Here is a 56,722-nt window from a genome sequence, read left to right on the forward strand (position 1 = left end):
CGAACTCTTGACGCTGAGACACGGTGCTCTTCTCCATCCAGACCATGGGCTTCTTCCGGGGCTTCGAAACCCCGAAAGCGTTACCCATGTGCTGGCACACCCGTTACCCATGTCTCCGGTCTAAACATGTTGCCAGAGAAAAGTCACCAAAAGAGAAGCGCTAACCGCACAACATTGGGCCTCGGGTGAGGCTCGCGCGCGAGAACGGCTGCTCGGCGGGTGCGCAGAAGCGAACCGCTGCGCTCTCGCCGCCCACTTGTCACGGGCGCCACAACTCGTGACGCTCAGCCGCTTAACGCCGGCTGCACGCCGGGCTCATCAGTGAAGGCACCACATGCTGTGACGCGCCGTCGACGGCGCTTGCCTTTCACTCGTGAGTTCGGCGTGCAGCCGACGTTAAGCGCACGAGCGGCGGATGAGCCGGGTTGGGGATAAGGACAGCAGCGAGAGCGCAGCGGTTCGCTTCGTGCCCATAACCCACCGCCTGTTCTCGCGCGATGTCTGTCGCAGGCCAGTGCCCGTGTGCGGTTCAGCGCCTCTTCTTTGGTGACTTTCTTCTGGCGCCCAGAAGAAAGTTACTCGCCCGCCGGGGCGAACTCCCGGCACGGTGCACCGAGCGCAAAAGGCTCCCCGCAAAAGCCCCCCGTCCACCGCAGCCCGCAACCCGCTGGCAGCTGCCCGCGCCCATCGGCCCACCCCACCTGTTCCACAATCTTCCATCCCGCCACAAGCACCCCAACCCACCATGTCCAAGCCCACCCTGCTGACCCTCGCCGCCGCCGCCCTGCTGCTCACCCAAGCCGCCCAAGCCGCCCCCAAGCCCTGCGACGAACTCAAGGCCGAGATCGCGGCCAAGCTCGATGAAAAGGGCGTCAAGGGCTACGAAATCGCTGCCGTGGAGAACGACAAGGTCGGCGACGCCAAGGTCATCGGAAGCTGCGACAGCGGCAGCAAGAAGCTGACCTACGTGCGCAAGTGAGGCCGCAGCGATGAGCCTCTACCTCGACCACCTCGCCACCCTGCAGCGCCAGGCCGAAAGCGCGCTGGACCGCGCCGGCCACGACGCGCTGGTCATTGCCTCGGGCATCGAGAAATACGCCTTTCTCGACGACCGGCCCTACCTTTTCCAGCCCAACCCGCACTTCAAGCACTGGCTGCCGCTGACGAACCACCCGAACTCGTGGATCGCCGTGCGGCCCGGCCACAAGCCGCGTGTTGTGTACTACCAGCCGCACGACTACTGGCACGTGCCGCCCGAGGCGCCCCGTGGCGAGTGGGTGGGCGCGGTGGAGCTGGTGGTCATTCGCGAGCCCGAGCAGGCCGCGGCCGCACTGGCTGACGTGGTCACGGCGCGCACCGCCATCCTCGGCGAGGCCGATGCCGCGCTGCCGGGCCTGGCGCCCAACAACCCCGAGCTGCTGCTGAACCTGCTGCACTGGGCGCGTGGCGTGAAGACGCCGCACGAGCTGGCGCAGATGCGCGCCGCCCAGCACCGGGCCGTGCCGGGCCACAACGCCGCCCGTGCCGCGTTCCTGGCCGGCGAGAGCGAGGCTGGCATCCACCGGGCCTACCTGCTGGCCACCGGCCACACCGACCGTGACCTGCCTTACACCAACATCGTGGGCCTGAACGAACACGCCGCGGTGCTGCACTACCAGTACCAAGACGCGGTGGCGCCGGCGGAATCGCGCAGCTTTCTGATCGACGCTGGCGCGCAGGTGAACGGTTATGCCAGCGACATCACCCGCACCTGGGTGGCCGAGGGGCATGAGGAATTCGCCGCGCTCATCGCGGCCATGGAGCGCGAGCAACTCGCGCTGGTGGACGAAGTGCGCGAGGGTGTGGATTACCGCGACATCCACCTCAGCACCCACCGCCGCGTGGCTCGCGTGCTGCGCGAGGCCGGCATCGTGAAGATGAGCGACGAGGCCATGGTGGCCGAGGGCGTGACCAAGCCCTTCTTCCCGCACGGCATCGGCCACCTGCTGGGCCTGCAGGTGCACGACGTGGGTGGCTTCATGGCCAGCGAGGCGGGCGGCGTGGCCGACAAGCCCGAGGGCCACCGCTACCTGCGCCTCACGCGCCCGCTGCAGGCCGGCATGGTGGTCACCATCGAGCCGGGGCTGTATTTCATTCCCATGCTGCTGGACGAGTTGCGGGCGACCAAACACGCGGCCCAGGTGGACTGGGCGGCGGTGGAGCGCCTGTCGCGCTACGGCGGCATCCGCATCGAAGACGACGTGGCCTGCCGCGCGGCCGGCGAGGCGCCGGAGAACCTGACGCGCGACGCGTTCGCGGCCGTCGGCGGCTGACGGCTCAGATCTCGGGGCTCAGGGCCGCGATGCGGCCTGAGCCCGGAGCGTGTCGATGAGGCCGTCGCAGGCGGCCTCCACCAGGTCCAGCACTTCCTCGAACCCCGCGTCTCCGCCGTAGTACGGGTCGGGCACGTGGCGCTTGCCGGCGCCGGGGGCGAAGTCCAGCAGCAGCTTCAGCCGGTGCCGTTCGGCCGGTGGGCACAGCCGCTCGGCGCGGGCGATGTTGTCGGCGTCCATGCCCAGCACGAGGTCGAAGCGGGTGAAGTCTTGGGCCACGAGCGGGCGGGCCCGTTGGGCGCTGAGGTCGTAGCCGCGGCGCAGGGCGTGGGCCTGGGCGCGTTCGTCGGGCGGCTCGCCCGCGTGGTAGCCGTGCGTGCCGGCGGAGTCCACCTCCACCGTGTCGGCCAGGCCTGCGGCCTGGAGCTTGGCGCGCATGACGCCTTCGGCCGTGGGGCTGCGGCAGATGTTGCCCATGCAGAAGAAGAGGATGTGGCGCTGGCTCATGGCGCAGAGCGTACCTGCTGGGCGACCGGCGGTGGGGGCGTTGGGCGCAGGACGAGAGGGATGTCAGAACCGCAGGTCTGCACGCAACGAGACCACGCGGAAGGTGGTGTTGCGGGTGCGGGTGTCGGTCAGCAGCGCGTGGCCGGTGGTGGGGTCGAGGTAGCGGGCCTCGGTGGTGACGAGGGCGTCGCGCGGCCGCAGGTTGGCCAGTGACAGCCGCCAGTTGATGCCGTCGCGCACGACGCCGCTGGCCCAGGCGAGGTAGGCGTCCCATTGGCGGCGGGCGGTTTCGTCGCGGCGCAGGGTGTCGGTTTGCTGCACGTGGGTGGCGGGCACCAGGTTCAGGTTGAAGCCGCTGCCGAAGTTCTGGCCCCAGGCTTTCCAGCGGTGGTCCAGCCCGAGGTTGAGGCTGCCGCGGGGTTGCTGGTCCAGCCGGTTGTTGGGGCCGGGCACGCCCTGCACCTGGCTGCTGAAGGCGGCCAGGTTGGCGCGCAGCAGCAGGGCTTGCCATTCGCGCGGGGCGTCGTCCCACACTTCGTCCAGCCGGGCTTTGAACTCGAACTCCACGCCCATCGTGCGGGCGCCTTGCAGGTTGCGTGGGCGGCTCACCCAGCGGGGCGCGGTGTCGTCCCAGGGCACGGTTTCCAGGTCGATGCGGCTGCGGATCAGGCTCTGGATGTGCCGCACGAAGGCGCTGCCCGACACGATGCCGCCGGTGGGCAGCCAGTGCTCCAGGCTGAGGTCCACGCCGGTGGCGAGTTCGGGCTTGAGGTCGGGGTTGCCGGCGCGGTCGGCAAAGGTGGGCAGGTTGGGGCCGGTGGGGTAGGTGGTGTTGATCGTCGGGCGGGCAATCAGGTCGTTCAGGCTGGGTGAGCGGTAGCTGCGCGTGAGGCTCAGCCGCACCTGGTCTTTGGGCCAGGCCTGTGGCTTCCACAGCAGGTGCAACAGCGGCGAGGTGACCTGGGAGACGTTGCGGGTGTCGGGCAGCAAGCCGGCGGCGTCAGACTGGGTTTCGATGCGCTCGTAGCGCAGGCCGGCGTAGACCGACCATTGCGGGCTGGGGCTCCATTCGTCTTGCGTGTAGCCGGCCAGGCGCTGGGTGCGCGAGCCCAGGGTGTCGCCGAACTTCTGCAGTGCGGGCGACTCCTGGCCGTCGATCAACGTGCGGCGCAGCTGCGTGCGCTGGCTCTGCTCATGCTCCAGGCCGCTCACCCACTGGTGGTTCCTGGCGGTCTTGAGGCTCCACTTGGCGCCCAGGCTGGTCTGCTGGTCGTCGGTGACGCTGTGGTCGTCCTGCTGGCGCTGGGTGTCCCCGCCCACGTCCTTCAGGCGTTCCAGGCGCTGGCTGTGGCTGGTGGATTGGAAGGCGCCCCGGCCGACCTTGAAGTCCCAGGTTTCTGCCGCGCTGGGCCGGAAGCTCGCCGACACGTTGAGCCGCCGGTTGTGCATGTGGCCGCTGGATTCGCCTTGCACGTCTCGAAAGCGGGTGAAGCCTGTGGCGGTGTTTTGGCTTCGGCCGTCGCTGTGCGAGAGCGCGAAGAAGGGCGCGAGGTGAACCGTCAGCGTGTCGCTGGCGCGCCAGCGCAGGCGGGCGTTGCCGTTGAGCGTGGCGCTGCGGCCCAGGCTGGCGCCTTGCTGAGTGGTGTCGTCCAGCGTCTGGCCGGTGGTGGTGTCGAGCACCTGGGTGCGGGTGTCGATGTTGTTGAAGCGCCGGTGCAGGCCGCCGTTGGTGGAGAACGCGCCCACCACCGCCGTGCCGCTGGGGCCGCCCCACTGCAGGTTGCGGGTCCAGCTGAAGTCGGCCTGGGGCTCGCCGCGGTCGCGGCCCAGCGTGAGGCGCAGCTCGTGGTTGGACTTCTGCAGCGGCTCGCGCAGGATGATGTTGATGGTGCCGGCAATCGCCCGCGCGCCGGTCTCGGCGGTGGGGGCGCGGTAGATCTCGATGCGCTCGATCTGGTCGGGCGGCAGGTCTTCCACGGCAAAGCCCGCCGGCGCGCGCTCGCCGTCCACCAGGATCTGCGTGAAGCCGGCGCCCAGGCCGCGCATGCGGATGTCGCCCCCGCGGCCCGGGCGGCCGCCGATGGTGACGCCGGGCAGGCGGCGCAGCACGTCACCCAGCACGGTGTCGCCGTAACGGTCCAGCTCCTCGCGCTCGATGACGATCTTGCTGGCCGTGCTGTTGCGGCGCCGGCTGTTGGCGCTGGGGCCGCTGCTGACCTCCACGCGCTCCAGCCGGTTGCCCACGGCAGCGCTGGCTGCCGCTGCAGGGGCTGCGGCGGCAGGGGCGGGGGAGGAGGGGGCTTGCGCGGCACCGTGGCTGCAGATGCACAGTGCGGCAAGCCCAATGAAAACGCGGCCCATGGGCCGCGCATTGTTGCGGAGCGCAGGCCCCGCGGCACACCCCGGGCGCTCGTCGACCTGAACGCCGAGGTGTGCCGCAGGCCCGGCGCTCAGAACCGCCAGCCGAGGCCGACGCTGGCCAGGGTGGGGTTGACCTTGAACTTGCCGGCCGACGCGCCGTTGGAATACACGGTGGTGCCCAGGTTGACCTTCTTCAGGTCGAAGTTCAGGTAGGTGCCCTTGCTGATTTCAACGTCCGCGCCCACTTGGAAGGCGGGGCCGAAGCTGTTGTGCTTGATGCCGGGCTTGAGCGCGGTGGCCACGGCCGGGGCGAATTCCACCGCCGAGAAGTTGGTGTAGTTCACACCGGCGCCCACGTAGGGGCGCACGGTGCCGGTGGGGTTGAAGTGGTACTGCAGCGTCAGCGTGGGCGGCAGGTGCTTGAGCGAGCCGATCTCGGTGCCGTTGGAGTACAGCTTCTGCTTTTGCGGGTAGGTCAGGATCAGCTCGGCCGCGATGTTCGGGGCCACGAAGTAGCTGAAGTCGATTTCCGGGAAGGTCTTGTTGTTGATGGACAGACCCAGACCCGTGCTGTCCTTGTTGGCGGAATCGAGGTGCAGGGCGCGCACGCGCACCAGCAGCGAGCCTTCATCGGCGTGGGCCAGCGGGGCGGCCAGGGCGGCCAGAACAGCGACGAGAGCGGGAACTTGCTTGAACATGGATGACTCCTGTGAATGAGGCCGTGCCTCGATGGAGTCATTCCACGCCGTTGTGCCCCGGCCGGAATTGATGCAACGCAACATGGGTGCGCTGCCAGGGGGCTGAAGGCCGGGTGACTTTGTGTTGGGTCAATCTCGGGCGAGATTGAGAGGGCGTTTGCGCAACAACCGCACGCCCGGTTCTGGGCTCAAAACAGCCGGCAGGCGTTCAGCCGCCCAGCCCCAGCCGCTTGCACAGCTCCAGCGTCAGCCCGCTCTGGTTGAGCGTGTAGAAGTGGATGCTGGGCGCGCCGCCGGCGATCAGCCGCTCGCACAGCTGCGTCACCACATCCAGCCCGAAGGCGCGGATGCTGGCGGCGTCGTCCATGAAGCCTTCCATCTTCATCTGCACCCAGCGCGGGATCTCGATGCCGTCGCGCTGCGCGAACTGCGCAATGCGGCCGTAGTTGTGGAAGGGCATGATGCCCGGCACGATGGGCTGGGTGACGCCCAGCTTGCGGGCCTCGGCCACGAAGTGGAAGTAGGCGTCGGCGTTGAAGAAGAACTGCGTGATGGCGCCGTCAGCGCCCGCACCCATCTTGTCGGCAAAGTGCTGCAGGTCCTTCGCGGCGTAACGCTGCTGGGGGTGGGTCTCGGGGTAGGCGGCCACCTCGATGTGCCAGTCCTGGCCTTGCGTTTCGCGGATGAAGCTGACGAGCTCGGACGCATAGCGGAACTCGCCCGCCGTGGCCGTGCCGCTGGGCAGGTCGCCGCGCAGCGCCACCACGCGGTGGATGCCGCGCTCGCGGTAGGTGGCCAGGATCTCGGCGATGTTCTCTCGCGTGGAACCCACGCAGGACAGGTGCGGCGCGGCCTCGAAGCCGGCGCCGGCGATGTCCATCACGGCCGCCAGCGTCTTGTCGCGCGTGGAGCCGCCGGCTCCGTACGTGACGCTGAAGTACTGCGGCTGCAGCGCGCCCAGCTCCTGCACGACGGTCTTGAGCTTCTCGACGCCGACCGGCGTGTTCGGGGGGAAGAATTCAAAGCTGACGGGGGTGGTCATCGTGAGGCGTACAAGAAGAATTCGCGGTTGCCGTCGCCGCCGTGGATGGGGCTGTCGAAGTAGTCCAGCACCTTCAGGCCCAGGGCCGTGCAGGCGAGCCGGGTGCGGGCTTCGAGGCGGGGGTAGTCGGCCTCGTCTTTGACGAGGCCGCGTTTGTCCAGGGCCTGGGGGCCGAGCTCGAACTGCGGCTTGATCAGCAACAGCAGGTGGCCGTGGCCCTCCAGCCAGGGCAGCAGCTCGGGCAGGCTGCCGATCATGGAGATGAAGCTCAGGTCGCCCACGATCAGCGGGAAGCCGCCGGTGGGCGCATGGGGGCGCAGGCCGTCGAGCTCGCGCACGTGGGTGCCTTCCAGCGCCGTCACGCGGGCGTCGGCCAGCAGCCGCGCGTGCAGCTGGCCGTGGCCCACGTCCACGCCCACCACGTGGGTCGCGCCGCGCGCCAGCAGGCAGTCGGTGAAGCCGCCGGTGCTTTGGCCCACGTCCAGCACGGTCAGGCCCGTCACGTTGGCCTGCACGTGTGCCAGCGCGCCTTCCAGCTTGAGTCCGCCGCGGGACACGTAGCGCAGCTCGGCGTCGTCGGTGACGCGCAGCTGCGCGGTCTCGGGCAGGTCTTCACCGGCCTTTTTCAGCGCGGCCCAGCCTGTGGGCGACGCCCACTCGGCCACGCCGCCCTGGATCAGCCGCTGCGCCGCCGACCGCGTGGGCGCCAGGCCCTGGGCCACGAGGAGTTGGTCAGCGCGCATGTCGCCTCACGAGGCTGGGGTCAGCGCGACGCCCGTCCCAGTAAAAGCCGCCCGCGGTGGCAAGCGCAACGGCCCCGAGAGCCGGCCACAGGGGCAACGCTTCAGGCAGGCGCCACCAGTAAAAAAGACCCACCAGGCCGCACGCCAGAACGGCGCACAGCTGAGCTCGGGAGATGCTGAGATCTCCCAGCCAGGCAGCCAGAGCAACGGCCAGAAGGCGGCGCATGGTGGGAACCTCGCTCGACTTGGGTCAGTACCGGTACGTGTTGGCCTTGAACGGGCCCGTCTTGCTCACGCCGATGTAGGCGGCTTGCTCGTCGGTCAGTTGCGACAGCTGCGCGTTCAGCGTGGTCAGCTGCAGCAGGGCGACCTTCTCGTCCAGGTGCTTGGGCAGCACGTACACCTTGCCGGCTTCGTAGCGTTCCTTGTGGGCGAACAGCTCGATCTGGGCAATGGTCTGGTTGGCGAAGGAGGAGCTCATCACGTAGCTCGGGTGGCCCGTGCCGCAGCCCAGGTTCACCAGGCGGCCCTTGGCCAGCAGGATGATCTTCTTGCCGTCCGGGAAGGTGACGTGGTCCACCTGCGGCTTGATCTCGTCCCACACGCAGTTCTCGATGGACGCGACGTCGATTTCGTTATCAAAGTGGCCGATGTTGCAGACGATGCTGTTTTCCTTCATCGCCTCCATGTGCTCGCGGCGGATGACGTTCTTGTTGCCGGTGGCGGTCACGAAGATGTCGGCCTTGTCGGCGGCGTACTCCATGGTCACCACGCGGTAGCCTTCCATGGCGGCCTGCAGCGCGCAGATGGGGTCGATCTCCGTCACCCAGACCTGGGCCGACAGCGCGCGCAGCGCCTGGGCCGAGCCCTTGCCCACGTCGCCATAACCGGCCACCACGGCGATCTTGCCGGCCACCATCACGTCGGTGGCGCGCTTGATGGCGTCCACCAGGCTTTCGCGGCAGCCGTAGAGGTTGTCGAACTTACTCTTGGTGACGCTGTCGTTGACGTTGATCGCGCGGAACTGCAGCGTGCCCTTGGCCGCCATCTCGTTCAGGCGCAGCACGCCGGTGGTGGTTTCCTCGGTCACGCCGATGATTTCGGCGGCCTTGCGGGTGTACCAGGTGCCGTCTTCGGCGATCTTCTTCTTGATCGCGGCGAACAGGATGCGCTCTTCCTCGCTGCCGGGGTTGGCCAGCACGGAGAGGTCCTTCTCGGCCTTCTGGCCCAGGTGCATCAGCAGCGTCGCGTCGCCGCCGTCGTCCAGGATCATGTTCGGGCCTTCACCGGCCGTGCCGGCGGCGCCGAAGTCAAAGATGCGGTGCGTGTAGTCCCAGTAGTCTTCCAGCGTCTCGCCCTTGTAGGCGAACACCGGCGTGCCCTCGGCAGCCAGCGCGGCCGCGGCGTGGTCTTGGGTCGAGAAAATGTTGCACGAGGCCCAGCGCACTTGGGCGCCCAGGGCTTGCAGCGTTTCCACCAGCACGGCGGTCTGGATGGTCATGTGCAGCGAGCCGGCGACGCGGGCGCCCTTGAGCGGCTGGCTGGCGGCGTATTCCTTGCGGATGGCCATGAGCGCCGGCATTTCGTGCTCGGCGATCTTGATTTCCTTGCGGCCCCAGTCGGCGAGCGACAGGTCCTTGACGATGTGGGCGGGGAGGTTGGCGGTCATGTCGGCTCCTTCAAGGGATGAAGCCGCTGACAGTCGAGATGGGGGGCTCATGGGCTCACCCCGACCGAAGGTCAGCGGGTGAGCGCGGTTGCAGTAGTCGGGTTCCGAGCCTGGCCTCAAGGGTGATGAGGTTGCAACGCTCCTCGGAAGCCGCGAATTCTAGCGACGCCCGCCGCCGCCGTGGGGATTACCCTGCGCCGCCAGGTGCCAACAAATCATCACCCAGGGCAGACACCAGCGCCGGCCGGCCCACGATCAGCGGGTCCACGGCCCCCACGCGCTCCAGGCGGCGTTCGGCATAGGGCAGGCGGTTCAGCACAAAGCGCAGCGCGTTCAGCCGCGCGCGCTTCTTGCAGTCGCTCTTGATGACCGTCCACGGCGCGTCCGACGTGTCGCAGTGCAGGAACATGGCTTCCTTGGCGTGCGTGTAGTCGTCCCACTTGTTCAGCGACGCCAGGTCGATGGGGCTCAACTTCCACTGCTTGAGCGGGTGCAGCTTGCGCTCCTTGAAGCGGCGGCGCTGCTCGTCACGGCTGACCGAGAACCAGAACTTGAACAGGTGGATGCCCGAGCGCACCAACTGCCGCTCGAACTCCGGCGTCTGTCGCAGGAACTCCTGGTACTCGGGCTCGCTGCAAAAGCCCATCACCCGCTCCACGCCGGCGCGGTTGTACCAACTGCGGTCGAACAGCACGATCTCGCCCGCCGTGGGCAGGTGGTTCACGTAGCGCTGGAAGTACCACTGGCCGCGCTCCACCTCGCTGGGCTTTTCCAGCGCCACGACGCGCGCACCCCGTGGGTTCAGGTGCTCCATGAAGCGCTTGATGGTGCCGCCCTTGCCGGCGGCGTCGCGCCCCTCGAACAGGATGACGACCCGCGCACCGGTCTCCTTCACCCAGGCCTGCAGTTTCAGCAACTCCACCTGCAGCCGGTACTTCTCTTTCTCGTAGCGCTTGCGCGAGAGCAGGTTCTTGTACGGGTAGGCGCCCTGGCGCCAGCGCGGGTTGAGCGCGGTGTCGGCATCGGCTTCGGCCTCCGGCATCACCGCCTCCTCGTGCTGGCGCAGCGCGCGTCGCAGGTGGCGGCGTTCGTCGGGCGAACTGCCGTCCAGCAGTGTGGCCAGTTCTTCGGCCAGGGCTTGCGGGCCGCCTTCGCCTTGCTGGTGGCGGCGCAGCAGCTCGGCCAGCGTCTCACTTCCGACGACGTCATGGCGTGTGGTGGCACGGCTGACGCGGTGCTTCTCCAGGCTCGCGTCGTCCAGCCGGGGCGGCGTGTCGCCCGCGCTCACGCGGCGGGCAGCGGGGCGGCGGGGGCGAGCGGCAGGGCGGGCTTCAGATGCGCGGGCGGGCTTGCGGTCAAGGGTGGGCATGGGCAGCAGCAGGGCATGACAGAACGATGACCATGCTGCGCGCGTGTGCCCGGCCCGGGTTTGATCCGCATCAAGCAGTGACGCCCAAAAACACCGCCATGCGGTCGATTTCCTCGGCCAGCGCCCCGGGGAACTTTTCGTCAGCCGGTGGCTGGCCACTCACGTAACCGCACTCGACGTTGAGCCTGCCGCCCTTGACGCTGGCATTGGCCCAGCCGATGACGTCGTCGCGCCACAGCAGCGGCAGCGCGTAGTGCCCGCGCACGCGCTTGGGCGCAGGCGTGTAGGCCTCGAAGCGGTAGGGCCAGCCCCACAGCAGCTCGAACCGGCGCCGGTCCCACACCACGGGGTCGAACGGCGCCAGCAGCCGCACCTGCGCCGGAATGCGCCAGCCGCGGGTCGGGTCTTCGTCGGCGGGCCAGTACCAGTCCACGCCGTCCACGCGCGCGTGGGCCAGCCGGGCCTTGGCGCGCTCGAGCGTGGCCTTGCGCAGGTGCTGCCACTGGTGCGCGGCGTTGAACAGCATGCTGATGAGCTGTGACAGGCTGCCCGCCGGCAGCGGGGCGTACTTCTGCACCAGCACATCGGCCATGGCGTCCATGGCGGCTTGCGGGTCGGGGTGGGGCTCGGGCGGCGTGCTGAGGCGGTAGATGCGGGTGCCGTTGTCGCGCCGCACCACGTCCAGGTGGCCGCGGTAGTGCAGGCCGTCCAGCAGTTCGGTGGAGAGCCGGCTGTTGCCGCCGAACCAGTTCTTGACCGCGCCATGGCCCAGCGCGGCGTCGACGTCGGCCGGGTGCGCGTCGCCCAGGCGCTGCACCTCGGCCAGCACGGCGCGGCCCTGCGCCCAGCGGGCGTCGTCCCACACGCGCCGGGCGGTGCGCGGGTGCATCAACGCGCGCAGCGCGGGCGTGACGAAGCCGTAGTTGATGAAGAAGTCTTCCTGCAGCGGCAGGCTGGGGTAGCGCCGCTCCAGGTCGCCCGCGCGGTAGCCCTTGACGCGATGGCGCAGCGTCAGGTCTTGGGCGCGGGCGGGCGCGCGCAGCGGGTCGGCCTGCACGAAGCCGCCCAGGCGCTCCACGGCCTGGAGCAGCGTGGTGGGCGTGAAGAGGCTGCGCGCCACGGCGTGGCGGCGCAGGGCGTGGAGGTCGACGGGCGAGGAGGGCGGGGTGGCAGGCAGAGAGGCAGGCAGAGGTGGGGCGGAGGATCGGCGCGTCATGACACAGGATGTACGGGAGGTACCGGAGGCGTGGGGCTGCGGGTGTAGCGGTCGGCGTCGGCCCGGCGCAGCAGGGCTTCGGTGTTCAGCCCGTCTTCGGGGTACAGGGCCACACCGAAGCGGGCCTGCACCGGCAGGCCGCCGGGCGTGCGGTCGGCGGCAGTCTGCCAGGGCACGGCGAGGGCGGCCTCCAGGTGCGCGCGGGCGGCCTCGGCGTCTGCGCGGCTGTGCACCGAATCCAGCAGCAGCACGAACTCGTCGCCCGCGAACCGGGCCACCAGGTCGCCCGCCCGCACACCGGCGCGCAGGCGCTGGCCCACCTCCTGCAGCACGGCGTCGCCCGTGGCGTGGCCGAAGCGCTGGTTCACGTCCTTCACCCCCGCCAGGTCCACGAACACCACCGCAAACGGCCCGTGGTCGCCCCGCCGGCGGCGCTGCAGGATGCGGTCTTCAATGCGGCGCAGGATGGCGCCGCGGTTGGACAGGCCGGTGAGCTGGTCGGTGAGCAGCCGGCGCTGCATGTCGGCAAAACTGCGGGCGAGGTCGCCGAGCTCGTCGGTGCGCTGCACTTCGGGCGGTTCGTCCAGCACGCCGTCGCCCACGCGCCGCGCGGCGTCGGCCAGCGCGCGCAGTTCGCGGGTCACGACGCTCAGCACCGCCCAGCCCAGCACCAGCACGATGGCCACCCCCAGCAGCGCCAGGCCGGCGGCATGCAGCACCTGCCGCTGCACGCCGGCCAAAAAGTCAGACTGCGGCGCCGCCACGATGACTCGCCAGTCCAGCCCCAGGGCCGGGTCCAGCCGTGCGTAGCCCAGCTGGATGCGCCGGCCGGTGGCGTCGGTGAAGCTGTCGGTGTGCGGGGCGGTGCCCGGCGGCGAGGCGGCCAGGCGCTGCTGCACGGCGGCAAAGGCGGCGGCGATGAGGGCGTCTGGGCTGCGGGCGGCGTTCAGGCGCTCGGGCGTGTCGGCCCCCTGCCGCCCGACCGGGCCGCCGCGGGACGCGCCAATCAGCTGCCCGTCGGCCTCCACCACCAGCGCCACCGCGTGCTCGCTCAGTTGCAGGCCCTGCAGCAGCGCGCTGACCTGCTGCAGCGACAGGTCCGTCGCCGCCACGCCGGCGGTGGCGCCTTGGGCATCCGGCACCCGCCGGGTGCGCGTGAGCACCAGCTCCAGCGTTTTGAAGTCGATGTACACCGGCGTCCAGTGGCTGCGCTCGGCTTGGGCCATGGCCGCCTGGTACCAGGGGCGCTCCCGGGGTTCGTACACCTTGTCTTCCACCACCGGGTTGCGCGGCGTGCCCGCAATGCCGCTGAGCCGCAGCAAGGTGCGCGGGCCTTGGCCGTCCAGGCGTTGGCGCACCTCGGCCTCGTCGTCGGTGAAGCGCCACAGGCCCAGGAAGCGGCCGTCGTGGTCGGCGTAGTAGACGTAGTGGTGCGGGTGGCGCTGCACGGAGGTGGCTTGCCACAGGCGCTGCGTGAGGGCCGTTTGCTGCGCCCGTAGATCGGTCGGCGCGGGCAGGCCGTCCGGGAAGGCGGTTTGCAGCGCGGCGTCGGCCGCGCCGACATGGTGTTGCAGCGACAGCGTGATGCGGCTCACCACCTCGGCCAGCAGTTGGTCGGACAGCGTGCTCACGGTGTCGCGCCCGGCGCGCCACGACAGGCTGCCCACCAGCGCCACCAGGGCCAGCACCAGCACGCCGTAGGGCAGGGTCAGCAGCCGGCGCAGGCTCAGGCGCGAGCTCCAGGGGGCGCGCGTCAAGGCCTGCGGCATGGGCGGCTCAGGCCTGCGCGGCTTCGGGTTGCGGGCCGCTGCCGGCGCCAGCGCCAGCGCCGTCCGCTGCGTGCAGCAGGGCTTCGGCCCGTTGCAGCATTTCGGCCTCGGTGCTGCAGAACTCCAGCCGGTAGCCGCAGTCTTCGTGCACCTCCAGCCAGCGGGGTTTCATGAACGCGGCGTCGTCGATCTCCGGCCCCACCAGCCACAGGCTGGCCAGTTCGGCCGGCATCACCTGCCGGCCCAGGCGCAGCAGGCCGCGGTAGGCCTGCAGCACCTCGGGCGAGGCCAGCAGGCTGCCGTGCCACCAGGTCAGCGTCAGGTAGGGCGGCGTGGGGCGCCAGTCTTGCAGCAGCCGGCCCACGGCGCGGGACATGGCAGTCACCATTTCCACGTTGAACGGCCCGGCGGCCGCGTAGCAGAGCTGGCCCGCCTGCGGCCACACCTGCAACTCGCCATGGGGCATGAAGCGCCCATGGGGCAGCTGACCGACGTGGATGCGCGGCGTGCGGGCTTGCATGGGGCCAGCATAGCGGTCGGGTGGGGTGCGGGGCGGCACTTAGAATGACGGGTTGCTTGTGGCTCGGGCGTTGGCTCGGGTGCAGCCATCGTGTGGTGTGGGCCTGTGGTTGGCCCGGCGCCCTCCTTTTTTGCTGGATTTCCTGAAGGAACGCAACGTGTTTATCTCCAACGCCTACGCCCAGGGTGCCGCTGCCGCCGGCCCGGAGAACGGTCTGCTGGGCATGCTGCCCCTGGTGCTGATGTTCGTGGTGCTGTATTTCGTGATGATCCGGCCCCAGATGAAACGCCAGAAGGAGCACAAGGCCATGATCGAGGCCGTGCAAAAGGGCGACGAAGTCATCACCGCCGGCGGCCTGGTCGGCAAGATCGCCAAGCTGGGTGACAACTTCATCCACCTGGAAGTGGGCCCGGGCGTGGAAGTGCAAGTCCAGCGCAGCGCCATCACCCAGGTTCTCCCTAAAGGCAGCGTGAAGGCCGCTTGAAGTTACCGGCCTCGCGCCCACATCGGTCGGCCCACGCCTGCTGGCGCTGACAAGGACTCTCCATGAACCGCTACCCGCTCTGGAAGTACGCGATCCTGCTCGTCGCGCTGCTGATCGGCACCCTGTACACCCTGCCCAACCTGTTCGGCGAAGCGCCGGCGGTGCAGGTGTCCAGTGCCAAGGTGACCGTCAAGGTCGACGCCTCCATGACCACCCGCATCGAGGCGGCCCTGCAGCAAGCCGGCGTCAAGGCCGACTTCGTGCAGTTTGACGGTGGATCGGTCAAGGCCCGCTTTGCGGACACCGACACCCAGCTCAAGGCCAAGGACGCCATCAGCAAGGCGCTGAACCCGGACGCGGGCGACCCGGCCTACATCGTGGCGCTGAATCTGCTGTCTCGCTCGCCCCAGTGGCTGGCCAGCCTGCACGCCAACCCGATGTACCTGGGCCTGGACTTGCGCGGCGGCGTGCACTTCCTGATGCAGGTCGACATGAAGGCGGCCCTCACCAAGAAGGCCGAGGCCCTGACCGGTGACGCGCGCACCATGCTGCGCGACAAGAACATCCGCCACGCCGGCATCAGCCGCGACGGCAACGCCGTGCTCATCGCCTTCCGCGATGCCGAGCAGCGCAACGCCGCGCTCAACCTGCTGAGCACCCAGCTGCCCGACGTTGTCTGGGCGCCGCAGGGCGAAGGCAGCGACCTGCGCCTGGTGGGCAACCTGAATCCCAAGGCCCAGGTGGCCGTGCAGGAAACCGCGCTCAAGCAAAACATCACCACGCTGCACAACCGCGTGAACGAACTGGGCGTGGCCGAGCCGGTGATTCAGCAGCAGGGCCTGGACCGCATCGTCGTTCAGCTGCCCGGCGTGCAAGACACGGCCAAGGCCAAGGACATCATCGGCCGCACCGCCACGCTGGAACTGCGCATGGTGGACGACGGCACCGAGGCGCTGGAAGCGCTCAAGGGCAACGGCCCCGTGCCCTTCGGCACCGAGCGCTTCATCGACCGCGGCTTCGGCCCCATCATCGTCAAGCGCCAAGTGGTGCTGACCGGTGACGCGCTGGTCGACGCGCAAACCGGCTTCGATGAAAACCACCAGCCCTCGGTGGACCTGACGCTGGACGCCAAGGGCGCCCGCATCATGAAGGACCTGTCGCGCGAGAACATCGGCAAGCGCATGGCCATCATCCTGTTCGAGAAGGGCAAGGGCGAGGTCGTGACGGCACCGGTCATCCGCAGCGAACTGAGCGGGGGGCGCATCAAGATCTCCGGCGCCATGACCACCGTGGAAGCCAACGACACCGCGCTGCTGCTGCGCGCCGGCTCGCTGGCCGCACCGATGGAAATCATCGAAGAGAAGACCATCGGCCCGAGCCTGGGCAAGGAAAACATCGAGAAGGGCATCGCCTCGGTGACCTGGGGCTTCGTGGCCGTGGCCGCCTTCATGTGCGTGTACTACCTGCTGTTCGGCGTGTTCTCGTCGCTCGCGCTGGGCTTCAACCTGCTGCTGTTGATGGCCGCGCTGTCGATGATGCAGGCCACGCTGAGCCTGCCGGGCATTGCCGCCATGGCGCTGGCGCTGGGCATGGCCATCGACTCCAACGTGCTGATCAACGAGCGCGTGCGCGAGGAACTGCGCAACGGGCTGCCGCCGCAGCAAGCCATCCACCTGGGCTACAAGCATGCGTGGGACACCATCCTGGACTCCAACGTCACCACGCTGATCGCCGGCGTGGCCCTGCTGGTGTTCGGCTCGGGCCCGATCAAGGGCTTCGCCGTGGTGCACTGCCTGGGCATCCTGACCTCGATGTTCTCGTCCGTCGTGTTCTCGCGCGGCCTGGTGAACCTCTGGTACGGCCGCCAGAAGAAGCTCAAGAGCGTGTCCATCGGTCAGGTCTGGAAGCCTGAACCCGAGGCCGAGTCGGCCGACGCTGCTGCCAAGGTCTGAGGAACGTAGAACATGGAACTCTTTCGCATCAAGCGCGACCTGCCGCTGATGAAGCATGCGTTGGTCTTCAACGCGATCTCCTTCATCACTTTCGCGGCCGCGGTGTTCTTCCTGGTCACACGGGGCCTGCACTTCTCCATCGAATTCACCGGGGGCACGGTGCTGGAGGTGGCCTACCCGCAGTCGGCCGACATCGAGAAAGTGCGGCACGTCGTCGAGAAGATGAACTTCGGCGAAGTGCAGGTGCAGCCCTTCGGCTCCTCGCGCGACGTGATGGTTCGCCTGCCGGTGCGCGGTGACGTCAAGCCCGCTGAGGTGGTCGACAAGGTGTTCGACGAGATCTGCAAGGCCGACGCTGGCACGGTCACCAAGCACCAGGAAGTCACGGCACAGGGCGAGCAGGTCAGCAAGCAGATCTGCAAGACCGCCGACGGCGCCGAGCCGGTGAAGCTGTCGCGCTCCGAAGTGGTGGGCCCGGCCGTGGGTGCCGAACTCGCGCAGGACGCGGCCAAGGCGCTGGGCGTGACCGTGCTGGGCATCATGATCTACCTGGCCATCCGTTTCGAATGGAAGTTCGCGGTCGCCGGCATCATCGCCAACCTGCATGACGTGGTCATCATCCTGGGCTTCTTCGCCTTCTTCCAGTGGGAGTTTTCGCTGGCGGTGCTGGCGGCCATCCTGGCGGTGCTGGGCTACTCGGTGAACGAGTCCGTCGTGATCTTCGACCGGGTGCGCGAGGCCTTCCGCAAGTACCGCAAGATGACCACGCACGAGGTCATCGACCACGCGATCACCTCCACCATGAGCCGCACCATCATCACCCACGGCTCCACGCAGCTGATGGTGGTGTCCATGCTGTTGTTCGGGGGGCCGACCCTGCACTACTTCGCCGTGGCCCTGACCATCGGCATCCTGTTCGGCATCTACTCGTCGGTGTTCGTGGCTGCGGCCATTGCGATGTGGTTGGGCGTCAAGCGCGAGGACTTGGTGAAAGTCGCCGCGAATCGGGACGACCCTAACGATCCGAACTCCGGGGCTGTCGTGTAGAGTGAAGCGAACCGCACAACCTCGCCGAGACGATCCTCCCGCTCCATGACCGCTGCCCGCAACCAGGCCCTGGCCACGCAGGCGCGGCGCGTCTACCTTGAGGCGCTCGTGCGCGGCATGACGCCGCTGGTGGCTGCGGTGGGCCAAGGCGCCACGCAGCTGCTGGCCCAGGGCGCCCCGCACGCCGTGATGATGGCCCGCCGTGATGCGGTGCAGGCCTGGCAGAAGGCCGGCCCGAACTGGCAGATGGGCGTGGTGGCCGCCCTGCGGCATGCGGCGGTGCACGGTGTCAGCGACAACGCCCGCGAGCATGACGCGGCGGCGCCGGCGTCGTCGCTCAAGATGAGCCTGGTCGACGACTCGACCATCGAGCGCGAAATCACCAGCTCCCGGCTCGCGCTGGTCATGATGGACCGGGCCACCTGGGAATTCACCGACCTGCGCACCCGCATGCAGGCGCTGGAAGCCCACGACGACCTCGCACCCCTGGACCTGCTGCGCGCGCACGTCGTGGCTCGCGTGGCGCTGGACGCCTGGGGACGTGCCGGGCTGGACGCCAACATCTGGCAACTGCTGCATCACGAGCTGCACGAGGAATTCGCGCAGCTCATCAGCGAGGCCTATCACGAGACCAACCGCTGGCTGATCGCCCAAAAGGTGCTGCCCGAGGTCGACCTGCGTCCCTTCATCCGTCGCACGGCGCAATCGGTGCGCGAGCCCGCGGCCGTGCCGGCTGCAGCGGCGCCCGCGTCGGCGCAGGCCGGGGCCGGGGCGGGTGGGGGCGCGACGGGCGCCGTCGGCGACGCAGCCGGTGGTGCCGGTGAGGCCTCGGGCTCGCGCAGCAAGGCCAGCAGCCAGGCCGACGAGGTGATGGCGCAGTTGCAGCGCGTGCTCGCGCGGCACGTGCCGGGCTTCCCGGTGGCCACCAGCCAAGTGCCGGCGCGGCCGGGCGGCGGCAAGCCGAGCCTGGCTGCGCTGGCGGGCAATTCAACGCTCAGCGGCACCGAGATGGCGGCGTCCGGCGCGCCCAAGCCGTCGCTGGCCGATGCCACGCCTGCAGCGGGCTCGCCCCGGCTGATGGGCGCCATCAAGCACGCGCAGGAATCGCTGCAGCGCCGTCCGGGCGCCGCGGCGGATTCCGGCGCGGCGGCCGGCGCCAGCGCGCCGCGGGCGCTGGAAGAAATCGGCGCCCGCAACCAGGCCTTCAAGCAGGTGCTCAAGCAGGCGGCCAACAACCCCGCCGAGCGCGCCACGATCGAAATCGTGGCGATGATGTTCCAGAACATCCTGACCGAAGAGCGCATCCCGGCCACGGTGCGGGTGTGGTTCGCACGCCTGCAAATGCCCGTGTTGCGCGTGGCGGTCAGCGAGCCCGACTTCTTTGCAGCCGCTGACCACCCGGCTCGACGCCTGATCGACCGCATGGGCGCCTGCGTGATGGGCTTCAACACCGCGCAGACCACCGGTCCCGGGGCTGAGCGCGCCAGCAACGACGCGCTGGAACGCGAGATCAAGCGCGTGGTGCAGGTGGTGGAGGCCTACCCGGACACCGGCCGGCGCGTCTTCAGCACCGTGCTGACCGAGTTCGAGAAGTTCCTCGACAACTACTTCGAGAACGAGAACCAGGCCTCCAAGCGTGGCGTGTCGTTGGCGCAGCAGGTGGAGCAGCGCGAGACGCTGGCGATCCAGTACACGATCGAGCTGCGCAAGATGCTGTCCGAAGTGCCGGTGCAAGACGGCGTGCGCGATTTCCTGTTCCACGTGTGGGCCGATGTGCTGGCCGTGACCGCCGTGCGGGCTGGGGCGCAGTCCGACGTCACCAAGGCCATGAAGCGCGCGGCGGCAGACCTGATCTGGTCCGCCAGCGCCAAGGCGTCGCGCGAGGAGCGGGCGGATGTCATTCGACGTTTGCCCCCGTTGCTCAAGACGTTGCGCGACGGCATGAGCCATGCGGGCGTGCCCACCGACAAGCAAGACGAACATGTGCGCCTGCTGAACAACGCACTCGCAGCCGCATTCACGGCCAAGACCGCAGCCATCCCGCGTGAGCGCCTGGACGAGCTGATGGACCAGCTCGAAACGCTGGAAGCCATGCTGCCCGAGGACGTCAGCGGCGACAGCGAGGTCGACGAAATGCTGGTGCGTGACCTCTCCGGGCACGAATCCGATGGCATGGAAGTGGTCGCCGAAGGCGGCTCGGCGCCAACGCCGGCCATGGTGGCTTGGGCGCGCGAGCTGCAGGTGGGCGGCTGGTTCATGCTGGACTACCGCGGCCGCAACGAGCAGGTGCAATTGGCCTGGCGCGGCCTGCGCAAACAGCTCGCGCTGTTCGTCACGCCCAAGGGGCGGGGTGTGCTGTTCTCGCTGAACCGCATGGCCGCCTTCCTGCAGGCCGGTTTGTTGCTGCCCGCGCAAGACGAAGCGCTGACCGTGCAGGCCACGCGCAAGGCACTGGCCAGGCTGGATGCCGATCCGGCGCAATTGCTGAAATGAAAAAAGCGGCGCCTCAGGCGCCGCTTTGCTGTGGGCGGAGGGCCGCCGGTCAGTGGATGAGCCGATCCTCCGGAGCGACGAAGAGTTCGTCGAGGATGAGCGCGTCCGGCTCTTCACCCAGGCTCCAGAACACCATCAGCACGATGATCTTCAGGTCTTCCAGGTCCATGGGGGCGCCGGGAATGGCCATGGCGCGGTCGATCACCATCTCGCGCATCGGCCCGGGCAGCACGCCGGCGGATTCCAGGAAGCTGATGAAGCTGATGGACGCCTCGCCCAAGTGCTCCACCTCGGTGGCGGCGTAGACGCGCATCGCATGGCTGCTTTGCTCGCCCTGGTAGGAGGAGCCGGCAGCCGCCAGCCCGTCCAACCAGTTCAGGGCTTCCTGAATCTCATCATTCTCGAACCCCACCGCCGTCAGTTTTCGCGTCAGTTGCGCGTGATCGGGGCAGGCGTCCGGGCGCCAGTAGGTCTCGTAGAGATAAACCAGGACATCGAACATCGTGAGGGGATGATAGCCGAGCCCCTTCGGCGTTCCGCACGCGAATAACCCCTCGGATAAGGCACTCATCTCCGGGGTTAAGCTCGTCAGCCCTGCCTTCGGCGCTGGAAGAGCTGCCCCGCCAGCCGGGCGATTTCCCCGTCCAGTTCCAACTCCAGCAGCGTCGCCGACAGATCGGCCGCCGACCAGCCGGTGCGGGCCATCAAGGCGTCCAGGCTGACGGGGTCGAAACCCATGGCTTCCAGCACGGCGTGAGGCGCTTGCGCACCGGTCGCGTCAGCCTCGCCGTTGGCGTCAACCGACGGAGCGTGTGCCACCGCGGCAGTGGCCAACGCCGGCAACTCCTCCAGCACATGCTCGGCGGATTCAACCAGCTTGGCTCCCTGTCGGATCAAGGCATGGCAGCCGCGCGCCTGCGGGGAGTGGATGGAGCCCGGAATGGCGAACACCTCGCGGCCCGCTTCCACGGCCAGGCGTGCCGTGATGAGCGACCCGGACTGCACGGCCGCCTCCACGACGAGGCAGCCTTGGGCCAGCCCCGCGATGATACGGTTGCGCTTGGGGAAATTGGCCGGCAGCACCGGCATGCCCAGCGCGTATTCACTGACCAGCAGGCTGCCTTGGCTCAACAGGCGCGCGGCCAGTTTTTCATTGCGGCGGGGGTAGACCTGATCCAGCCCGGTGCCCACCACGGCGATGGTGTGGCCCTGTGCGTCCAGGGCGCCTTCATGGGCGGCGGCGTCCACGCCCAGTGCGAGCCCGGACACGATGGCGTAGCCCGCCTGGGCGAGGCTGCGGGCAAACGCATGGGCGTTGTCGCCGCCTTGGGCGGTGGGACTGCGGCTGCCGACGATGGCGATGGACGGCGCTGACAGCAGCTCGCGCGGTCCTTGCAGCCACAGCAGCAGCGGCGGGTCGGCCGTCGCGAGCAGACGGGGCGGGTAGTCGGGGTCGCCCAGCACCATGAGGCTGCACCCCGGCTGGGCCAGCCAGCGGTGGGTCTGCTCCAGCAACTCGGGCAGGTGTTCCGGTGGCCGCAGGAAGCCGGCGCGCTGCTTGGGCGGCAGGGCTTGGTGGACGGCCTCGGCCGGCAGTTCGAACACCGCCTGCGGGCTGCCGGCCATGGCCAACAGCCGGCGTGCCGCTGCGTTGCCGACCGACTCCGTCAACCGCAGCCAGGCGGCGATTTCGTCCGGCGTCAGCACGGGGCGCAGCCTCAGGGCTGGGTGAAGCGGTCGCCAGCCTTCACGGGTTCCTTCACCGAGATGATGAGGGCGTAGGACACGCGCTCGTACACCTCGAAGACGAAGAGCACGCCGTGGCGTTCGTTGGGCAGCTTGATGGCTTCGGGGCGGCCGCCGGTGCGGTCAACCACCCGCTCGCCGTCGCGCCACAGCGCCAGCACATGGCCGCGCTCGACGCCGTCGCGCTTGCCGCGGTTCAGGGCCACGATCTGGTTCTGACCGGCGTTGAGCGCCTCGCCATAAATGGCCGCGATCTGCCCGCTCAGCGGCGCATCGGGGGCGTGCGGCACGTAGCGTTCGAGGTTGCGGGCCGGAGCCGGCGCCAGTCGGTCGCCGATGCCGACCTCTTGCTTCACCGCGGTGACGCGCAGGGTGGCCGGCACGATCTCCGGCTTGCCGTCCGGCGTGACGCGGTTTTCGGCAGCCCGCGTGATCTCGGCCGTGCCGACGTAGGGGGCTTCGTAGCCGAGCACCTCGCGAGTGGTGGGGTCGACCAGCGGGCGCGTCGTGCGGAACACGCGGAATTCGCTGGCCGTGCCGAAGTCGCCGCGGGCGTAGGCCAAGTCGCCCTTGCCCAGAATGACATGACCCTCCTGGGCCGCCACGATGCGGGGCGCCGTGGCGAGTTGGTCGATGTCGAACACGACCGCGTCCGTCAGGAAGGGCTGGATCAGGTGCAGCGGGATGGCGGTGATCGCGTTGGCGTTCAGGCCCGCAATGCGCATTTGCGGCCGCAGCTTCACGGTGTCGCCCGTGCTGGCGCCGCCCACGCCCTGCGCCACCTGCAGGCGGGCGCGGCCGTCCACCTTCACCAGCATCAGCACTTGGCCGGGGTAAATCAGGTGGGGGTTGCGGATCTGGTCGCGGTTCATGCCCCACAGCTCGGGCCAGCGCCACGGGCTCTTGAGGAAGAGCTTGGAGATGTCCCACAGCGTGTCGCCCGGTTGCACGGTGTGCTGCTCGGGCGCGTTGGGTGCCAGTTCGCTCAAGGGCACGCCAGCGCTGGCGACCTGCTCCGCCACGCGGCGCTGTTCGGGCGTCACGGTCAGTGGGCTCGTCTGGGCCCAGGTGGCCGCCGAAGCCAGGCTCAGGCAGGCGGCGAGGACACAAAGGTGGGCGGGGCGTGCTGCGGGCATCAGGCGCGGTCTCCGAAGGGATCGCCGGATCGGCGAAAATCTTGCTGATTCTGCCCGCATTCAACACGGCCGGATCGCGCTTGCGAGTGCTTACATAACTGCAGGCGTGGTCGGCGGCCCACATCCCATGGCCCAACTCCCCATCCTCCGTTTCCCCGACCCCCGCCTGCACACCGTGGCCCAGCCCGTGGCTGCCGTGGATGAGCGCATCCGCCAACTGGTGGATGACATGCTGGAAACCATGTACGCCGCCGACGGCGTGGGCCTGGCGGCCACGCAGGTGGACGTGCATGAGCGCGTGGTCGTGATCGACACCTCGCAGGAGCGCGACACGCCGCGCGTGCTGATCAACCCGGAGCTCATCAAGGTGAGCGACCGCATGGTCGACGGCGAGGAGGGCTGCCTGTCGGTGCCGCAGGTGTACGACAAGGTGCCGCGCCATGCCGAGGTGACGGTGCGCGCCACCAACCGCGACGGCCAGGTGTACGAGTTCGACGCCGACGGCCTGCTGGCCGTGTGCGTGCAGCACGAGATGGACCACCTGATGGGCAAGGTGTTTGTGGAGTACCTGAGCCCTCTCAAGCGCGACCGCATCAAGACCAAGATGGTCAAGAAGACGCGCGAAGAAGAGGCCGAGGCCAAGAAGCGCAGCTCCCGGTTCTGAGGCCGCGCCCGATGCGAGTGATCTTTGCCGGCACGCCGGAATTCGCTGCAGTGGCGCTGGATGCGCTGTTGGCGGCCGGTTTCACCGTGCCGTTGGTGCTGACGCAGCCCGACCGCCCGGCCGGGCGCGGCATGAAGCTGCAGGCCTCGGCCGTGAAACAGCGGGCCGTGGCGGCCGGCATTCCGGTGGCGCAGCCCCAGGGCTTGAAGCTGGACGGCAAATACGCTGCGGACGCGGCTGCTGCGCGCGAGACGCTGCTGGCGGCGGACGCCGACGTCATGGTGGTGGCCGCCTACGGGCTCATCCTGCCGCAGTGGGTGCTGGACCTGCCCCGGCGGGGCTGCCTGAACATCCACGCCTCCCTGCTGCCGCGCTGGCGCGGGGCTGCCCCCATCCACCGTGCCATCGAGGCGGGCGATGCGCAGACTGGCATCACCATCATGCAGATGGACGCGGGCCTGGACACCGGCGACATGCTGCTCGTGGGCCGCGAAGCCATCCGCGCGGGCGACACCACGGCGGTGCTGCACGACCGGCTGGCAGCTTTGGGCGGTGACTTGATCGTGCAGGCCCTGCAGGCGCCCGCGCTGACGCGCACGCCGCAGCCGGCCGAGGGCGTCACCTACGCCCACAAGATCGAGAAGGCCGAAAGCACCATCGACTGGCGCCAGCCGGCCGCCGAGATCGAGCGCCGCCTGCGGGCGTTCGACCCCTTCCCGGGCGGCGTGGCCACGTTGGGCGGGGAGACGGTGAAGGTCTGGCGTGCGGAGCTGGCGGCCGGCCAGGGGCAGCCGGGCGAGGTCATCGCCGCGGGGCCGGTGGTCGCGTGCGGGGAGGGGGCGCTTCGCCTGACCGAGTTGCAGCGGGCCGGCGGCAAGCGTGGCCCGGCCGCGGCCTTCCTGCAGGCCCGGCCCATCGCCGAGGGCGAGCGCTTCGACGCTTGAATCCAGCGGCCGTGGCACCATCTGCCACAGCACCTTCCACTTCTTCGGGGTTCGCTGCGATGTTCAACCTGTTGAAGACTGCTGTGCTGATGGCCGCGATCACGGCCCTCTTCATGGCCGTGGGCGCCTTGATCGGCGGCCGGGCCGGCATGCTGATTGCGCTGCTGGTGGCCGTGGGCATGAACTTCTTCAGCTACTGGTTCTCGGCGGACATGGTGCTGAAGATGTACAACGCCCGCGAGGTCGATGCCTCGTCGGCGCCGCAGTTCTACGGCATGGTGGCCGAGCTGGCCCAGCGCGCCGGCCTGCCCATGCCGCGCGTGTACCTGATCGACGAAGACGCACCCAACGCGTTTGCCACCGGGCGCAACCCCGAGCACGCCGCCGTGGCCGCGACCACCGGCATCCTGCGGGTGTTGTCTGAGCGCGAGTTGCGCGGCGTGATGGCGCACGAACTGGCCCACGTGGCGCACCGCGACATCCTGATCAGCACCGTCAGCGCCACGATGGCGGGCGCCATCTCCATGCTGGCCAATTTCGCGACCTTCTTTGGCGGGCGGGATGAAAACGGCCGCCCGACGAACCCGATCGCCGGCATCGCCGTGGCGCTGCTGGCGCCGCTGGCGGCCAGCCTGATCCAGATGGCCATCAGCCGCGCGCGCGAATTCGAGGCCGACCGCGGCGGCGCCGAGATCTCCGGGGACCCGGCGGCGCTGGCGTCGGCGCTGGACAAGATCCACCGCGTGGCGCAAGGCATTGCGCTGGCGCCGGCCGAGGCGCACCCCGAAACCGCCCAGATGATGATCATGAATCCGCTGTCGGGCGGCGGGCTGCGGGGGCTGTTCTCCACCCACCCGTCGACCGAGGAGCGCATCGCCCGCCTGATGGCGATGGTGCGCCGCTGACTCAAGTTCCCCGTCCATCAGCCGATAGCCCTGCCATGAAGCGCCTTCTGATCGTGTTGCCTGTGCTTGCGGCCCTGTCGGCCTGTGAGCAGTTGGGCATTGACGACCCCGCCAAGGTGGCGGCGGCCAAGGAGGCGGAGGGCAAGGCCATCGGCAGCGCTTGCCGGCATGCGATGCGCGCGATCGAGGATTGCTACACGCTCAACCCCAAGGCCCTGAAGGCCGCCGTCTACGCCGGTTGGCGTGAGATGGACGAGTACATGCGTGAGAACAAGCTCGAAGGCGTGGCGCCGGTGGTGCCGCGTCCGCCCACCAAGGCCGAGCTGGCGGCATCCGCCGCGGCGGCTGCGGCGGCTGAAGCGGCGGCGGCTGAGAAAGCCGAGAAGTCCGGCGACAAGCCGGCTGAAAAAGCGGCCGCCAAATCCGCGCACTGAGCGGGGCTGGGCGGCGCACGAAGCGTCGCACCGGGCTGAGCACTGGGCTGAGCGCCGAGCGCGCATGGCGGCGTTTCAGACCGCCAATCTGGCGGACTGTCGCGTGCCTGCAGCGCCGAACCCTTTCCGGCGAGAGGATGCAGCCATTGCAACCCGACGGAGACCTTCATGAACTTCACACGACGCTCTTGGGCCCTGGTGGCCGGCATGGGCTTGGCGGCAGCGGTGGCCAGTGGCCCGTCCGGGGCCTGGAGCTGGTCCAGCGGCGAGCGGGTGGAGGGCAACGGCGACATCACGGCCGAGGCCCGTGACCTGCGCGGCTTCGACGCAGTGTCCATGGCCGGCGGCTTCCAAGTGGTGGTGCGGCAAGGGGCTGCCACCAAGGTGGAAGTGAAGGCCGACCGCAACCTGCTGCCGTACCTGGAGACGCGTGTCGTCGAGGGCTCGAACGGCCGCACCCTGCAGATCGAACCCCGCAAGGGCGTGCAGTTCCGCACCGGCACGACGCCGGTCATCACGCTGGAGATGCCCAGCCTGCGGGCGGTGGCGGTCGCCGGGTCGGGCTCCATCCGTGTGGAGTCGATGAAGACCGGTCGGGTGGACGCCGCCATCGCCGGCTCGGGCGACATCCGCTTCACGCAACTGGAGGCCGAGCGCCTGGCGATGAAGATCAGCGGCAGTGGCGACATCGTGGCCAGCGGCCGCGCCACCACCGCAGCCGTCACCATCGCCGGCAGCGGCGATGTGAAAGCCGCCGAGCTGCGCGCGGACGAGGTGAAGGTGAACATCGCCGGCAGTGGCGACGCACAAGTGCACGCCACGCAGCGGCTGAGCGTGTCGATTGCCGGCAGCGGCGACGTGCGCTACGCCGGCGACCCGGAGATCAACAGCTCCATCACCGGTGGCGGCAAGGTGCGCCGCATCGGTTCGTAAGGCCACTGCCGCCCGCCGACAATGGCGGGATGCAGTGGATCGAGAAACTGCGCAGCCTGGCGGCGGACCCCGATGTCCGCCAAGGCGCGCGCGACATGGCCTCCCCCTCGCTCGGGTTGGCTGCCTGGGGGTTGGTGACGGGTGTGGCCATGGTGAAGAGCGGCCTGCCGCTGCACCTGGCCTTCGGCATGTCGCTGCTGGTGTTTGCGGGCAGCGCCCAGCTCACCGCCTTGCCCTTGATTGCGCACAACGCGCCGCTGTGGGTGCTGCTGGCCACGGCGTTCTGCGTGAACCTGCGCTTCATCATCTTCAGCGCGCAGTGGCGGCAGTACATCGGCCACCTGCCGCGCTGGCGACGGTTGCTGCACGGCTACGTGGCGGCCGACCTGAACTTCGTCTACTTCGTGAAGCGCTACCCCGACCCGGCGCCGCAGCCCGGGCAGGAGCGCTATTTCTGGGGCGGCGTGGCCGTGAACTGGACGACCTGGCAGGTGTGTTCGTTCACCGGCATCCTGCTGGCCGATCGCATTCCCACCGAGTGGGGTCTGGACTTCGCCGGCGTGCTGGCGCTGCTGGGCTTGTCGTACGCGCTGCTGACCGAGCGGCTGCTGTGGTGGGTGGCCGTGACGGCGGCGGCGGTGTCCATCGCCACCTACAACCTGCCGCTCAAGCTCAACATCCTGTGCGCCATCCTGGCCGCAGGGGCGGTGGGCTGGTGGTTGGATTCGCGCCGCACCCGGGGGCAGGCATGAGCGAAGTCTGGACCTGGATCGCCCTGGTCGGGCTGGCCGGCATCACCGTGCTGACGCGGGGCTTCTTCATGATCGCCGAGCGGCCGCTGCCGATTCCGGGCTGGCTGCGCGAGGTGCTGAAGGTGGCGCCACTGGCCGCCTTGGTGGCGGTGGTGGCGCCGCAGGTGTTCATGACGCAAGGGCATGTCATCACCACCTGGCAAGACCCGCGCTGGCCCGGCGCGGTGGCGGCCTCGTGCTACTTCTTCTGGCGCCGGGGCATCCTGGGCACCATCCTGGTGGGCATGGCGGTGATGCTGACGCTCAAGCTCGGTCTGCACTGGTAACCCGGCCGGAACGGGGCGGGGCGAGAATGCCGGCAGTTTTCTCAACTGCACCGCCCGACCATGAACGTCATTCGCTTTTCTGACCTGATCGCCGCCGGCAAGGTGGCGGGCCAACGCGTCTTCATCCGTGCCGACTTGAACGTGCCGCAGGACGACGACGGCCGCATCACCGAAGACACCCGCATCCGTGCCTCGCTGCCGGCCATCCGGGCCGCGCTGGACGCGGGCGCAGCGGTCATGGTCACCTCGCACCTCGGTCGCCCGACCGAAGGTGAGTTCAAGCCCGAAGACTCGCTGGCCCCGGTGGCCGCGCGCATGGCCGAGCTGCTGGGCCGCCCGGTGCCGTTGAAGGCGAACTGGGTGGACGGCGTGGACGTGGCCCCGGGCGAGCTGGTGCTGCTGGAGAACTGCCGCGTCAACAAGGGCGAGAAGAAGTGCAGCGACGAGCTGTCGCAAAAGCTCGCCGCGCTGTGCGACATCTTTGTGCACGACGCCTTCGGCACCGCCCACCGCGCGGAAGCCACCACCTACGGCATCGCCAAGTTCGCCAAGATCGCTTGCGCCGGCCCGCTGCTGGCGGCCGAGATCGACGCCATCTCCAAGGCGCTGGCCAACCCGAAGCGCCCGCTGGTAGCCATCGTGGCTGGCTCCAAGGTGTCGACCAAGCTGACCATCCTGCAAAGCCTGTCCAAGAACGTCGACGGCCTGATCGTGGGCGGCGGCATCGCCAACACCTTCATGCTGGCCGCCGGCCTGAAGATCGGCAAGAGCCTGGCCGAGCCGGATCTGGTGGATCAGGCCAAGGCCGTGATCGACGCCATGGCCGCCCGCGGCGCGGCGGTGCCCATCCCGGTGGATGTGGTCACCGCCAAGACCTTTGCCGCTGACGCGCCGGCCACGGTCAAGGCCGCCACCGACGTGGCCGACGACGACCTGATCCTGGACATCGGCCCGCAGACGGCCGCCCAGCTGGCCGCGCAGCTCAAGGCTGCCGGCACCATCGTGTGGAACGGCCCGGTGGGCGTGTTCGAGTTCGACGCCTTTGCCCATGGCACCGAGACGCTGGCGCGCGCGATTGCCGACAGCAGCGCCTTCAGCATCGCCGGCGGTGGCGACACGCTGGCCGCGATCGCCAAGTACGGCATCGAGAAGGACGTGGGCTACATCTCCACCGGCGGCGGCGCCTTCCTCGAAGTGCTGGAAGGCAAGACGCTGCCGGCGTTTGAGATCCTGACCCAGCGCGCGGCCGGTTGAGCCGCCACCTCGGCGCCGGCCCCGGCCGCGCCGAGGAATTCACGCGCCGTCGGGTCTGTCCCCGGTGGCCCGGCCCACCCCGCCGCGCACAATCCCCGCCATGGTTCTTCGCTGGCTGCTGGCCCTGCTCATTGTTGCGACCGGGGTGGGGCTGTATGCCAACGAGCACTGGACGACCCGGGTGCTGGCCCTGGACGGCATCGAGCCCGCCCAGCGTCTGCAGGCGGCGGACGATCACGGCAGCGGCGGCTCCAGCGAGGCGCGCTTGCTGCCGCGCCCGGCGGGCGGCCCCATCACCCTCGACTGCGACATCCGCCCCGGCTTCGATTGGCCGTTTTGTGAATTGCAGGTCGAGTTCCCCGAAGGCGACCTGGACCTGCGCAGCTTCAGCCACTTGAAGCTGTGGCTGACGGTGGACGGCCCGACGCTGGACCACAGCCCGCCGCAGGTGCGGGTGTTCCTGCGCAGCTTTCACCCGCAGTTCTCCGGCAACGGCGCGGTGGTGGACCTCAAGCCCCACGAAGTCATCTTTGCGCCGAACGACCAGGCCCAGCCGGTGCAGTTGCGGCTGGCGCAGTTCATGGTGAGTTCCTGGTGGGCGCAAAGCCACCCGCTGCCCGTGCCCTTGATGGGCCCGCAGCTCGACCGGGTGCGGGTCATCAGCTTCAGCACCGGCGGCCAGGCGGCGCCCGGCCGCCACCAGATTCGCCTGGAGCGGGCCGAGTTCGTCGGCAACTGGATCGCACCCGAGACCTTCCGGCTGGGGCTGGTGGGGCTGTGGATGGTCAGTCTGCTGGCCTATCTGGTGTGGGACGGCTGGATGGCCCGGCGGCGGCTGCAGATGTCGGTGCAGCGGTCGCGCCGGCTGGCCAAGATGGCCCTGCGCGACCCGCTCACCCGCGTGGCCAACCGCGACGGGCTGCAGCGTGCGCTGGAGTTGCTGCAGCAGGTGCAGGGCGAGCTGGGTTTCCCGCTGTCCGTGGTGTTCCTGGACGCGGACCATTTCAAGCGCATCAACGACACCTACGGTCACGACGTGGGCGACCAGGTGCTGGTGACGCTGGCGCAGACGCTGAAGCGCAACCTGCCGCGAGACGATCTGCTGGCCCGCTGGGGCGGGGAGGAGTTCGTCATCGCCATGCCGCAAACGCCTCTGGCAGAAGCCGTGGCGGTGGCCGAGCGGCTGCGGCATGTGTTCGCCCGTACGTTGTGGCCGGCCGGCTTGAAGGTCACGGCCAGCTGGGGCGTGGCCCAGGCTTCGGGACCGGCGGAGGTGGAGGCCGCGCTTCGCGAAGCCGACCAGGCCATGTACCGGGCCAAAGCCGCCGGGCGCGACCGCGTGATATCGGGTTCTGCATAGATCGCCAGCAAACCGGCATCAGGCGGCGCTGAAACGCGGCGTAATCTCGCGGGTTCCCTTCTGGAGACCCGTCCCCATGGAAAAGAACAACGCCCCTTTGTCGCCTGCGGAAGCGGCCCTGCGCGACGCCGCGCTCGACTACCACCGCGCCCCGACGCGGGGCAAGATTTCCGTCACGCCCACCAAGGCCTTGAGCAACCAGCGTGACCTGTCGCTGGCCTACTCGCCCGGCGTGGCCTACGCGTGCCTTGCGATCGAAGAAGACCCGAGCCTGGCGGCCGACTACACCTCGCGCGCCAACCTCGTGGGCGTCATCACCAACGGCACGGCGGTGCTGGGGCTGGGCGACATCGGCCCGCTGGCGGGCAAGCCGGTGATGGAAGGCAAGGGCTGCTTGTTCAAGAAGTTCGCCGGCATCGATGTGTTCGACATCGAGCTCGCCGAGCGCGACCCGGACAAGCTCATCGACATCATTGCCGCGATGGAGCCGACGCTGGGCGGCATCAACCTCGAAGACATCAAGGCGCCCGAGTGCTTCTACATCGAGCGTGAGCTGTCCAAGCGGATGAGCATCCCCGTCTTCCACGACGACCAGCACGGCACGGCCATCATCTCGTCGGCCGCGCTGCTCAACGGGCTGGAGTTGGTGGGCAAGGACATCGGCGCCGTGAAGGTGGCGGTGTCGGGCGCCGGCGCGGCGGCCATTGCCTGCCTGGACGTGATGGTGGGCCTGGGCGTGAAGCGCGAGCATGTGTTCGTGTGCGACTCGCGCGGCGTGATCCAGAGCGAGCGTGAAGACGCCAAGGCGGGCAAGCTCGACGAGTCCAAGCAACGCTATTGCCAGACCACGCCAGCGCGCACGCTGGCGGACGTGGTGAACGGGGCCGACGTCTTCCTGGGCTGCTCGGCTGCGGGCGTGTTGACCGCCGAGATGGTCAAGACCATGGCGGCCCAGCCCATCATCCTGGCGCTGGCCAACCCCGAGCCCGAAATCCGGCCCGAGTTGGCCAAGGCGGCGCGGCCGGACTGCATCATCGCCACGGGCCGGTCTGACTACCCCAACCAGGTCAACAACGTCCTGTGCTTCCCGTACATCTTCCGCGGCGCGCTGGACTGCGGCGCCACCAAGATCACCGAGGGCATGAAGCTGGCCTGCGTGCGTGAAATTGCCGCGCTGGCCAAGGCCGAGACGAGTGACGAGGTGGCCGCCGCCTACGCCGGCCAGGAGCTGGCCTTCGGCCCCGAGTACCTGATCCCGAAGCCATTCGACGCGCGGCTGATCCTGCGCATCGCACCTGCCGTGGCCGCGGCGGCGGCGGCCGATGGCGTGGCCACGCGGCCCGTGGAAGACCTCGCCGCCTACCGCCAGTCGCTGGAGCGTTTCGTCTACCAGACCGGCATGTTCATGCGTCCGGTGTTCACGGCGGCCAAGGCCGAGCGCGCCCGCGTCATCTACGCCGAGGGTGAGGACGAGCGCGTGCTGCGCGCGGTGCAGGTGGCACTGGATGAGGGTCTGTGCCGCCCGACGCTGATCGGCCGCCCGGCGGTGCTGCAGTCGCGCATCCAGCGCGCCGGCCTGCGCCTGAAGCTGGGCGAGGATGTGGCCGTCATCGACCCCGAAGACGACCCGCGCTTCCGCCAGTACTGGGAGGCGTACCACGCGCGCATGAAGCGCAACGGCGTGACGCCGGAGATGGCCAAGTCGGCCGTGCGCCGCTCCAACACCGCCATCGGGGCGCTGGCCATCGAGCTGGGCGATGCCGACGCCATGATCTGCGGCCTGGTCGGCAAGTTCGATCGCCATCTGGAGCAGGTGCGTGACCTGGTGGGCCTGGCCCCCGGTGCGCGCCAGTTCGCGGCAATGAACGCGCTGATGTTGGAGCAGATGACGCTGTTCATCACCGACACCTTCGTGAACGACAGCCCCACCGCCGAAGAGCTGGCCGACATCGCCGCCATGGCGGCCGAGGAGGTGCGCCGCTTTGGCCTGCCGCCCAAGCTGGCCTTCGTCAGCCACTCGATGTTCGGTTCCAGCACGCGGCCCTCGGCCGTGAAGATGCGCCGCGCGCACGAGCTGTTCGCCGCCGCCCACCCCGAGGTGGAGTGCGACGGCGAGATGCACGGTGACGCGGCCCTGTCGGAGAGCGTGCGCCAGGCCTTCCTGCCCGACAGCAAGCTCACGGGGGCGGCCAACCTGCTGGTGCTGCCCACGCTGGACGCAGCCAACATCCTGTTCAACGTGCTGAAGATCAGCTCGGGTCAGGGCGTGACGGTCGGCCCTGTGCTGCTGGGCACGGCCAAGCCGGTGCACATCCTGACGCCGTCAGCCACGGTGCGCCGCATCGTCAACATGACGGCTCTGGCGGTGGCCGACGTGCGGGAAGCGCGGCTCGCGCAGGGCTGAACTGCGCCAGGGCGACGCCGCTCAAGATGACAGCGGCGCCCAACAGCTTGTGGGCGCTGAACTGCTCGCCGCCCCAGGCCCAGGCCGTGAAGCCGGCGATCAACGGCATCAGGTAGATGAGCGGCGCCGTGCGGGCCACGCCGTGCCGCTCGTTGGCCCAGCCCCAGGCCAGCCAGCCGATGAAGCCGCCGCCGGCCACCTGCCACAGCAGGCCGCCCCACACCCAACTGGGTTGGGCGGCCCAGTCGAGTGCGTGCAGGGCCGGCGCGCACCACAGCAGCATGGGCCCGGTGCACACCAGGCTGCCGTAGCCCAGCACGGTCACGCCGCCGTGGTGCTGGATGAGCGGCTTGGCGGCCACCGTGTAGTAGCTGAACAAGGCCGCGGCCACCAGCAGCGTCAGGTCGCCCAGCGAGGCCTGCCAGTGCGCGCCGAGCAGTTTGTCGGACGTGAACACCAGCGCGCCGAGGGCCGCGGTGGCCACGCCGGCCACCTGGCCGCGCGACAGCCGCTCCACGCCGCTGCACCGCAGGATCAGCAGCGTGAACACCGGCCCGCAGGCCAGCAGCACGCTGGCGCTGAACGCGGTGGAGCCTTGCATACCGTAGGCCGCCAGCAGCAGGTGCAGGCCCTGGCCCACCAGCGTCAGCCGCACCAGCGGCCACACCTCGCTGCGGTCCAGCCGCGGCCAGTGGCGGCCGAAGCGCCAGCACAGCAGGGCCACAGCGCAGAACGGCACCAGCAGGTAGCGCAGCCCCAGAAACCCCACCGGCCCGACTTGGCCGAACAGCGCCTTTTGCAGCGGGAAGTTGACGCCCCAGGTCAGCACCACGCCGAGTGCCGCAAGCAGCGGTGCGGTGGCTGCTGTGGGCGCGGGGGGGGACGGCGTGGCGGGTGGGGTGGCGGTGCGGTCCGACATGCGGGGCAGGGCGGGTTCTGAAGCCAGAATTGTCCCGGCCGATCGGCCCCCAGCCGAAAGCCACCGTGAACCTCGCCTGAAACCTGATGAATCCCGACCTCACCTGTCACCTCGCGCCGCTGGACCCGGAACACCCGCAGGCGCAAGCACTCATGGCCCTGTCCGAGGCCTACATGGGGGCGCTGTACCCGGCCGAGAGCAACCATTTCGAACCGCCGTCGGGCCTGCGTGAACCGCACGGTCTGTTCCTGGGCGCGTGGTGCGGCGATGCGCTGTTGGGCTGCGGCGGCGTGAAGTTCCACGCACCGCAATCGGTGCCGGCGTACGGTGAAATCAAGCGCCTGTTCGTGCTGGAGCAGGCCCGCGGCCGGGGGCTGGCCCAGCAGTTGATGGCGCAGCTGGAAGCGCAGTTGGTGGCGCGCGGCGTGGGCTGGGCACGGCTGGAAACCGGCATCCACCAGCCCGAAGCCATCGGTCTGTACCGGCGCCTGGGCTACGCCGAGTGCGGGCCCTTCGGTGGCTACCAACCGGACCCTTTGAGCCTCTTCATGGAGAAGCGCCTGGCCTGAAACGCCGAGAAACTTCGGCGGGCCCTGGCGGCTCATAATTCCTCGCCCTATCAGCAGAGACAAGCCATGACCCGCGCCACCAAGATCGTCGCCACCCTCGGCCCCGCTTCCAACACGCCGGAGGTGCTGGAACAGATGATCCGCGCCGGTGTCGACGTCGTTCGCTTGAACTTCTCGCACGGCAAGGCGCAAGACCACATCGACCGCGCCACCATGGTTCGCGAGGCGGCCGCCCGCGTGGGCAAGTCGGTGGCCATCATGGCCGACCTGCAAGGCCCCAAGATCCGCGTCGGCAAGTTCGAGAACAACAAGATCGAACTCATCCCCGGCGCTCGGTTCATCCTCGACGCCGACCGCACCGAGCTGGGCAACCAAGACATCGCGAGCCTCGACTACAAGGAACTGCCGCGCGATGTGAAGCCCGGCGACACCCTGCTGCTCAACGACGGCCTGCTGGTGCTGACCGTGGAAGCCGTGCGCGGCGCCCAGGTGCACACCATCGTCAAGCTGGGCGGCGAGCTGTCCAACAACAAGGGCATCAACAAGCAGGGCGGCGGCCTCACCGCCCCGGCGCTGACCGGCAAGGACATGGAAGACATCAAGACCGCGATGTCCTTCCAGTGCGAGTACCTGGCCGTGAGCTTCCCCAAGAACGCGACCGACATGGAGATGGCGCGTCAGCTGGCCAACGTGGCCGGCGAGCCCTACCGCCACAAGCCGGCCATGATCGCCAAGATCGAGCGCTACGAGGCCATCCCGCACCTGGAAGCCATCCTGAAGGCGTCCGACGGCATCATGGTGGCCCGTGGCGACCTGGCCGTGGAAGTGGGCAACGCTGCGGTGCCGGCACTGCAAAAGCGCATGATCAAGATGGCGCGTGAGCTGGACAAGGTGTCCATCACCGCCACGCAGATGATGGAGTCCATGATCGTGAACCCGGTGCCCACGCGCGCCGAGGTGTCCGACGTGGCCAACGCCGTGCTGGACGGCACTGACGCCGTGATGCTGTCGGCCGAAACCGCCGCGGGCAAGTACCCGGTCGAGACCATCGAGCAGATGGCCAACATCGCCGTGGAAGCCGAGCGCGCCGAGTTCGTGACGCTGGACACCGACTTCGCCGGCCGCCAGTTCGGCCGCATCGACCAGTCCATCGCCATGGGCGCCCTGTTCACGGCGCACCACCTGGGTTGCAAGGCCATCCTCGCGCTGACCGAGTCGGGCTCCACCGCGCTGTGGATGAGCCGTCACCGCATCAACGTGCCCATCTTCGGCCTGACCACGCAGCCCATCAGCCAGCGCAAGATGGCGCTGTACCGCAACGTCACGCCGCTGCTGATGGACAAGTTCGACGACCGCGACGCCGCCCTGGCTGCGGCCGAGAAGATCCTGGTGGCGCGCGGCGTGCTGATGCCCGGCGACACCTATGCCATCACGTGCGGCGAGCCCATGGGCTACCCGGGCGGCACCAACATGCTGAAGGTCTGCCGCGTCGCCTGACGTTGGGGGCTTGATGCCCGGCGCGAGCCGGGCGGGTGCGGGGCCTCAGCGCGTGACGATGTCGCGGTGAAAGTGCGCCATGCGCGCCAAGAAGCGGTTTTGGATGCTGAACGGTACCTGGGCTGCGTCCAACGCCGCCTGGAGGTTCTCCACCAGCGCGTTGAACGCCGCGCGGTCGATGCCCAGGTGGGCGTGCGCATCCTTCATGTTCACGCCCTCGTAGGTGCAGGGGCCGCCGGCGACCACGCAGAAGTAGTCGGCCAGCGCACGCTGGAGGGCGTCCTTGCGGATGCCCTCGAAGTAGCGGGCGATGCGCGCGTCGTTCAGCATGCGGTCGTAGAAGTCATCGGTGAAGCGGCGGATGCGCTCGACGCCCCCCAGGGCCTGGAAGAGCTGGTCATCGGCCGGCAGCGGCGCGGCACCGGGCACCACCACGCGCGGGCGCGTTCCGGATTGGGCACCCGTTGCGTCATCTGAGGCCGCGGCCGCTGGCGTCCAGCCGGCCACCGCAGCCCAGGCTGCCAGCCCCGCGCACAGGCTCACCCGGCGAACCGCCGGGAATGGATTCACCAGCATGTCAGGCACGCTCTGGAAAACACGGGGCGAGTCTAGCCACTGGCATGGGCGCCGCGTGGCGCTGCAGCCGGCGGGTTGTGGGAATCCGTGCGCCCGTCACGCCAGCACCCGGCATGCCGGGGCTGACTTGGGGCGCCATGGCCGTGGTGGCGGGCCCATCCCGCCGGTGGTGATGCTGGTGGAGCGCCGTGCCTTCATGCCGCAAGCCCGCGTCGAGGGCGATCGGGGGGAGGCCTTGGCCCGGCGTCTGGGCCGCGATCTGATCGCACGGCCGGTGCCGCGCAAGTGCCTGGCCGAAGCGCTGCGGCGCGGCGAGGGCGACTTGGCGTGCGATGACCAACCCGAGTGGCTGCGCGGCGCGGTCGCCTGGAGCCGGCCCTTCCTGCCGGATCAGGCCTGGCTGATGACTGCAGCTGATGCGCCGGCCCCGCCGCACCTGCTCAGCCTGGCCGGTCCGCCGGTGGGCACCGTGCGGGGCTGGGTGGGCCCGGAGGTGGGCGATGTGCTGCGCAGCGGCGTCCAGCGCGATGCCGCGCCGGACGCGATGGCCAACCTGCAAAAGCGCGCACGCGGCCGGGTGCAGCATGCGCTGACCGGCCGCCGGGTGTTGGAGTACACGCAGCCATCGGCCAATGCGTGCGGCCCCTGCACGCGCCGCGGGTGGTGTCGGAGGTGCTGGCGCAGTGCGCCTTGTCACGCAACCGCAGCCTGAGCCTGGTCGCGCTGAACGGCGCCATTCAGGCCTTGCTGGCCGACGGCGAATTGAACCGTCGGCGCGCCCGCTGCCGCTGAGCGGCTGCGGGGCGGCGGCCCGGACACGCGGCCCGGGCCCGGGCGTTCAGCCCTCGGCGATGCGGCGCGCCAGGTGGGCCAGGGCTTCTTCCACCTGGTCCACCAGCACCAGGCACAGGTCGCCCGGCTGCAGGCGCGACAACGCGCGGTCGATGGCGATGAACTCGCCGACGATCTCCTCGACGTGCGTCGTGCGCGACGCGCCTTCGAGACCCGCGCGCAGCAGGGCCACCACCTCGCCGGCCTGGCGGCCGCGCTGGCAGGCGTCTTCGTACAGGATGACGTCGTCGAACGCCGCGCCGAGGATCTCGGTCTGCACGCGGATGTCTTCGTCGCGCCGGTCGCCCGCGCCGCTGATGACCACCGAGCGCTTGTGGGCCGGCATGGCCGCCACGGCGCCCACCAGGGCCTTCATGGCGTCGCCGTTGTGGCCGTAGTCGGCAATCACGGTGGCGCCCTTGTATTCCATGACGTTGAAGCGGCCCGGGGCGTTGTCGGCGTCGTTGGCGAAGCTGCCCACGCCGCGGCGGATGGTGTCCCAGTCCAGCCCCACGCCCCAGGCGGCGGCCACGGCGGCCATGGCGTTCTCCACCTGGAAACCGATCACGCCACCGCGCGTGAGCGGGATGTCGCGCAGCGGAATGCTTTCGCGCCACACGCCTTGGGCGGCCACGATCTGGTCGCCGTCCACGTAGACGCAGCGCTTGCCCTGCGCGCGGTGCGTGGCCATCAGTGGGTGGTGGCGGTCGGCAGCGAAGTAGATGACCTGGCCCGGGCAGACCGAGGCCATCTGCGCGGTCAGCGGGTCGGCCGCGTTCAGCACGGCGTAGCCGGTCGGGGCCACGTTCTGCACGATGACGCGCTTGACCAGCACCAGGTCTTCCGCCGTGTGCAGGAAGTTCATGCCCAGGTGGTCGCCGGCGCCGATGTTGGTGCACACGGCCACCTGGCAGCGGTCAAAGCCCAGGCCTTCGCGCAAGATGCCGCCGCGGGCGGTTTCCAGCACGGCGGCTTCCACGTCGGGGTGCATCAGCACGTTGCGGGCGCTCTTGGGGCCGGAGCAGTCGCCGCTGTCGATCTGGCGGCCGTCCACGTAGACACCGTCGGTGTTGGTCATCCCCACCTTCAGCCCGCAGCTGGCGAACATGTGGGCGATCAGCCGGCTGACCGTGGTCTTGCCGTTGGTGCCCGTCACGGCCACCACCGGAATGCGGCCGTCTTCAGCCGCGGCGCCGGCCTTGTGGCCCGAGCCGAACAGGTGGCCGATGATGGCCTCGCCCACGTTGCGGCCCTTGCCGAAGCTGGGGCTCAGGTGCATGCGCAGGCCCGGTGCGGCGTTCACTTCCACGATGCCGCCGCTGATTTCTTCCAGCGGGCGCAGCACGCTTTCGGCCACCACGTCCACGCCGCACACGTGCAGCCCCACGACCTGGGCCGCCGCAATCGCACGGGCGGCCACTTCCGGGTGCACGTCGTCCGTCACGTCGGTGGCGGTGCCGCCGGTGGAGAGGTTGGCGTTGTTGCGCAGGATGACGCGCTGGCCCTTTTCAGGCACCGACTCGGGCGTCAGGTTCTGCTGCGTGAGGCGCGCCACGGCGATGTCGTCGAAGCGGATCTTGGTCAGCGAGGTGGCATGGCCGTCGCCGCGGCGGGGGTCGCTGTTGACCTTGTCGACCAGCTGCTTGACGGTCAGCACGCCGTCGCCAATGACGTGCGGCGGGTCGCGGCGGGCGGCGGCGATCAGCTTGTCGCCGATCACCAGCAGGCGGTAGTCGCCGCCGGGCAGGAATTTCTCGACCATCACCTGGCCGATTTCGTCGGCTGCCTTGTAGGCCAGCTCGATGCCCTCGCGCGTGGTGACGTTGACGGTCACGCCCTTGCCCTGGTTGCCGTCTTGCGGCTTCACCACGACCGGCAGGCCGATTTCCTGGGCCACGGCCCAGGCGTCGTCCACCGAGTCCACGGGGCGGCCGATGGGCACGGGCACGCCGGCCGCTTGCAGCAGGCGCTTGCACAGGTCTTTGTCTTGCGCGATGGACTCGCTCACCGCGCTGGTGGCGTCGACCTCGGCGGCCCAGATGCGGCGCTGCTTGGCGCCCCAGCCGAACTGCACCAGGCTGCCTTGCGTCAAGCGGCGGAAGGGAATGCCGCGGGCGATGGCCGCGTTGACGATGGAGCCGGTGGAGGGGCCCAGGCGGATGTCCTCGTCCAGCTCGCGCAACTCAGCCAGCACGGTGTCGGCGTCGAATTCACCGCCCGACAGGGCCGCGTTCACGAGCTTGACCGCGTGGTCGAAGGCGAGGCGGCCCACGTCTTCCTCGCTGTACTCGATGACCAGCTGGTAGGTGCCCGCTTCGGGCGTGACATGCGTTTGGCTGAACGTGACCGGGCAGCCGGCCTGGGCTTGCAGCGCGAGCGCGGCCTGCTCCAGCACCTGGGCCAGCGAGGTGTCGGCACGCAGTTCGCCGATGGTGGGGAAGAGCTGGCGCAGCCGGGCTTCGAAGCCGGGCAGGCGCTCCAGCGAGCGCTCGGTGTCGCTGCAATGCACGACGGCTTCAATCGCCGTGTGGCGGCTCCACATGTTCGGGCCGCGCAGGGCGCGGGTGCGAGAAACGTCCATAAGGGGTCCGGAATCTGTTGACGTTAGGCGAGGTGGAGTTCGGGCACGAAGGTGTCCAGGCCGGCGGCGATGAGCTCGGGCGAGATGCCCAGCGCCCAGCCGGTGGCCACGGCGGCCAGCAGGGTGGCGGCGTCCGTCGTGTCGGCGCCAAAGCGGCGCAGCAGGGCGTCGATGTTGGCGCCGGGTGTTTCGGCCGGGCCTTGGGCCAGCACGGCCGCGCCGCCGCGCAGGAACACCGCGCGGCCGCCGCGGTTGCGGTGCTGTTGCAGGGCGTCCAGGCTGCCGTCTTCGGCGTAGAACACCACTTCGCCGTCGCTCAGCTCGGCCATGTCCACCAGGCGCGGGTGGGCGGCGTGCAGCACGCTGGCGCCTTCGCTGAGCACCACGTCCACCTGGGTGCGCAGCACCTTGTAGAGCTGGTCCACGTCTTGCACGTCGAAGTCGGCCAGGGCGTCGATGCCGTCCAGGTCGGTCACCACGCCCACCTGGCAGCGGTCATAGGCCAGGCCGTCGCGCAGGATGCTGGCGGGGTTGTTCTCCACCACCACCGCGTTCACGCCGCGGTTCATCAGCAGGCGGTGGGCGGCGTCCCAGCGGGCGCTGTCTTTCTTCTCGACGCAGCGGGTGCCCAGGAACAGGCCGTCGCGGCAGGCCAGGCCCACGTGGCGGCCGTTGAGGTGCAGCAGCCAGGCCACGAGGCGGGCGATCTGGCGGCCCCCGCGCGAGCCGGCCACGCCGACGATGGGGATGCGGCCGGTTTCGTCTTCGGCAAACAGGTGGTCGATGATGGCCTGGCCCACCGGCTGCGGGGCGCCGCCAGCCGGCTTCAGGTGCATCAGCAGCCCGGGGCCGGCGTTCACTTCCACGATGGCGCCGCCGGTCTCGGCCAGGGGCTTGCCGATGTCTTCGGTCACCAGGTCCACGCCGGCGATGTCCAGCCCCACGGTGCGGGCGGCCAGCGACACCGCGTGCGCCACCTCGGGGTGCACGTCCGGGGTGCAGTCAATGGCCACATTGCCGTTGCGCTGGATCAGCACGGCCTTGCCGGCCGCGGGCACGCTGTCGGGCGTGACGCCCTGGCGTTGCAGGTCCAGCAGCACGACCGGGTCTTCGCCCAGCACGATCTTGTTGAGCGGGAAGTCTTCCGTCAGGCCGCGGCGGGGGTCGGTGTTGATCTGGCTGTCGATCAGCTGCGCGACGGTGTGGATGCCGTCGCCATGGATCCACGCGGCTTCGCCACGGGCTGCGGCCACCACCTGGCCGCCCACCACCAGCACACGGTGCTCGTTGCCGCGGATGTAGCGCTCCACCAGCACCGAGGAGCCTTCCTCATCGGCCAGCTTGAACGCGGCATGGCAATCGGCTTCGTTCTGGATGTCCAGCGTGACACCCCGGCCGTGGTTGCCGTCGCTGGGCTTGATGACCACCGGCAGGCCGATGTCTTGCGCGGCGTCCCAGGCGTCGGCCGCGGTCTTGACCTCCTGGCCCTCGGGCACGGGCACGCCCACGGCCTTGAGCAGGGTCTTGGTCAGGTCCTTGTCGCCGGCGATGCCTTCGGCGATGGCGCTGGTCATGTCGGTCTCGGCCGTCCAGATGCGGCGCTGGCGTGCGCCGTGGCCCAGCTGCACCAGGTTGCCGTCGTTCAGGCGGATGTGCGGGATGCGGCGGTCCGTCGCGGCGGCCACGATGGCGGCGGTGGAGGGGCCGAGGTAGCAGTCGTCGAGCTTGTCGCGCACGCGGGCCACGGCGGCGGGCACGTCGAACGGTTCGTCGTTGATCATGGCCATGATCAGCGCGTGACCCTCAGCCAGGGCGGCGCGGGCCACCTGCTCGTCTCGTGCGCGGAACACCATGCGGTACACGCCGCGCTGGCTGGTGGAGCGCGTCTGGCCGAAGCCGGTGGGCATGCCGGCCAGGTTCAGCAGCTCGATGACGATGTGCTCCAGCACATGGCCCATCCAGGTGCCGTCACGCAGGCGCTCGATGAAGCCGCCGCGTTCACCCACGCCGCAGTGGTGCTCGATGAGGGCGGGCAGGGCGGTGGTCAGGCGGTCGTTGAAGCCGGGGAGCTGGTGGCTGGGAAAGTCTTCCAGCTCGCCCAGGTCCAGCCACACCTCCAGCACCGGCCGGTAGGTCCACATGTTGGGCCCGCGCAGGTAGTTGATGCGCAGCAGGCGAATGTCGTTCTTCTTGCTCATGGAATCAGGATTGGGGTGCGGGAGAGCGCTTGGAATTGTGCGCTGAAGTCATCACGGAGAATCGCAGCAGCTCGTCGGATCACACAACAACATGCAAGACCTTGCCTCCCACACCTCGCCGCATCCCCTCACGGCCGCCCTTCAAGGACAGCTGCATGCGGGTGAGAACGTGGTGGCGACGCTGGAGGTTGACCTGGACCGCCAGGGCCGCTTCGCCACCGGGCTGATGGCGTTGACGTCGTCACGCCTGCTGGCGTACGAGCCGGCGGCGGGCCAGTGGGCGGCCTTCGTGCTGGCGCCGGGGCAAAGCCTGAAGCTCAGCGACCACGGCGGCCTGGCTTTCATGGAGCTGTTCGACGCCGCCGGGCGCCTGGCCCGCTGGCGCTTCACGCTGGCCTGCAACCCGCAGGCGGTGAAGTTTGCCGACCTGTTCGCCCGCGAGCAGCAGCGCCTGGCTGGCCAGCCGGTGCAGGAGGCCGAGGAGGAGCCGGAAGACTTCGACTTTGGTGAATCCAGCGCGCCGCCCAGCACCTGGGTCCTGCTGCGGCTGTGGCGCTTTGCGCGGCCGTACCAGTGGCAGTTGCTGCTGGGCTTCGCGTTGATGATGGGCGCGACTGGTGCCACGCTGGTGTCGCCCTATCTCACCATGCCCTTGATGGACAAGGTGCTCATCCCCTTCCGCAACGGTCAGGCCATCGACCCCGGCTTGGTGATGTGGCTGCTGGGCGGCTTGCTGGGGGCGGCGCTGGTGTCGTGGGCCATGGGCTGGGCCAAGACCTACCTGCTGTCGCTGGTGTCCGAGCGCATCGCGGCCGACCTGCGCACCGCCACCTTCGAGCACCTGCTGGGGCTGTCGCTGGAGTACTTCGGCAACAAGCGCACGGGCGATCTGATGTCGCGCATCGGGTCGGAGACCGACCGCATCTCGGTGTTCTTGAGCCTGCACGCGCTGGACTTCATCACCGACGTGCTGATGCTGGCCATGACGGCGGTCATCCTGTTCAGCATCCACCCGGGCCTGGCCCTGGCCACGCTGGTGCCACTGCCCTTCATCGCGTGGCTCATCCATTTGGTGCGCGACAAGTTGCGCACCGGCTTCGAGAAGATCGACCGCGTGTGGGGCGAGATCACCAACGTGCTGGCCGACACGATTCCGGGCATCCGCGTCGTCAAGGCCTTTGCGCAGGAAAAGCGCGAGGCCACGCGCTTTCGCGAAGCCAACGTGAAGAACCTGCAGGTGAACGACCGGCTGAACAAGACCTGGAGCCTGTTCACTCCCACGGTGGGCCTGCTGACCGAAATGGGCCTGCTGGTGGTGTGGGGCGTGGGCATCTGGCTGATTGCGCACCAGAGCATCACGGTCGGCACGCTGACCGCCTTCCTGGCCTACATCGGCCGGTTCTATGGCCGGCTCGATTCCATGAGCCGCATCGTGTCGGTCACGCAAAAGGCCGCGGCGGGCGCCAAGCGCATCTTCGACATCCTGGACCACGTCTCCAACGTGCCAGACCCGGTCAACCCGCAGCCGTTCGAGAACGTGAAGGGCGCCATCTCCATGCAGGGGCTGAACTTCCGCTACGGCTCGCGGTCGGTGGTGCGCAACCTGAACCTGGACATCCGCCCGGGCGAAATGGTGGGCCTGGTGGGCCACAGCGGCTCGGGCAAGAGCACGCTGGTGAACCTGATCTGCCGGTTCTATGACGTGACCGAGGGCTCTATCCGCGTCGACGGCGTGGACCTGCGCCGCATCCGCGTGGCCGACTACCGCCGCCACATCGGCCTGGTGCTGCAGGAGCCCTTCCTGTTCTTCGGCACCATCGCCGAGAACATCGCCTACGGCAAGCCCGACGCCACGCGCGATGAGATCGTGGCCGCCGCGCGCGCGGCCCACGCCCACGAGTTCATCCTGCGCCTGCCCCACGGCTACGACAGCCTGGTGGGCGAGCGCGGCCAGGGCCTGTCGGGCGGCGAGCGTCAGCGCATTTCCATCGCCCGCGCGCTGCTGATCGACCCGGCCATCCTGATCCTGGACGAAGCCACCTCGGCGGTGGACACCGAGACCGAGAAGGAAATCCAGCGCGCGCTGGACAACCTCGTGAAGGGACGCACGACGATCGCCATCGCCCACCGCCTGTCCACGCTGCGCAAGGCCGACCGGCTTGTGGTGATGGACCGCGGCGAGATCGTGGAGCTGGGCCCGCACGACGAGCTCATCGCCCTGCAGGGCCACTACTGGCGCCTGTGGGAAGCGCAAGCCCGGCGCGTGGATGCCGACGCCGATGAAGACGGCGGCCTGATGGTGGTGGCCCCCAACCCGAACGCGCACACGGTGAACGCATGACGACGACGCTTCCTTTCCGCGACCTGCAACTGGACGCCCATGGCCGGCTGGTCCTGACCGACCTGCAGGGCGCCGAGCACGTGGGCGTGTCGCCCGTGCGCGCGCACCCGATTTCGGCGCCGGACGAAGGCGTGTCTCTGGTGGGTGTGCACGGCCACGAGCTGGCCTGGATTCCGCGCCTGTCGGGCCTGCCGGACGCGCCGCGCCAGCTGCTGGAGGCCGAGTTGTCGGCCCGCGAGTTCCACCCCACGCTGCTGCGGCTCATCTCGGTCAACACGTTTGCCACGCCCAGCACCTGGCGCGTGGAGACCGACCGCGGCGAGGTGGACTTCGTGCTGAAGAGCGAGGAAGACATCCGCCGGCTGGACGAGGGGCGGCTGCTGATCACGTCCACCCACGGCGTGCAGCTGCAGGTGCCGGACCGCTGGGCGCTGGACAAGCAGTCCAAGCGGCTGCTCGAACGCTTCCTCTGACCCGCCCAAGCTGGGCCATGGGCCCCGAGGGTGGGGGCGCAGAGCGCGTCGGGGTTGGGCTTATTCGCCCATCTGCGACTGCAGGTAGTTCTGCTCGCCCACGGTCTTGACCAGCGCCAGCTGGGTTTCGAGGTGGTCGATGTGTTCCTCGGTGTCTTCCAGGATGTCGGCGAACAGGTCGCGCGAGACGTAGTCGCGCACGCTCTCGCAGTGGGCGATGGCCTCCTTCAGGTGCGCATGGCCGGTCTGCTCGATCTTCAGGTCGCACTCCATCGTTTCGATGGCGTTTTCTCCGATCAGCAGCTTGCCCAGGTCCTGCAGGTTGGGCAGGCCGTCCAGCGTCAGCACGCGCTCGATGAGCTTGTCGGCGTGCTTCATTTCCTCGATGGACTCTTTGTACTCGTGCTGAGCCATCTTCATCAGGCCCCAGTTCTTGAGCATGCGGGCATGCAGGAAGTACTGGTTGATGGCCGTGAGCTCCAGCTTGAGCTGGGCGTTCAGGTGCGCGATGACTTGTGCGTCGCCTTTCATGGGGGCCTCCGGGTGCGTGAAATCGGCCGGCAGTATCCCCAGCCCGCGCCCGGGTTCCAAACCGGTCTTTTTGCAAATGAGAGCGATTCGCATTAGTATTGCGGCCATGATTGTTTGTGTCTGCCACCGCGTCTCCGACCGCGACATCGCGATCGCCGCATCCAGCGGCTGCCCGGATTTCAAGACCCTGCAGGAGCAACTGCGCGTGGCCACGGGCTGTGGCAAGTGCCGCGAATGCGCCTGCGCGGTGTTCGAGGAAAGCCGCGTGGCGGGCGGTGGCGCGCCGCGCGCCCGGGGCATGGCCGTGGTGGCCCGCAGCCTCGCCGCCGCTTGAGCCGTTAGAATCCCGAGCTTGGCGCCAGTCAATGGCGCCATTTTTTTGTTGGTCCGTGCCCGAAGTTGTTGTGTTGTCGCAGCCGCTGTAGGCGGGGCCAGCGCGCACGACAACCGCAAGGAAATTTCATGAGCACCCAGCAGACCGGCATCGTCAAGTGGTTTGACGACGGCAAGGGCTTCGGCTTCATCACCCCCGCCGACGGCGGCAAGGACCTGTTCGCTCACCACAGCGAAATCAAGAACGGCGGCGGTTTCCGCACGCTGGCTGAAGGCGCCCAGGTCGAGTTCGAAGTGAAGCAGGGCCCCAAGGGCCTGCAAGCCGCGAACATCCGCGCGCTGTAATTCACGCACCGCCCCGTGCCAAAGCCCGCGCCCAGCGCGGGCTTTGTGCTTTCCGGGGCTGCGCAACGACAATTCGAGGTTATGTCCGCTCTGCCCGTTTCTGCTCCCAAGGCCCCGACCGCCAAAGCCCTGACCGGCTATCGCCCGTTCTGGGCCAAGCGCTTCGGCCCCGCCCCCTTCCTGCCCATGAGCCGGGCGGAGATGGAGCAACTCGGCTGGGATTCCTGCGACATCATCATCGTCACCGGCGATGCCTACGTCGACCACCCCAGCTTCGGCATGGCCGTGATCGGCCGCACGCTGGAGGCGCAGGGCTTTCGCGTGGGCATCATTGCCCAGCCGGACTGGAACAGCGCCGATGCCTTCAAGGCGCTGGGCAAGCCCAACCTGTTCTTTGGCGTGGCCGCCGGGAACATGGACTCCATGATCAACCGCTACACCGCGGACCGAAAGATCCGCAGTGACGACGCCTACACCCCTGGCGGCGAAGGCGGCAAGCGCCCGGACCGCGCCACGCTGGTCTACACCCAGCGCTGCCAGGAGGCGTTCAAGGACGTGCCCATCGTCATCGGCGGCATCGAGGCCTCGCTGCGCCGCATCGCGCACTACGACTACTGGCAGGACAAGGTTCGCCGCTCGGTGCTGGTCGACAGCAAGGCCGACCTGCTGGTGTATGGCAACGCCGAGCGCGCCATCGTCGAGATCGCCCACCGCCTGGCGCGCCGCGAGCCGATTGAAAGCCTGACCGATGTGCGCGGCACCGCCTTCATGCGGCGCGACAACGACCCCTCGGCCGAAGGCTGGTTCGAGCTGGACTCCACCGAAGTGGACCGCCCCGGCCGCATCGACGAGCTGATCAGCCCGTATCAGGAAATCAAGCAGGAAACCTCCTGCGCCACCGCCGAGGCCGCGGCGCCGGATGCGCCCAAGCCCATCACCATCCACAAGACCGGCCGCATCGCCTTGCCGCCCCGCGAGCGCACCGTGGTGCGCCTGCCGGACTACGAGGTGGTCAAGAGCGACCCGGTGCTGTACGCCCACGCCAACCGCGTGCTGCACCTGGAAACCAACCCGGGCAACGCCCGCGCGCTGGTGCAGCGCCACGGCGACCGGGACCTGTGGGTCAACCCGCCGCCCATCCCGCTGAGCACGCCGGAGATGGACCATGTGTTCGACCTGCCGTACGCCCGGGCGCCGCACCCCAGCTACGCCGACGAGCACGGCAGCCACGACGGCGCGACCAAGATCCCAGCCTGGGAAATGATTCGCTTCAGCGTGAACATCATGCGCGGCTGCTTTGGCGGCTGCACCTTCTGCTCCATCACCGAGCACGAGGGCCGCATCATCCAGAGCCGCTCGGAAGACTCCGTGATCCGCGAGATTGAGGAGATGCGCGACAAGGTCAAGGGCTTCACCGGCATCGTGTCGGACCTGGGCGGCCCCACGGCCAACATGTACCGCATCGGCTGCAAATCGCCCGAGATCGAGGCCGCCTGCCGCAAGCCCAGCTGCGTCTACCCCGGCATCTGCCCCAACCTCAACACCAGCCACGACCCGCTGATCAAGATGTACCGCCGCGCGCGCGCGTTGCCGGGCGTGAAGAAGATCCTGATCGGTTCCGGCCTCCGCTACGACCTGGCCGTGCAGTCGCCCGAGTACGTGAAGGAACTCGTCACCCACCACGTGGGCGGGTACCTGAAGATCGCGCCGGAGCACACCGAGAGCGGCCCGCTGTCCAAGATGATGAAGCCGGGCATCGGCACGTATGACCGCTTCAAGCAGATGTTCGAGGCCGCCAGCGCCGCCGCGGGCAAGAAGCAGTACCTGATTCCGTACTTCATCGCCGCCCACCCCGGCACCAGCGACGAGGACATGATGAACCTCGCCGTGTGGCTGAAGAAAAACGGCTTCCGCGCCGACCAGGTGCAGACCTTCTACCCCAGCCCCATGGCCACGGCGACGGCCATGTACCACTCGGGCCGCAACCCGCTCAAGGGCATCAGCCGCGATGAAGCGCGGGGCGAGAAGGTGGACATCGTGCGTGGCGAGCGCCGCCGTCGGCTGCACAAGGCCTTCCTGCGCTACCACGATGCCAACAACTGGCCGCTGTTGCGCGAGGCCCTCAAGGCCATGGGGCGCGCCGACCTCATCGGCAATGGCAAGCACCACCTGATTCCGAGCTACCAGCCCCTCACCGACGGCAGCTACGAAAGCGCGCGGCGCAAGAACTCCACCGGCGCCAAGGCCGCGCCGGCCGCGCCCGCCAAGGCGGCCAAGCCGGGAACGCCGCGCAAGGGTCAGGTGCTGACGCAGCACACCGGGTTGCCCCCGCGGGTCACCGGCAGTGCCCGCAGTGGGGTGGCGCGTCCGGGCAAACCCGGAAAGCGTTGACGCCAAACCCGGGGGTTTTGCGCGGCGTTGCCGTGGCGGCCAACCTGCGGATGCACTACCCTTGCGGCTTCTCGACGAGATGCGGCAGCCGCTGGGCGGTTGCCCACGCCCGGAGCCCTGGCCCCCATGCAAGAGACGACTGCCGCTGACGACGACCTGCTCGAACTGCTGGACGAGCCCGAGCATGCCGAAGGCGATCACCGGCACAACGACCGGCCCTGGCGCATCCTGATCGTCGACGACGACGGCGACGTCCACAAGGCCACCGAGCTGGCCATGCAAGGCCTCACGGTGGAAGGCCAGCCGCTCGTCTTCCTGCACGCCAATTCCGCCGCCCAGGCCCGCCAGTTGCTCGCCACCGAGGGCGACCTCGCCGTGGTGCTGCTGGACGTGGTGATGGAGAGCGAAGACGCCGGTCTGCAGCTGGTGCGCCACATCCGCGACGAATTGCGTCTGAACGCGGTGCGCATCGTGCTGCGCACCGGCCAACCGGGCTATGCACCTGAAATCGAGACGGTGCAGGCCTACGACATCAACGACTACAAGACCAAGTCCGAGCTGACCCGCACGCGGCTGTACACCGTGCTGACCGCGGCCGTGCGTTCGTACCGCCAGATCTGCGCGCTGGAAGCCAACCGGCGCGGGCTGGAAATGATTGTCGAGAGCAGCACGTCGCTTTCGCGCATGCGCGGCCTGTCGCGCTTTGCGGAAGGCGTAGTCACGCAGTTGTGCGCGCTGCTGGGCATCCTGCCGGAAGGCCTGGTGTGCGCGCAGGTCAGCGGTGACCTCGGTGATGAAGTGCGCATCGTGGCCGCCGCAGGCCAGTACAGCAGCCTCATCGACCGGCCGCTGTCGCAGGTCAAGATCTCCGCGGTCCGCGAGCGCCTGGAGCGCTGCCTGCGCGAGCAGCAGAACGTCTACGACGACGGCACCTGCCTCTACTTCGGCATGGGCCAGGGCCGCGCGATGGCGGCGCTGGTGGACGTGGGCCGCGAGCTGGACGAGCTGGACCAGCAACTGCTGCGCGCCTTCTGCTCCAACATCGCCGTGGGCTTTGAGAACGTGGTGCTGTACAGCCAACTGCTGGACCAGGCCTACAACGACCCGCTGCTGCGCCTGCCCAACCGCAACCGCTTCGTCGAGCTGCTCGACAAGAACCTGAAGGACCCCGCCGGTGTCACGCTCGCGCTGATCGACATCGACGACTTCTCCGACATCAACGACGCCTTCGGCCACCACTTCGGCGACCAGGTGCTGCAGGCGGTGGTGCACCGCATGAGCGAGCTGCTGGGCCTGAACACCGCCATGGCCCGCGTGGGCGCCGACACCTTCGGCGTGCTGGGCGAGCACGTGAAGGTGTGCCCGGAGAGCGTGCAGTCGGTCTTTGCCGAGCCCTTCGTGGTGGCGGGCGAGCGGCTGCAGCTGTCGGCCACCACCGGCCTGGTGCGACTGGGCGAGTCGACCGCGGTCGGGTCCGAGTTGCTGCTGGACGCCCAGATTGCCCTCAAGCGCGCCAAGCAGCAGCAGCGCGGGTCATCCCAGTACTTCTCGGCCGCGATGGGCAGCGACGCCCGCGAGCGCTTCAAGCTGCTCAAGGGCCTGCGCACCGGCTTCGAGGACAGCCAGCTCTTCGTCGTCTACCAGCCCCAGGTCGAACTGGACAGCGGCCGCGTGATCGGCGCCGAAGCGCTGCTGCGCTGGCGCACCGCCGACGGCCGGTTCGTCGCGCCCGACCAGTTCATTCCGCTGGCCGAGCAAAGTGGCCTGATCATCCCGATCGGTGAGTTCGTGATGCGCACCGCGTGCGCGCAGCTCAAGGCCATGCAAAGCCGGGGCCACACCGAGTTCCGCATGGCGGTCAACGTGTCGATGGCCCAGTTCCGCCACCCCGGTTTCATCGACATGCTGGCCGGTGCGCTGCGCGACTGCGGCGTGAGCGGGCACAGCATCGAGCTCGAGATCACCGAGTCCATGGCCATGGAAGACGCCGACCTCGTGCTGCGCGTGCTGGCCGACATCAAGCGCCTGGGCTTCAGCGTGGCGATTGACGACTTCGGCACCGGCTTCTCCAGCTTGAGCCAGCTGCGCCAGCTGCAGGTGGACCGCCTCAAGATCGACCGCGCGTTCGTGCAGGAGGCGCAGTCCTCCACGGCCGGTTCCACCATTGCGCAGATGGTGGTCAACCTCGGTCGCGGCCTGGGCCTGACTGTGATCGCCGAGGGCATCGAGACCGAAGAACAGCGCCAGTACCTCATCGGCCTGGGCTGCCACGAAGGCCAGGGCTGGCTGTTCGCCAAGCCCATGCCGGCCGACCAACTCGTCGCGTTCCTGGCGGGCTGAACAGCCGCCCGAGCGCTGCGCTTGCGCGCGGGGCTGCGGCCCCTAAACTGCGCCGTCCATTGACGACAGCCAGGAGCGCTCATGAGTCTCGCGAAGATCCTCGTCGCCCAAGGTGGCGGCCCCACCGCCGTCATCAACCAGAGCCTCGTCGGCGTGGTGCTGGAAGCCCGGCGGCAGGCCGGTGTGGGCAAGGTCTACGGCGCCCGGCACGGGGTGCGCGGCATCGTCAACGAAGACTTTGTCGACCTCACGCAGGAAACCAGCCACAACCTCGAACTGGTGGCCGGCACGCCCGCCTCGGCGCTGGGCTCCACGCGCGACAAGCCCGACGCCGCCTATTGCCACGAGATCTTCACCGTGCTCAAGGCGCACGAGATCACGCACTTCTTCTACATCGGCGGCAACGATTCGTCCGACACCGTGCGCATCGTGTCCGAGGAAGCGCAGGCCGCGGGCTACCCGCTGCGTTGCATCCACATCCCCAAGACCATCGACAACGACCTCGTCGGCAACGACCACACGCCCGGCTACGCGTCCGCCGCGCGCTTCGTGGCCCAAGCCTTTGCCGGCGCCAACCTCGACAACGCCGCGCTGCCCGGCGTGTACGTGGGCGTCGTCATGGGTCGCCACGCCGGCTTTCTGACGGCCGCCGCCGCCCTGGGCAAGAAGTTCGACGACGACGGCCCGCACCTCATCTACCTGCCCGAGCGCAGCTTCGACAACGAGCAGTTCCTGCGCGATGTGAAGGCCACCTACGAGCGCTTCGGCCGCTGCGTCATTGCCGTCAGCGAGGGCATCCACGACGCCTCGGGCACGCCCATGCTGTCCAAACTGGCCGGTGAGCTGGAGCGCGACGCGCACGGCAACGTGCAGCTCAGCGGCACCGGTGCGCTGGCCGATCTGCTGTGTGAAGAAATCAAAAACCGCCTGGGCATCAAGCGCGTGCGCGGTGACACCTTCGGCTACCTGCAGCGCAGCTTCCTGGGCTGCGTGAGCGATGTCGACCAGCGCGAGGCCCGCGAGGTCGGCGAAAAGGCCGTGCAGTACGCCTTCCACGGCGACCGCGACGGCTCGGTCGCCATCAAGCGCACCGGCACCTACGCGGTGGACTACGAACTCCTGCCCCTGGCCGCTGTGGCGGGCAAGACGCGCACGATGGAAGACCACTTCATCACCGAGAGCGGCACCGACGTGACCGACGCCTTCCGCCTCTACCTGCGCCCGCTGCTGGGCTCGGGCATGCCCGACGCCTTCCGCCTGCGCCCCAACCCGGTGCCCAAGGTGCTGAAGAAGGGCTGATCCAGGCCGGATCGGGCGTTGATCAGGGCTGCTGCGGTTTCACCAGCCGCGGATGCCACTCGTTCACCGCCAGCAGCGCGGCCGAGCCGAAGTGGCGGTGGAGGTCGGCCACCATCTCGCCGTGGGCGATGACCGGGTCGGTGTCCACCGCCTGGCGGGCGATTTCCAGGTCTTGCGTGGCGAAGATGAACAGGCCGCGCAGGCCGTTTTGGCCGTCCAGCGGGCCGGCGTAGACGAGCAACCCCTCCTGGGCCAGCCGTGCCATGTTCGCGAAGTGGCCTTTGAACATCGCGTCGCGTTCCGGGCCGTCGGGCATGCGCTTCGGCCCGGTTTTCAGCAGCACGAACACGTAGCCGCGCAGCCCTTGCGCGTTGGCGCCCCAAACCTGGGCTTGGGCCGCGTCGTATGGCGCGGCCGCTGAGGGGCTCTGCGCCAACGCCGCCCCCGAGGTCAGGGCGGTGAGGGCGGCCAGGCAAGCCGCGACGGCAGCGGTGGTCATGGGTGGGGCTCCAGCATCGAGGGGGACCTTGATTGCACCGCAGGCGGCGCCTGCCGGCACCGCGTTGAATCCCGAAGGGGCGTTCACGAGGCGCGACGGTCTGCCCTGCCGAAAGCCACTTGCGGTCTGCATTCCGTTCTTCTACATTTGTAGTACTACATCTGTAGAAATAACTCATGGACGACGACACCGGCGCGGGCGAGGTTTCGCTGAGCGACTTGCAACTGAGCCTCATGCGTGTGCTGTGGGCGCGTGGCGAAGCCAGCACGGCCGACGTGGCCGAGGCCCTGCGCGGCGAGCGCGACCTGGCGCACACCACCGTGGCCACGCTGTTGACGCGGCTGGAAAAGCGCGGCCTGCTGGCCAGCCGGCGCGAGGGGCGGGCGCTGCTGTACACGCCGCTCGTCAGCGAGGCCGAAGTGCAGCGCTCCATGGTGGGCAACCTGCTGGACCGCCTGTTCGCCGGCCGCGCCAGCGCCTTGGTCAGCCACCTGCTGGATGCCCGCAGCGTGGACCCGCGGGAGTTGTCGGAACTGCAAGCGCTGCTGAAGCAACACAAGGAGGCCGGCCGTGACTGATGCCTTGCTCACCTGGGCGTGCAGCTACGCCTTTCACAGCACCGTGCTGATCGGCGGCCTCTGGGCCGTGGAGCGCGCGGGCGGCCTGGCTCGGTTGACCACGGGCACGCAAGAGCTGCTGTGGCGCTTGGCGCTGCTGGGCGGGCTGGTCAGCGCGACGTTGGCGGCGGGCCTGGCGCCGCAGGTGCCGTCGCCTGCGGGGGCCTCGGCCCGCGCGGAGATGGCTGACGTTCAGCCGCGCGCTGCCGTGGCCGCACCGCCACCCCGGGCCCCAACCGCGCCGGGGGGGGCGGTGACTGCCCCGGCCGCCCCCGCCACCCCTGCCACCCGCGTGCCGCAACTGGGCGTGTCCGGCTGGGTGGCCGCGGTTGCGCCCAAGGCGCAAGACCTGGCTGTGGCCGGCGTGCTGGTGTGGCTGGCGGGCGCGTGCGTGCTGCTGGTTGGCGTGGCGTTGCAATGGGCCTGGCTGGTGCGAGGTGTGCGTCGGCTGGCGCCGCTGCACCATGCGCGCTGGCAGGCGTGGCTGGCGGAGCAGGCCGCGGCGCTGGGCGTGGCCGCGCCCGCGCTGCGCCTGGCGCGGCCCGGCTGGGCCAGCCCCTTGCTGGCGCCCGGGCCAGTGCTGTGTTTGCCCGCCTGGTGCCTGAGCCTGCCGGACGACGAGGCCCGCGCGGTGCTGAGCCACGAGCTGGCCCACCTGCGCCGGCGTGACCCCGCGTGGCGCCTGCTGTCGGCCGGGGTGCAGGCCCTGCTGTGGCCGCAGCTGCTGAACCGCATCGCGCTGCGGCGGTTGGACCTGTTGGCCGAACTGGCGTGCGACGCCGCAGCCAGCACACCGGCCGGCCAGCGCCTGGCCCTGGCGCAAAGCCTGCTGCGCTGCGCCGAGGCAATGAAGACCGCAGGCCACCGCCCTGGCCCGGCGTTGGCCTGCGGTGCGGTGGGTGGCGGCTCGGCGCTGGTGGCGCGGGTGCGCCAGCTGCTGAAGCCCGAAGGCACGCCGGTTCCGCCGGAGCGCCGGGCCCTGCGCTGGGGCGGGGTGGCCGTGATGGTGGCGGCCTTGCTGGCGCTGCCGGCGGTGGTGGTCAGCCACACCCAGGGGCGCAGCCTGCTGGAGCGCGCGGGGCTGGACGGCGTGGCCGATGCGCTGCAGCTGCACGAGCTTCTCACCACCGGCGGGCACCGCCGCATCTACAGCCGCTACCCCGGCGGCAACTTTGCGGTGACCGTGTCCGGTGAGCTGAGCTTCAACGATGCCGAGGACGATGTCGAGACCCTGACCGGCCGCATCGTTGTGCGTGAGCGGGCCGAGGGCCTGTCCCGCGAAATGACGCTGGTGGCCGAGCCGGGCGGTGGCATCCAGCGCAGCTACCGCGTCGGCGGCGAGCCGGCCGTGCTGGACGATGCCGGCCGCCGCTGGTGGGCGCAGGCGGTGCAGCGCATGGCCGAGTCGCTGGTGGCGCCGGAGGTGCGGGCCCGCAAGCGTTTCGCTCAGGGCGGCTTTGAGGCGGTGCTGGCGGACGTGGAGCGCGCCCGCGACGGCCACGAGCGCGGGCGGCGCATCCGCGCCACGCTGCCGTTGCAGCAGCCGCTGCCCGCGGCCGTGCAAGACCGGCTGATCGCCGCTGCCGCGTCGATCGACAGCGCGTTCGAGAAGCGCGAGGCGCTGGCCGCAATCGCCCGTCAGCCGTTGGCCGAAGCCCAGCAACTGGCGTGGCTGGGCGCCGTGGCCGGCATCGACAGCGATTTCGACCGGCGCGAGGCGCTGGAGGCCATGACCCCGCAGCTGCTGCCGCAGCCCGCCGTGCTGGCCGCCTGGGGCGAGGTGCTGGCGCGCATGGGCAGCGACTTCGAGCAACGCACCGCCATCACCGCGCAGGTGGATGCCCACCCCCAGCCGGCGGTGCTGGCGGCCGCGTTGCGCGCGGTGACGCACCTGCAAGGCGACTTTGAGCGGCGTGAGGCGCTGGGCGCGGTGGCCCGCCAACTGCAGGGGGACGAAGCCGAGTTGGTGGCGGCCTATGCCCAGGCCGCCTCGGGCATTGCGGGTGGGTTTGAGCGCCGCGAAGCGCTCAGCCAGCTGCTGGACCGCCCGCGCCTGACGCCTGCCGGCCTGGAGCGTGTGCTGGCCAGTGCCGAGGCCATGGACGGCGGCTTCGACCGCCTGCAGGTGCTGTTGCGCGTGGCCGAGAAACTGACTGCCGCCTCGCCGGTGGACGCCGCGCTGGTGCAACGCCTGCGCCGCGCCGGGCGGGGCCTTGGCGACCACGAACGCGGGCAGCTGGAGAACGCGCTGGACCGTCTGGGCTGAGCCGCTGGCCTTGCCGCTCGGTACGGCTGGATGCGGCTGGGTGCCGCTGGATGAGGCCGGGTGCGGATCAGTGCGGCTCGGGCACTGCCTGCATCAGCTTCTCCAGCCCCACGCGCAGCTTCAGCCCGGCCCACGGAATCACCGCGGCAATGCCGAACTCGGCGCGGGCCGTGTCGCGCTGGGCGGGCTCGGGCAGCCCCTGGCCGCTGCGGTCGCTCAGCACCGCCACGCGGGGCGTGCTGGCGGTGTCGCCGCGCCGCATCACCAGGCCCACCTCGCCAGACTTCAAGCGCACTGCACAGCCCGGGGGGTACAGGCCGAATTCCTTGATCAGCGCGGCCGTCATCACATCGCCCCGGCCGGCCTGGAACTGCAGGCGGGCAGCGGCATCGGCCAGCAGCGGCGCGCGGCGCAGGCGGGGGCTGAGCTTGGCGGTGAAGGTGTCGGCGCTGTGCAGCAGCTGTGCCACCTCGTGCACCTTGGCCGGCCGGCAGGGGTAGCCGGTGCCGCCGTCTTCTTCGTGGTGCTGGCGCACGGCGTCCAGCCAGTCGCGGTCGGTCACGCCGGCCATCTCCAGCAGGGCCGCGCTGCGCTCGGGGTGTGAGTGGATTTCGGCCCGCTGCAGCGGCGTCACCGGCGACACCTGGGTCACCAGCCGGTTCTGCAGGTCGGCCATGGCGAGGTTCATCGTCAGCGCGGCGCGCACGGCGCACTGCTTTTGCGCCAGGCCCCAGCCCAGCCGCGTGGCCGCCAGGCAGGCCGCGGTGGCGGTGTGCACCGCATGGCGGCTGGCGTACGACGAGGTGCCGCCCTGCTCGGCCTCGGTGCGCACGGTCTGCAGGATGGCGAGGTCCGGGTCGCGTTCGATCAGCGCCAGCAGCGGGCGCGAGGCACGGTCCAGCGTGTGCGTGAAGTCACCGGCCGGCGTGGTGCGCAGCAGGCGCGCCATGGCGTTGACCTGGGCGTCCCAGTAGGCGGGCAGTTGGTCAGCCCGGGCACGCGCGATGTCGTCCGACGGGTCGCCCAGCTCGCGCGGGTCCACGCGGGCATCGCGGTCGATGAGCTTGTCCAGCTGG

The 56,722-nt window shown here is 69.3% G+C and carries 48 protein-coding genes and 1 riboswitch (1 of these 49 cut by a window edge); of the genes, 28 read left to right on the forward strand and 20 right to left on the reverse strand.

Going from position 1 to position 56,722, the window contains the following annotated elements; all coding sequences use genetic code 11:
• Positions 1-745: 745 nt before the first annotated feature.
• Together ACG01O_RS21420 and pepQ are read left to right on the forward strand one after the other, a co-directional pair.
• Positions 746-979, forward strand: coding sequence for a DUF1161 domain-containing protein (locus ACG01O_RS21420; RefSeq protein ID WP_394387555.1), 234 nt, complete (start codon positions 746-748; stop codon positions 977-979).
• A gap of 10 nt (positions 980-989) precedes the next feature.
• Complete coding sequence (gene pepQ / locus ACG01O_RS21425) at positions 990-2,312, forward strand: Xaa-Pro dipeptidase (RefSeq protein WP_394387557.1); 1,323 nt, start codon at positions 990-992, stop codon at positions 2,310-2,312.
• 18 nt (positions 2,313-2,330) lie between these two features.
• Here the strand turns inward: pepQ and ACG01O_RS21430 are convergent, their stop codons facing one another.
• The 10 genes from ACG01O_RS21430 to ACG01O_RS21475 all read right to left on the reverse strand — a co-directional run bounded on the left by ACG01O_RS21430 (position 2,331) and on the right by ACG01O_RS21475 (position 14,206).
• The gene (locus ACG01O_RS21430) at positions 2,331-2,819 is read right to left on the reverse strand and encodes a low molecular weight protein-tyrosine-phosphatase (protein ID WP_394387558.1); all 489 of its coding nucleotides are present in this window, start codon (positions 2,817-2,819) and stop codon (positions 2,331-2,333) included.
• Positions 2,820-2,882: 63 nt separating this feature from the next.
• Positions 2,883-5,180, reverse strand: coding sequence for a TonB-dependent receptor plug domain-containing protein (locus ACG01O_RS21435; RefSeq protein ID WP_394387560.1), 2,298 nt, complete (start codon positions 5,178-5,180; stop codon positions 2,883-2,885).
• Positions 5,181-5,269: 89 nt separating this feature from the next.
• Positions 5,270-5,878, reverse strand: coding sequence for an OmpW/AlkL family protein (locus tag ACG01O_RS21440; protein ID WP_394387562.1), 609 nt, complete (start codon positions 5,876-5,878; stop codon positions 5,270-5,272).
• A gap of 208 nt (positions 5,879-6,086) precedes the next feature.
• Complete coding sequence (metF, locus tag ACG01O_RS21445; RefSeq protein ID WP_394387564.1) at positions 6,087-6,920, reverse strand: methylenetetrahydrofolate reductase [NAD(P)H]; 834 nt, start codon at positions 6,918-6,920, stop codon at positions 6,087-6,089.
• The gene (locus ACG01O_RS21450) at positions 6,917-7,663 is read right to left on the reverse strand and encodes a TlyA family RNA methyltransferase (protein ID WP_394387566.1); all 747 of its coding nucleotides are present in this window, start codon (positions 7,661-7,663) and stop codon (positions 6,917-6,919) included. The genes metF and ACG01O_RS21450 overlap by 4 nt, the downstream gene beginning before the upstream one ends.
• Positions 7,664-7,913: 250 nt before the next feature.
• Positions 7,914-9,332: an adenosylhomocysteinase gene (gene ahcY / locus ACG01O_RS21455; RefSeq protein WP_394387568.1), complete on the reverse strand. Its 1,419-nt coding sequence runs from the start codon at positions 9,330-9,332 to the stop codon at positions 7,914-7,916.
• Positions 9,333-9,405: 73 nt separating this feature from the next.
• Positions 9,406-9,483: riboswitch (S-adenosyl-L-homocysteine riboswitch) on the reverse strand.
• 36 nt (positions 9,484-9,519) lie between these two features.
• The gene (gene ppk2, locus ACG01O_RS21460; RefSeq protein ID WP_394387570.1) at positions 9,520-10,701 is read right to left on the reverse strand and encodes a polyphosphate kinase 2; all 1,182 of its coding nucleotides are present in this window, start codon (positions 10,699-10,701) and stop codon (positions 9,520-9,522) included.
• A gap of 70 nt (positions 10,702-10,771) precedes the next feature.
• Entirely contained in the window at positions 10,772-11,917 is a 1,146-nt protein-coding gene (locus ACG01O_RS21465) for a DNA glycosylase AlkZ-like family protein (RefSeq protein ID WP_394387572.1), read from the reverse strand.
• Positions 11,914-13,686, reverse strand: coding sequence for a sensor domain-containing diguanylate cyclase (locus ACG01O_RS21470; RefSeq protein WP_394387574.1), 1,773 nt, complete (start codon positions 13,684-13,686; stop codon positions 11,914-11,916). The genes ACG01O_RS21465 and ACG01O_RS21470 overlap by 4 nt, the downstream gene beginning before the upstream one ends.
• Positions 13,687-13,693: 7 nt before the next feature.
• The gene (locus ACG01O_RS21475) at positions 13,694-14,206 is read right to left on the reverse strand and encodes a hypothetical protein (protein WP_394387576.1); all 513 of its coding nucleotides are present in this window, start codon (positions 14,204-14,206) and stop codon (positions 13,694-13,696) included.
• A gap of 157 nt (positions 14,207-14,363) precedes the next feature.
• On the opposite strand from ACG01O_RS21475, the gene yajC reads away from it, so the two are divergent.
• The 4 genes from yajC to ACG01O_RS21495 all read left to right on the forward strand — a co-directional run bounded on the left by yajC (position 14,364) and on the right by ACG01O_RS21495 (position 20,182).
• Positions 14,364-14,690, forward strand: a complete 327-nt coding sequence (gene yajC, locus ACG01O_RS21480) for a preprotein translocase subunit YajC (RefSeq protein WP_394387578.1) — start codon at positions 14,364-14,366, stop codon at positions 14,688-14,690.
• A 62-nt stretch (positions 14,691-14,752) separates the two neighbouring features.
• Positions 14,753-16,642: a protein translocase subunit SecD gene (secD, locus tag ACG01O_RS21485; protein WP_394387579.1), complete on the forward strand. Its 1,890-nt coding sequence runs from the start codon at positions 14,753-14,755 to the stop codon at positions 16,640-16,642.
• 12 nt (positions 16,643-16,654) lie between these two features.
• Positions 16,655-17,689, forward strand: a complete 1,035-nt coding sequence (gene secF / locus ACG01O_RS21490) for a protein translocase subunit SecF (RefSeq protein WP_394387580.1) — start codon at positions 16,655-16,657, stop codon at positions 17,687-17,689.
• Positions 17,690-17,734: 45 nt separating this feature from the next.
• A complete protein-coding gene (locus ACG01O_RS21495) occupies positions 17,735-20,182 on the forward strand; it encodes a DUF1631 family protein (RefSeq protein ID WP_394387581.1) in 2,448 nt (815 codons plus the stop codon).
• Positions 20,183-20,231: 49 nt separating this feature from the next.
• On the opposite strand, the gene ACG01O_RS21500 is transcribed toward ACG01O_RS21495, so the two are convergent.
• From ACG01O_RS21500 to ACG01O_RS21510, 3 genes are all read right to left on the reverse strand, one after another.
• The gene (locus tag ACG01O_RS21500; RefSeq protein ID WP_394387582.1) at positions 20,232-20,684 is read right to left on the reverse strand and encodes a Smg family protein; all 453 of its coding nucleotides are present in this window, start codon (positions 20,682-20,684) and stop codon (positions 20,232-20,234) included.
• Positions 20,685-20,770: 86 nt separating this feature from the next.
• Positions 20,771-21,886, reverse strand: coding sequence for a DNA-processing protein DprA (gene dprA, locus ACG01O_RS21505; protein ID WP_394387698.1), 1,116 nt, complete (start codon positions 21,884-21,886; stop codon positions 20,771-20,773).
• Positions 21,887-21,900: 14 nt separating this feature from the next.
• Positions 21,901-23,064, reverse strand: coding sequence for a LysM peptidoglycan-binding domain-containing protein (locus ACG01O_RS21510; protein WP_394387584.1), 1,164 nt, complete (start codon positions 23,062-23,064; stop codon positions 21,901-21,903).
• A 127-nt stretch (positions 23,065-23,191) separates the two neighbouring features.
• On the opposite strand from ACG01O_RS21510, the gene def reads away from it, so the two are divergent.
• From def to ACG01O_RS21560, 10 genes are all read left to right on the forward strand, one after another.
• A complete protein-coding gene (gene def / locus ACG01O_RS21515) occupies positions 23,192-23,728 on the forward strand; it encodes a peptide deformylase (protein WP_394387586.1) in 537 nt (178 codons plus the stop codon).
• Positions 23,729-23,739: 11 nt separating this feature from the next.
• Positions 23,740-24,672 (forward strand): methionyl-tRNA formyltransferase, encoded by a 933-nt coding sequence (gene fmt / locus ACG01O_RS21520; protein WP_394387587.1) that lies wholly within the window; start codon positions 23,740-23,742, stop codon positions 24,670-24,672.
• 59 nt (positions 24,673-24,731) lie between these two features.
• Complete coding sequence (htpX, locus tag ACG01O_RS21525; protein WP_394387589.1) at positions 24,732-25,577, forward strand: zinc metalloprotease HtpX; 846 nt, start codon at positions 24,732-24,734, stop codon at positions 25,575-25,577.
• Between the two features lie 35 nt (positions 25,578-25,612).
• Positions 25,613-26,011, forward strand: a complete 399-nt coding sequence (locus ACG01O_RS21530; RefSeq protein ID WP_394387590.1) for a hypothetical protein — start codon at positions 25,613-25,615, stop codon at positions 26,009-26,011.
• Between the two features lie 168 nt (positions 26,012-26,179).
• Entirely contained in the window at positions 26,180-26,944 is a 765-nt protein-coding gene (locus ACG01O_RS21535) for a head GIN domain-containing protein (protein WP_394387592.1), read from the forward strand.
• Positions 26,945-26,973: 29 nt separating this feature from the next.
• Positions 26,974-27,696, forward strand: coding sequence for an AzlC family ABC transporter permease (locus tag ACG01O_RS21540; RefSeq protein WP_394387593.1), 723 nt, complete (start codon positions 26,974-26,976; stop codon positions 27,694-27,696).
• Positions 27,693-28,022 carry an AzlD domain-containing protein gene (locus tag ACG01O_RS21545; protein WP_394387595.1) on the forward strand — a complete coding sequence of 110 codons (330 nt, stop codon included), beginning with the start codon at positions 27,693-27,695 and terminating at the stop codon, positions 28,020-28,022. Before ACG01O_RS21540 ends, ACG01O_RS21545 begins: the two co-directional genes overlap by 4 nt.
• A gap of 60 nt (positions 28,023-28,082) precedes the next feature.
• Positions 28,083-29,276, forward strand: coding sequence for a phosphoglycerate kinase (locus ACG01O_RS21550; RefSeq protein ID WP_394387597.1), 1,194 nt, complete (start codon positions 28,083-28,085; stop codon positions 29,274-29,276).
• A gap of 100 nt (positions 29,277-29,376) precedes the next feature.
• Entirely contained in the window at positions 29,377-30,636 is a 1,260-nt protein-coding gene (locus tag ACG01O_RS21555; protein ID WP_394387598.1) for a GGDEF domain-containing protein, read from the forward strand.
• Positions 30,637-30,712: 76 nt separating this feature from the next.
• On the forward strand, positions 30,713-33,040 hold the full coding sequence (locus ACG01O_RS21560) for an NADP-dependent malic enzyme (protein ID WP_394387599.1): 2,328 nt from the start codon (positions 30,713-30,715) through the stop codon (positions 33,038-33,040).
• Here ACG01O_RS21560 and ACG01O_RS21565 read toward each other — a convergent pair.
• Positions 32,982-33,959 carry a DMT family transporter gene (locus ACG01O_RS21565; protein WP_394387600.1) on the reverse strand — a complete coding sequence of 326 codons (978 nt, stop codon included), beginning with the start codon at positions 33,957-33,959 and terminating at the stop codon, positions 32,982-32,984. The genes ACG01O_RS21560 and ACG01O_RS21565 overlap by 59 nt on opposite strands.
• Before the next feature lie 86 nt (positions 33,960-34,045).
• On the opposite strand from ACG01O_RS21565, the gene ACG01O_RS21570 reads away from it, so the two are divergent.
• Together ACG01O_RS21570 and pyk are read left to right on the forward strand one after the other, a co-directional pair.
• A complete protein-coding gene (locus ACG01O_RS21570; RefSeq protein ID WP_394387602.1) occupies positions 34,046-34,528 on the forward strand; it encodes a GNAT family N-acetyltransferase in 483 nt (160 codons plus the stop codon).
• Between the two features lie 66 nt (positions 34,529-34,594).
• Entirely contained in the window at positions 34,595-36,025 is a 1,431-nt protein-coding gene (gene pyk / locus ACG01O_RS21575; protein ID WP_394387604.1) for a pyruvate kinase, read from the forward strand.
• 45 nt (positions 36,026-36,070) lie between these two features.
• On the opposite strand, the gene ACG01O_RS21580 is transcribed toward pyk, so the two are convergent.
• On the reverse strand, positions 36,071-36,601 hold the full coding sequence (locus ACG01O_RS21580) for a group I truncated hemoglobin (RefSeq protein ID WP_394387606.1): 531 nt from the start codon (positions 36,599-36,601) through the stop codon (positions 36,071-36,073).
• Here ACG01O_RS21580 and ACG01O_RS21585 point away from each other — a divergent pair.
• Positions 36,600-37,313 (forward strand): hypothetical protein, encoded by a 714-nt coding sequence (locus tag ACG01O_RS21585; protein ID WP_394387608.1) that lies wholly within the window; start codon positions 36,600-36,602, stop codon positions 37,311-37,313. The genes ACG01O_RS21580 and ACG01O_RS21585 overlap by 2 nt on opposite strands.
• 126 nt (positions 37,314-37,439) lie before the next feature.
• On the opposite strand, the gene cphA is transcribed toward ACG01O_RS21585, so the two are convergent.
• Both cphA and ACG01O_RS21595 read right to left on the reverse strand, forming a co-directional pair.
• Positions 37,440-40,013, reverse strand: a complete 2,574-nt coding sequence (cphA, locus tag ACG01O_RS21590; protein ID WP_394387609.1) for a cyanophycin synthetase — start codon at positions 40,011-40,013, stop codon at positions 37,440-37,442.
• A gap of 23 nt (positions 40,014-40,036) precedes the next feature.
• Positions 40,037-42,211: a cyanophycin synthetase gene (locus ACG01O_RS21595; RefSeq protein ID WP_394387611.1), complete on the reverse strand. Its 2,175-nt coding sequence runs from the start codon at positions 42,209-42,211 to the stop codon at positions 40,037-40,039.
• Positions 42,212-42,302: 91 nt separating this feature from the next.
• On the opposite strand from ACG01O_RS21595, the gene ACG01O_RS21600 reads away from it, so the two are divergent.
• The gene (locus ACG01O_RS21600) at positions 42,303-44,552 is read left to right on the forward strand and encodes a cyanophycin metabolism-associated ABC transporter (protein WP_394387613.1); all 2,250 of its coding nucleotides are present in this window, start codon (positions 42,303-42,305) and stop codon (positions 44,550-44,552) included.
• Positions 44,549-45,025 (forward strand): cyanophycin metabolism-associated DUF1854 family protein, encoded by a 477-nt coding sequence (locus ACG01O_RS21605; RefSeq protein ID WP_394387615.1) that lies wholly within the window; start codon positions 44,549-44,551, stop codon positions 45,023-45,025. The genes ACG01O_RS21600 and ACG01O_RS21605 overlap by 4 nt, the downstream gene beginning before the upstream one ends.
• Positions 45,026-45,085: 60 nt before the next feature.
• Here the strand turns inward: ACG01O_RS21605 and bfr are convergent, their stop codons facing one another.
• A complete protein-coding gene (bfr, locus tag ACG01O_RS21610; protein ID WP_394387616.1) occupies positions 45,086-45,556 on the reverse strand; it encodes a bacterioferritin in 471 nt (156 codons plus the stop codon).
• Between the two features lie 106 nt (positions 45,557-45,662).
• On the opposite strand from bfr, the gene ACG01O_RS21615 reads away from it, so the two are divergent.
• The 5 genes from ACG01O_RS21615 (at position 45,663) to ACG01O_RS21635 (ending at position 52,264) form a co-directional block, all read left to right on the forward strand.
• Complete coding sequence (locus ACG01O_RS21615) at positions 45,663-45,890, forward strand: (2Fe-2S)-binding protein (protein WP_394387617.1); 228 nt, start codon at positions 45,663-45,665, stop codon at positions 45,888-45,890.
• Positions 45,891-46,018: 128 nt separating this feature from the next.
• Positions 46,019-46,234 carry a cold-shock protein gene (locus tag ACG01O_RS21620; RefSeq protein WP_394387618.1) on the forward strand — a complete coding sequence of 72 codons (216 nt, stop codon included), beginning with the start codon at positions 46,019-46,021 and terminating at the stop codon, positions 46,232-46,234.
• Positions 46,235-46,315: 81 nt separating this feature from the next.
• Positions 46,316-48,625, forward strand: coding sequence for a YgiQ family radical SAM protein (locus tag ACG01O_RS21625; protein ID WP_394387620.1), 2,310 nt, complete (start codon positions 46,316-46,318; stop codon positions 48,623-48,625).
• Positions 48,626-48,751: 126 nt separating this feature from the next.
• Positions 48,752-50,965 carry a putative bifunctional diguanylate cyclase/phosphodiesterase gene (locus ACG01O_RS21630; protein WP_394387621.1) on the forward strand — a complete coding sequence of 738 codons (2,214 nt, stop codon included), beginning with the start codon at positions 48,752-48,754 and terminating at the stop codon, positions 50,963-50,965.
• Positions 50,966-51,046: 81 nt separating this feature from the next.
• A complete protein-coding gene (locus ACG01O_RS21635) occupies positions 51,047-52,264 on the forward strand; it encodes a 6-phosphofructokinase (protein WP_394387623.1) in 1,218 nt (405 codons plus the stop codon).
• Between the two features lie 22 nt (positions 52,265-52,286).
• On the opposite strand, the gene ACG01O_RS21640 is transcribed toward ACG01O_RS21635, so the two are convergent.
• Entirely contained in the window at positions 52,287-52,763 is a 477-nt protein-coding gene (locus ACG01O_RS21640; protein WP_394387625.1) for a YciI family protein, read from the reverse strand.
• Between the two features lie 176 nt (positions 52,764-52,939).
• On the opposite strand from ACG01O_RS21640, the gene ACG01O_RS21645 reads away from it, so the two are divergent.
• Entirely contained in the window at positions 52,940-53,341 is a 402-nt protein-coding gene (locus tag ACG01O_RS21645) for a BlaI/MecI/CopY family transcriptional regulator (RefSeq protein WP_394387626.1), read from the forward strand.
• Positions 53,334-55,646, forward strand: coding sequence for a M56 family metallopeptidase (locus ACG01O_RS21650; RefSeq protein ID WP_394387628.1), 2,313 nt, complete (start codon positions 53,334-53,336; stop codon positions 55,644-55,646). The genes ACG01O_RS21645 and ACG01O_RS21650 overlap by 8 nt, the downstream gene beginning before the upstream one ends.
• Before the next feature lie 67 nt (positions 55,647-55,713).
• Here ACG01O_RS21650 and ACG01O_RS21655 read toward each other — a convergent pair whose 3' ends face one another.
• On the reverse strand, positions 55,714-56,722 hold the 3' portion of the coding sequence (locus tag ACG01O_RS21655) for an HD-GYP domain-containing protein (RefSeq protein WP_394387630.1). Its footprint extends 125 nt past the window's final position; only the last 1,009 of its 1,134 coding nucleotides appear in the window; its start codon lies beyond the right edge, outside the window; its stop codon occupies positions 55,714-55,716.

This window comes from Pelomonas baiyunensis (genome assembly GCF_043555935.1).
GTDB lineage: Bacteria > Pseudomonadota > Gammaproteobacteria > Burkholderiales > Burkholderiaceae_C > Pelomonas > Pelomonas baiyunensis.

Bases quoted from the DNA above. Each gene is read 5' to 3' on its own strand.
- ACG01O_RS21580 (WP_394387606.1), bottom strand. From the start codon at position 36,601: ATGCTGGTGAATCCATTCCCGGCGGTTCGCCGGGTGAGCCTGTGCGCG.
- ACG01O_RS21500 (WP_394387582.1), bottom strand. From the start codon at position 20,684: ATGTTCGATGTCCTGGTTTATCTCTACGAGACCTACTGGCGCCCGGAC.
- ahcY (WP_394387568.1), bottom strand. From the start codon at position 9,332: ATGACCGCCAACCTCCCCGCCCACATCGTCAAGGACCTGTCGCTCGCC.
- secD (WP_394387579.1), top strand. From the start codon at position 14,753: ATGAACCGCTACCCGCTCTGGAAGTACGCGATCCTGCTCGTCGCGCTG.
- bfr (WP_394387616.1), bottom strand. From the start codon at position 45,556: ATGAAAGGCGACGCACAAGTCATCGCGCACCTGAACGCCCAGCTCAAG.
- ACG01O_RS21470 (WP_394387574.1), bottom strand. From the start codon at position 13,686: ATGCCGCAGGCCTTGACGCGCGCCCCCTGGAGCTCGCGCCTGAGCCTG.
- ACG01O_RS21440 (WP_394387562.1), bottom strand. From the start codon at position 5,878: ATGTTCAAGCAAGTTCCCGCTCTCGTCGCTGTTCTGGCCGCCCTGGCC.
- pyk (WP_394387604.1), top strand. From the start codon at position 34,595: ATGACCCGCGCCACCAAGATCGTCGCCACCCTCGGCCCCGCTTCCAAC.
- ACG01O_RS21450 (WP_394387566.1), bottom strand. From the start codon at position 7,663: ATGCGCGCTGACCAACTCCTCGTGGCCCAGGGCCTGGCGCCCACGCGG.
- ACG01O_RS21555 (WP_394387598.1), top strand. From the start codon at position 29,377: ATGGTTCTTCGCTGGCTGCTGGCCCTGCTCATTGTTGCGACCGGGGTG.
- secF (WP_394387580.1), top strand. From the start codon at position 16,655: ATGGAACTCTTTCGCATCAAGCGCGACCTGCCGCTGATGAAGCATGCG.
- ACG01O_RS21530 (WP_394387590.1), top strand. From the start codon at position 25,613: ATGAAGCGCCTTCTGATCGTGTTGCCTGTGCTTGCGGCCCTGTCGGCC.
- pepQ (WP_394387557.1), top strand. From the start codon at position 990: ATGAGCCTCTACCTCGACCACCTCGCCACCCTGCAGCGCCAGGCCGAA.
- ACG01O_RS21635 (WP_394387623.1), top strand. From the start codon at position 51,047: ATGAGTCTCGCGAAGATCCTCGTCGCCCAAGGTGGCGGCCCCACCGCC.
- ACG01O_RS21540 (WP_394387593.1), top strand. From the start codon at position 26,974: ATGCAGTGGATCGAGAAACTGCGCAGCCTGGCGGCGGACCCCGATGTC.
- ACG01O_RS21640 (WP_394387625.1), bottom strand. From the start codon at position 52,763: ATGACCACCGCTGCCGTCGCGGCTTGCCTGGCCGCCCTCACCGCCCTG.
- ACG01O_RS21430 (WP_394387558.1), bottom strand. From the start codon at position 2,819: ATGAGCCAGCGCCACATCCTCTTCTTCTGCATGGGCAACATCTGCCGC.
- ACG01O_RS21585 (WP_394387608.1), top strand. From the start codon at position 36,600: ATGTCAGGCACGCTCTGGAAAACACGGGGCGAGTCTAGCCACTGGCAT.
- ppk2 (WP_394387570.1), bottom strand. From the start codon at position 10,701: ATGCCCACCCTTGACCGCAAGCCCGCCCGCGCATCTGAAGCCCGCCCT.
- ACG01O_RS21550 (WP_394387597.1), top strand. From the start codon at position 28,083: ATGAACGTCATTCGCTTTTCTGACCTGATCGCCGCCGGCAAGGTGGCG.
- ACG01O_RS21630 (WP_394387621.1), top strand. From the start codon at position 48,752: ATGCAAGAGACGACTGCCGCTGACGACGACCTGCTCGAACTGCTGGAC.
- htpX (WP_394387589.1), top strand. From the start codon at position 24,732: ATGTTCAACCTGTTGAAGACTGCTGTGCTGATGGCCGCGATCACGGCC.
- cphA (WP_394387609.1), bottom strand. From the start codon at position 40,013: ATGGACGTTTCTCGCACCCGCGCCCTGCGCGGCCCGAACATGTGGAGC.
- ACG01O_RS21615 (WP_394387617.1), top strand. From the start codon at position 45,663: ATGATTGTTTGTGTCTGCCACCGCGTCTCCGACCGCGACATCGCGATC.
- ACG01O_RS21420 (WP_394387555.1), top strand. From the start codon at position 746: ATGTCCAAGCCCACCCTGCTGACCCTCGCCGCCGCCGCCCTGCTGCTC.
- def (WP_394387586.1), top strand. From the start codon at position 23,192: ATGGCCCAACTCCCCATCCTCCGTTTCCCCGACCCCCGCCTGCACACC.
- ACG01O_RS21435 (WP_394387560.1), bottom strand. From the start codon at position 5,180: ATGGGCCGCGTTTTCATTGGGCTTGCCGCACTGTGCATCTGCAGCCAC.
- ACG01O_RS21645 (WP_394387626.1), top strand. From the start codon at position 52,940: ATGGACGACGACACCGGCGCGGGCGAGGTTTCGCTGAGCGACTTGCAA.
- ACG01O_RS21560 (WP_394387599.1), top strand. From the start codon at position 30,713: ATGGAAAAGAACAACGCCCCTTTGTCGCCTGCGGAAGCGGCCCTGCGC.
- ACG01O_RS21620 (WP_394387618.1), top strand. From the start codon at position 46,019: ATGAGCACCCAGCAGACCGGCATCGTCAAGTGGTTTGACGACGGCAAG.
- ACG01O_RS21475 (WP_394387576.1), bottom strand. From the start codon at position 14,206: ATGCAAGCCCGCACGCCGCGCATCCACGTCGGTCAGCTGCCCCATGGG.
- ACG01O_RS21570 (WP_394387602.1), top strand. From the start codon at position 34,046: ATGAATCCCGACCTCACCTGTCACCTCGCGCCGCTGGACCCGGAACAC.
- ACG01O_RS21625 (WP_394387620.1), top strand. From the start codon at position 46,316: ATGTCCGCTCTGCCCGTTTCTGCTCCCAAGGCCCCGACCGCCAAAGCC.
- ACG01O_RS21605 (WP_394387615.1), top strand. From the start codon at position 44,549: ATGACGACGACGCTTCCTTTCCGCGACCTGCAACTGGACGCCCATGGC.
- ACG01O_RS21600 (WP_394387613.1), top strand. From the start codon at position 42,303: ATGCAAGACCTTGCCTCCCACACCTCGCCGCATCCCCTCACGGCCGCC.
- metF (WP_394387564.1), bottom strand. From the start codon at position 6,920: ATGACCACCCCCGTCAGCTTTGAATTCTTCCCCCCGAACACGCCGGTC.
- ACG01O_RS21495 (WP_394387581.1), top strand. From the start codon at position 17,735: ATGACCGCTGCCCGCAACCAGGCCCTGGCCACGCAGGCGCGGCGCGTC.
- ACG01O_RS21545 (WP_394387595.1), top strand. From the start codon at position 27,693: ATGAGCGAAGTCTGGACCTGGATCGCCCTGGTCGGGCTGGCCGGCATC.
- ACG01O_RS21595 (WP_394387611.1), bottom strand. From the start codon at position 42,211: ATGAGCAAGAAGAACGACATTCGCCTGCTGCGCATCAACTACCTGCGC.
- ACG01O_RS21465 (WP_394387572.1), bottom strand. From the start codon at position 11,917: ATGACGCGCCGATCCTCCGCCCCACCTCTGCCTGCCTCTCTGCCTGCC.
- fmt (WP_394387587.1), top strand. From the start codon at position 23,740: ATGCGAGTGATCTTTGCCGGCACGCCGGAATTCGCTGCAGTGGCGCTG.
- ACG01O_RS21565 (WP_394387600.1), bottom strand. From the start codon at position 33,959: ATGTCGGACCGCACCGCCACCCCACCCGCCACGCCGTCCCCCCCCGCG.
- ACG01O_RS21510 (WP_394387584.1), bottom strand. From the start codon at position 23,064: ATGCCCGCAGCACGCCCCGCCCACCTTTGTGTCCTCGCCGCCTGCCTG.
- ACG01O_RS21535 (WP_394387592.1), top strand. From the start codon at position 26,180: ATGAACTTCACACGACGCTCTTGGGCCCTGGTGGCCGGCATGGGCTTG.